Annotated in this window: 55 protein-coding genes and 1 riboswitch; of the genes, 17 read left to right on the top strand and 38 right to left on the bottom strand. The window is 44.8% G+C overall.

All coding sequences use genetic code 11. From position 1 onward, the window contains the following. The first annotated feature begins 384 nt into the window (after positions 1-384). A complete protein-coding gene (locus AB4503_RS05940; protein WP_017061054.1) occupies positions 385-837 on the top strand; it encodes an RNA-binding protein in 453 nt (150 codons plus the stop codon). Here AB4503_RS05940 and murI read toward each other — a convergent pair. From murI to btuB, 3 genes are read right to left on the bottom strand one after another with little or no spacing between them, the layout of a single operon-like run. Further along, positions 800-1606, bottom strand: coding sequence for a glutamate racemase (gene murI, locus AB4503_RS05945; RefSeq protein ID WP_372113983.1), 807 nt, complete (start codon positions 1604-1606; stop codon positions 800-802). The genes AB4503_RS05940 and murI overlap by 38 nt on opposite strands. Before the next feature lie 60 nt (positions 1607-1666). Further along, on the bottom strand, positions 1667-2332 hold the full coding sequence (locus AB4503_RS05950) for an ATPase (protein WP_017067885.1): 666 nt from the start codon (positions 2330-2332) through the stop codon (positions 1667-1669). Positions 2333-2380: 48 nt separating this feature from the next. After that, on the bottom strand, positions 2381-4198 hold the full coding sequence (gene btuB, locus AB4503_RS05955; RefSeq protein ID WP_017070283.1) for a TonB-dependent vitamin B12 receptor: 1818 nt from the start codon (positions 4196-4198) through the stop codon (positions 2381-2383). 39 nt (positions 4199-4237) lie between these two features. Continuing rightward, positions 4238-4442, bottom strand: a riboswitch (cobalamin riboswitch). Between the two features lie 154 nt (positions 4443-4596). On the opposite strand from btuB, the gene trmA reads away from it, so the two are divergent. Further along, the gene (gene trmA, locus AB4503_RS05960; RefSeq protein WP_372113966.1) at positions 4597-5706 is read left to right on the top strand and encodes a tRNA (uridine(54)-C5)-methyltransferase TrmA; all 1110 of its coding nucleotides are present in this window, start codon (positions 4597-4599) and stop codon (positions 5704-5706) included. 80 nt (positions 5707-5786) lie between these two features. Here the strand turns inward: trmA and AB4503_RS05965 are convergent, their stop codons facing one another. After that, positions 5787-6158, bottom strand: coding sequence for a YijD family membrane protein (locus tag AB4503_RS05965; protein ID WP_017061049.1), 372 nt, complete (start codon positions 6156-6158; stop codon positions 5787-5789). Continuing rightward, entirely contained in the window at positions 6158-6799 is a 642-nt protein-coding gene (gene fabR / locus AB4503_RS05970) for an HTH-type transcriptional repressor FabR (protein WP_010438693.1), read from the bottom strand. Before fabR ends, AB4503_RS05965 begins: the two co-directional genes overlap by 1 nt. Positions 6800-7126: 327 nt before the next feature. On the opposite strand from fabR, the gene sthA reads away from it, so the two are divergent. Next, positions 7127-8527 carry a Si-specific NAD(P)(+) transhydrogenase gene (gene sthA / locus AB4503_RS05975; protein WP_017061048.1) on the top strand — a complete coding sequence of 467 codons (1401 nt, stop codon included), beginning with the start codon at positions 7127-7129 and terminating at the stop codon, positions 8525-8527. A gap of 183 nt (positions 8528-8710) precedes the next feature. Here sthA and dinF read toward each other — a convergent pair whose 3' ends face one another. The 4 genes from dinF to AB4503_RS05995 all read right to left on the bottom strand — a co-directional run bounded on the left by dinF (position 8711) and on the right by AB4503_RS05995 (position 12236). Beyond that, on the bottom strand, positions 8711-10066 hold the full coding sequence (gene dinF, locus AB4503_RS05980) for an MATE family efflux transporter DinF (RefSeq protein ID WP_017067882.1): 1356 nt from the start codon (positions 10064-10066) through the stop codon (positions 8711-8713). A 117-nt stretch (positions 10067-10183) separates the two neighbouring features. Next, positions 10184-11062 carry a class I SAM-dependent methyltransferase gene (locus tag AB4503_RS05985; RefSeq protein ID WP_017063775.1) on the bottom strand — a complete coding sequence of 293 codons (879 nt, stop codon included), beginning with the start codon at positions 11060-11062 and terminating at the stop codon, positions 10184-10186. A gap of 96 nt (positions 11063-11158) precedes the next feature. Further along, on the bottom strand, positions 11159-11779 hold the full coding sequence (gene lexA / locus AB4503_RS05990; RefSeq protein WP_022570862.1) for a transcriptional repressor LexA: 621 nt from the start codon (positions 11777-11779) through the stop codon (positions 11159-11161). A 94-nt stretch (positions 11780-11873) separates the two neighbouring features. After that, the gene (locus AB4503_RS05995) at positions 11874-12236 is read right to left on the bottom strand and encodes a diacylglycerol kinase (protein ID WP_010438699.1); all 363 of its coding nucleotides are present in this window, start codon (positions 12234-12236) and stop codon (positions 11874-11876) included. Positions 12237-12457: 221 nt separating this feature from the next. Here AB4503_RS05995 and plsB point away from each other — a divergent pair, with 221 nt between their 5' ends. Continuing rightward, positions 12458-14881, top strand: coding sequence for a glycerol-3-phosphate 1-O-acyltransferase PlsB (gene plsB, locus AB4503_RS06000; RefSeq protein ID WP_372113968.1), 2424 nt, complete (start codon positions 12458-12460; stop codon positions 14879-14881). Between the two features lie 103 nt (positions 14882-14984). Here the strand turns inward: plsB and ubiA are convergent, their stop codons facing one another. Then, positions 14985-15839: a 4-hydroxybenzoate octaprenyltransferase gene (gene ubiA / locus AB4503_RS06005; RefSeq protein WP_017068604.1), complete on the bottom strand. Its 855-nt coding sequence runs from the start codon at positions 15837-15839 to the stop codon at positions 14985-14987. Continuing rightward, a complete protein-coding gene (locus tag AB4503_RS06010) occupies positions 15840-16382 on the bottom strand; it encodes a chorismate lyase (RefSeq protein WP_164091128.1) in 543 nt (180 codons plus the stop codon). A 162-nt stretch (positions 16383-16544) separates the two neighbouring features. On the opposite strand from AB4503_RS06010, the gene AB4503_RS06015 reads away from it, so the two are divergent. Further along, complete coding sequence (locus tag AB4503_RS06015; protein WP_017063771.1) at positions 16545-16952, top strand: flagellar basal body-associated protein FliL; 408 nt, start codon at positions 16545-16547, stop codon at positions 16950-16952. An 87-nt stretch (positions 16953-17039) separates the two neighbouring features. Here AB4503_RS06015 and glpG read toward each other — a convergent pair whose 3' ends face one another. From glpG to ftsY, 6 genes are all read right to left on the bottom strand, one after another. Further along, complete coding sequence (gene glpG / locus AB4503_RS06020; protein ID WP_017063770.1) at positions 17040-17882, bottom strand: rhomboid family intramembrane serine protease GlpG; 843 nt, start codon at positions 17880-17882, stop codon at positions 17040-17042. A gap of 57 nt (positions 17883-17939) precedes the next feature. Further along, positions 17940-18260 (bottom strand): thiosulfate sulfurtransferase GlpE, encoded by a 321-nt coding sequence (glpE, locus tag AB4503_RS06025; RefSeq protein ID WP_017061039.1) that lies wholly within the window; start codon positions 18258-18260, stop codon positions 17940-17942. A gap of 440 nt (positions 18261-18700) precedes the next feature. Beyond that, positions 18701-19558 (bottom strand): RNA polymerase sigma factor RpoH, encoded by an 858-nt coding sequence (rpoH, locus tag AB4503_RS06030; protein WP_017055518.1) that lies wholly within the window; start codon positions 19556-19558, stop codon positions 18701-18703. A gap of 177 nt (positions 19559-19735) precedes the next feature. After that, the gene (gene ftsX / locus AB4503_RS06035; protein WP_017061038.1) at positions 19736-20704 is read right to left on the bottom strand and encodes a permease-like cell division protein FtsX; all 969 of its coding nucleotides are present in this window, start codon (positions 20702-20704) and stop codon (positions 19736-19738) included. Continuing rightward, positions 20691-21368 (bottom strand): cell division ATP-binding protein FtsE, encoded by a 678-nt coding sequence (gene ftsE / locus AB4503_RS06040; protein WP_004736585.1) that lies wholly within the window; start codon positions 21366-21368, stop codon positions 20691-20693. The genes ftsX and ftsE overlap by 14 nt, the downstream gene beginning before the upstream one ends. A 78-nt stretch (positions 21369-21446) precedes the next feature. After that, positions 21447-22697: a signal recognition particle-docking protein FtsY gene (gene ftsY, locus AB4503_RS06045; protein WP_102393083.1), complete on the bottom strand. Its 1251-nt coding sequence runs from the start codon at positions 22695-22697 to the stop codon at positions 21447-21449. Positions 22698-22927: 230 nt separating this feature from the next. Here ftsY and rsmD point away from each other — a divergent pair, with 230 nt between their 5' ends. Beyond that, positions 22928-23530, top strand: a complete 603-nt coding sequence (rsmD, locus tag AB4503_RS06050; RefSeq protein ID WP_004736589.1) for a 16S rRNA (guanine(966)-N(2))-methyltransferase RsmD — start codon at positions 22928-22930, stop codon at positions 23528-23530. Between the two features lie 10 nt (positions 23531-23540). Beyond that, complete coding sequence (locus tag AB4503_RS06055) at positions 23541-23807, top strand: DUF1145 domain-containing protein (RefSeq protein ID WP_004736590.1); 267 nt, start codon at positions 23541-23543, stop codon at positions 23805-23807. A gap of 117 nt (positions 23808-23924) precedes the next feature. Here the strand turns inward: AB4503_RS06055 and AB4503_RS06060 are convergent, their stop codons facing one another. The 4 genes from AB4503_RS06060 to AB4503_RS06075 all read right to left on the bottom strand — a co-directional run bounded on the left by AB4503_RS06060 (position 23925) and on the right by AB4503_RS06075 (position 26965). Beyond that, the gene (locus AB4503_RS06060; RefSeq protein ID WP_372113971.1) at positions 23925-24509 is read right to left on the bottom strand and encodes a YhgN family NAAT transporter; all 585 of its coding nucleotides are present in this window, start codon (positions 24507-24509) and stop codon (positions 23925-23927) included. 206 nt (positions 24510-24715) lie between these two features. Beyond that, a complete protein-coding gene (locus AB4503_RS06065) occupies positions 24716-24952 on the bottom strand; it encodes a YecH family metal-binding protein (protein WP_372113973.1) in 237 nt (78 codons plus the stop codon). A 90-nt stretch (positions 24953-25042) separates the two neighbouring features. Further along, the gene (locus tag AB4503_RS06070; RefSeq protein WP_017061033.1) at positions 25043-25663 is read right to left on the bottom strand and encodes a lysoplasmalogenase; all 621 of its coding nucleotides are present in this window, start codon (positions 25661-25663) and stop codon (positions 25043-25045) included. Positions 25664-26590: 927 nt separating this feature from the next. Next, entirely contained in the window at positions 26591-26965 is a 375-nt protein-coding gene (locus AB4503_RS06075; RefSeq protein WP_004736595.1) for a hypothetical protein, read from the bottom strand. Between the two features lie 244 nt (positions 26966-27209). Here AB4503_RS06075 and AB4503_RS06080 point away from each other — a divergent pair, with 244 nt between their 5' ends. After that, positions 27210-27539: a DUF2500 domain-containing protein gene (locus AB4503_RS06080; RefSeq protein WP_017061032.1), complete on the top strand. Its 330-nt coding sequence runs from the start codon at positions 27210-27212 to the stop codon at positions 27537-27539. A 60-nt stretch (positions 27540-27599) separates the two neighbouring features. Here the strand turns inward: AB4503_RS06080 and AB4503_RS06085 are convergent, their stop codons facing one another. From AB4503_RS06085 to rhtB, 7 genes are all read right to left on the bottom strand, one after another. Further along, positions 27600-28613, bottom strand: a complete 1014-nt coding sequence (locus AB4503_RS06085) for an acyltransferase (protein ID WP_017061031.1) — start codon at positions 28611-28613, stop codon at positions 27600-27602. A gap of 139 nt (positions 28614-28752) precedes the next feature. Then, positions 28753-29973, bottom strand: a complete 1221-nt coding sequence (arsJ, locus tag AB4503_RS06090) for an organoarsenical effux MFS transporter ArsJ (protein ID WP_372113975.1) — start codon at positions 29971-29973, stop codon at positions 28753-28755. Positions 29974-30069: 96 nt separating this feature from the next. After that, on the bottom strand, positions 30070-30561 hold the full coding sequence (locus AB4503_RS06095; protein ID WP_017061028.1) for a cyclin-dependent kinase inhibitor 3 family protein: 492 nt from the start codon (positions 30559-30561) through the stop codon (positions 30070-30072). A gap of 21 nt (positions 30562-30582) precedes the next feature. Beyond that, positions 30583-31584: an ArsJ-associated glyceraldehyde-3-phosphate dehydrogenase gene (locus AB4503_RS06100; protein ID WP_017061027.1), complete on the bottom strand. Its 1002-nt coding sequence runs from the start codon at positions 31582-31584 to the stop codon at positions 30583-30585. A gap of 173 nt (positions 31585-31757) precedes the next feature. Then, positions 31758-32099 carry a metalloregulator ArsR/SmtB family transcription factor gene (locus AB4503_RS06105; RefSeq protein WP_017063763.1) on the bottom strand — a complete coding sequence of 114 codons (342 nt, stop codon included), beginning with the start codon at positions 32097-32099 and terminating at the stop codon, positions 31758-31760. A gap of 99 nt (positions 32100-32198) precedes the next feature. Further along, the gene (locus AB4503_RS06110) at positions 32199-33419 is read right to left on the bottom strand and encodes an EAL and HDOD domain-containing protein (RefSeq protein WP_017061025.1); all 1221 of its coding nucleotides are present in this window, start codon (positions 33417-33419) and stop codon (positions 32199-32201) included. A 45-nt stretch (positions 33420-33464) separates the two neighbouring features. Beyond that, a complete protein-coding gene (gene rhtB / locus AB4503_RS06115) occupies positions 33465-34082 on the bottom strand; it encodes a homoserine/homoserine lactone efflux protein (protein ID WP_017061024.1) in 618 nt (205 codons plus the stop codon). 81 nt (positions 34083-34163) lie between these two features. Here rhtB and AB4503_RS06120 point away from each other — a divergent pair, with 81 nt between their 5' ends. Both AB4503_RS06120 and AB4503_RS06125 read left to right on the top strand, forming a co-directional pair. Further along, positions 34164-35144, top strand: coding sequence for an alpha/beta fold hydrolase (locus tag AB4503_RS06120; protein ID WP_017061023.1), 981 nt, complete (start codon positions 34164-34166; stop codon positions 35142-35144). Positions 35145-35326: 182 nt separating this feature from the next. Then, positions 35327-36154, top strand: a complete 828-nt coding sequence (locus tag AB4503_RS06125) for a Cof-type HAD-IIB family hydrolase (protein ID WP_017061022.1) — start codon at positions 35327-35329, stop codon at positions 36152-36154. Positions 36155-36241: 87 nt separating this feature from the next. On the opposite strand, the gene AB4503_RS06130 is transcribed toward AB4503_RS06125, so the two are convergent. Then, a complete protein-coding gene (locus AB4503_RS06130) occupies positions 36242-36709 on the bottom strand; it encodes an EVE domain-containing protein (RefSeq protein WP_017061021.1) in 468 nt (155 codons plus the stop codon). 39 nt (positions 36710-36748) lie between these two features. Here AB4503_RS06130 and AB4503_RS06135 point away from each other — a divergent pair, with 39 nt between their 5' ends. Both AB4503_RS06135 and AB4503_RS06140 read left to right on the top strand, forming a co-directional pair. After that, positions 36749-38293, top strand: a complete 1545-nt coding sequence (locus tag AB4503_RS06135; protein WP_371725448.1) for a COG3650 family protein — start codon at positions 36749-36751, stop codon at positions 38291-38293. Positions 38294-38295: 2 nt separating this feature from the next. Continuing rightward, the gene (locus tag AB4503_RS06140; RefSeq protein ID WP_017061019.1) at positions 38296-38892 is read left to right on the top strand and encodes a tRNA-uridine aminocarboxypropyltransferase; all 597 of its coding nucleotides are present in this window, start codon (positions 38296-38298) and stop codon (positions 38890-38892) included. A 145-nt stretch (positions 38893-39037) separates the two neighbouring features. On the opposite strand, the gene AB4503_RS06145 is transcribed toward AB4503_RS06140, so the two are convergent. The 8 genes from AB4503_RS06145 to lptM all read right to left on the bottom strand — a co-directional run bounded on the left by AB4503_RS06145 (position 39038) and on the right by lptM (position 49010). Continuing rightward, on the bottom strand, positions 39038-41518 hold the full coding sequence (locus AB4503_RS06145; protein ID WP_372113985.1) for an EAL domain-containing protein: 2481 nt from the start codon (positions 41516-41518) through the stop codon (positions 39038-39040). A gap of 192 nt (positions 41519-41710) precedes the next feature. Next, positions 41711-44209, bottom strand: a complete 2499-nt coding sequence (locus tag AB4503_RS06150; RefSeq protein WP_372113977.1) for an EAL domain-containing protein — start codon at positions 44207-44209, stop codon at positions 41711-41713. 170 nt (positions 44210-44379) lie between these two features. Further along, positions 44380-45096 (bottom strand): 5-amino-6-(5-phospho-D-ribitylamino)uracil phosphatase YigB, encoded by a 717-nt coding sequence (yigB, locus tag AB4503_RS06155; protein WP_017090345.1) that lies wholly within the window; start codon positions 45094-45096, stop codon positions 44380-44382. Between the two features lie 15 nt (positions 45097-45111). After that, positions 45112-46044 carry a tyrosine recombinase XerC gene (xerC, locus tag AB4503_RS06160; protein WP_136974431.1) on the bottom strand — a complete coding sequence of 311 codons (933 nt, stop codon included), beginning with the start codon at positions 46042-46044 and terminating at the stop codon, positions 45112-45114. Continuing rightward, on the bottom strand, positions 46013-46711 hold the full coding sequence (locus AB4503_RS06165; RefSeq protein WP_136981735.1) for a DUF484 family protein: 699 nt from the start codon (positions 46709-46711) through the stop codon (positions 46013-46015). The genes xerC and AB4503_RS06165 overlap by 32 nt, the downstream gene beginning before the upstream one ends. A 44-nt stretch (positions 46712-46755) precedes the next feature. Next, entirely contained in the window at positions 46756-47586 is an 831-nt protein-coding gene (gene dapF / locus AB4503_RS06170; protein ID WP_017061013.1) for a diaminopimelate epimerase, read from the bottom strand. 11 nt (positions 47587-47597) lie between these two features. Next, positions 47598-48851, bottom strand: coding sequence for a diaminopimelate decarboxylase (lysA, locus tag AB4503_RS06175; protein ID WP_017066756.1), 1254 nt, complete (start codon positions 48849-48851; stop codon positions 47598-47600). A 42-nt stretch (positions 48852-48893) separates the two neighbouring features. Continuing rightward, the gene (gene lptM, locus AB4503_RS25725; protein ID WP_017068592.1) at positions 48894-49010 is read right to left on the bottom strand and encodes an LPS translocon maturation chaperone LptM; all 117 of its coding nucleotides are present in this window, start codon (positions 49008-49010) and stop codon (positions 48894-48896) included. Between the two features lie 75 nt (positions 49011-49085). Here lptM and cyaY point away from each other — a divergent pair, with 75 nt between their 5' ends. Then, a complete protein-coding gene (gene cyaY, locus AB4503_RS06185) occupies positions 49086-49400 on the top strand; it encodes an iron donor protein CyaY (RefSeq protein ID WP_008221918.1) in 315 nt (104 codons plus the stop codon). Between the two features lie 71 nt (positions 49401-49471). Here the strand turns inward: cyaY and AB4503_RS06190 are convergent, their stop codons facing one another. Continuing rightward, the gene (locus AB4503_RS06190; protein WP_372113981.1) at positions 49472-52000 is read right to left on the bottom strand and encodes a class I adenylate cyclase; all 2529 of its coding nucleotides are present in this window, start codon (positions 51998-52000) and stop codon (positions 49472-49474) included. A gap of 344 nt (positions 52001-52344) precedes the next feature. On the opposite strand from AB4503_RS06190, the gene hemC reads away from it, so the two are divergent. The 4 genes from hemC to AB4503_RS06210 are packed head-to-tail and all read left to right on the top strand — an operon-like array spanning position 52345 to position 56441. Beyond that, positions 52345-53283, top strand: coding sequence for a hydroxymethylbilane synthase (hemC, locus tag AB4503_RS06195; protein ID WP_017061008.1), 939 nt, complete (start codon positions 52345-52347; stop codon positions 53281-53283). Positions 53284-53285: 2 nt separating this feature from the next. Continuing rightward, complete coding sequence (locus AB4503_RS06200) at positions 53286-54014, top strand: uroporphyrinogen-III synthase (protein ID WP_017061007.1); 729 nt, start codon at positions 53286-53288, stop codon at positions 54012-54014. A 19-nt stretch (positions 54015-54033) separates the two neighbouring features. Beyond that, the gene (locus AB4503_RS06205; protein WP_065584265.1) at positions 54034-55260 is read left to right on the top strand and encodes a uroporphyrinogen-III C-methyltransferase; all 1227 of its coding nucleotides are present in this window, start codon (positions 54034-54036) and stop codon (positions 55258-55260) included. Beyond that, entirely contained in the window at positions 55260-56441 is a 1182-nt protein-coding gene (locus tag AB4503_RS06210; RefSeq protein ID WP_017061005.1) for a heme biosynthesis protein HemY, read from the top strand. The genes AB4503_RS06205 and AB4503_RS06210 overlap by 1 nt, the downstream gene beginning before the upstream one ends. The last annotated feature ends 885 nt before the right edge of the window (positions 56442-57326 follow it).

Here is a 57326-nt window from a genome sequence, read left to right on the forward strand (position 1 = left end):
GGTTTAAATTGTTAAAGAGCGCTAGCGTTTTGTGATTCACATCTCAGTCGCTAGGGGTGCGTACTATACCTGCACCACTTTGAGAGTCAAGGGTTATTTTCAAACTCTTTTTCTCTACCGATTTCGCTGTGTGACTTTCGTCTCACTCCGTGTCGGTGAGGCGGCATTATAGAGAGATTGAGATGGAGCACAAGGGCTTTTTGAAATAAAAGTTTTGTTCGCCTAAAAAGCCACCAGATCCGCATTTTTCGAATAAAAACTAAACATTTGAGACGTATCACAGCAATACATTGGAAAAATGGAAGCCATGAACGTAAGATTCATGTGTCTATTTTGTTAATGGTAGATGCGTCTATTTCGTTTATTAATATGTAGTATTCCGATATGAACTCAAAAAAATCGATGTTGTTAATTGTCGCACTGGCTGTATTAGGCGGCATTGTTTTCTCTCAGGTAGATATATCGCCTGCAATTACCTTTATCCTTGGTGTCTTGGCTTCCGCTTTTGTTGTTAACTTTTCAAGCACCGACTCAAAATCAGATTCAGAACCTAAGGCTTCAACCAAAACACTTTATGTGGGTAACCTTCCATACAAAGCGAACGAATCACATGTACGTGAATTATTCTCAGAGCATGGTGAAGTATTTGCAGTACGTTTAATGAAAGACAAACGTACTGGTAAAAGAAGAGGCTTTGGATTTGTTGTTATGGCAAGTAATGATGTGAATCATGCAATCTCTGCACTTAACGATAAAGATTACATGCAACGCACTTTAAAAGTACGTGTTGCAAATGATCCTAAACATCCTGAAGCGGACGAATCTGAACTGAGCTAAACCCTAACTGCTTTAACATACTATTTAGTGCACTTTCTTTTTTAGGAAGTGCACTACAAAAAACTTCACGTACTCCCCCTTCTTTATTAACGCTTTCCAAACCCAACAAATCTTGAACCCGCTTAGCTATCGCTTTACCAGAATCTATCAGCACTACACTTTCACCTAGTACTTGTTGAATCTCTGATTTGATCAATGGGAAATGAGTACATCCTAATACAGCCACATCAATTGTGTTGATCATCGGCTGAAGGATTTGCTGTAACTCTTCAAGGCTAATCTCCTCGCCTCTGAGTTTATCTTCGGCCATATCCACCAGTCGAGTAGAACCCAACAGCTCTACTCTTTTATTACTCGAGAAGTTTTTGATGAGCTCGTGTGTGTATTCACGAGTAATCGTCGCAGGGGTTGCAATAAGTCCAACCGCTTTATTAGCCAGTAACGAGGCAGGTTTGATTGCCGGGACAACACCGACAATAGGGATAAGGTTATTAGCGCGAAGTGCAGGCAGGACTATCGTACTGGCCGTATTACAAGCTATCACCACAATATCAATAGCGTGACTCGCAACAAAACTGGCGACGATACTTTGGACTCGCTGAATGAGGACTTGCTGATCGAGCTCACCATATGGGTAAGCCTCGTTATCGAATACATAGATATAGTTGTGATTTGGTAGTAACTGGCTTATCTCTTTATATACAGAGAGGCCGCCAACTCCAGAATCAAAGACCAATATGTTTTTTTGTATGCTTTCCGACACAACCATTACCTGTAATAAGTTCCGCAGCAATGATACCCCTTCACCTAGTTTTCGCCAATCATCACTCTACATAATGCAAGCTCGGTAGCGTTGATGCCCAAAGCGCTCACCCTGCTCTACATTTTCTAGCTCTATCTTAAGCTTACCTTTAAAGCATGGCGCTGACGTGACTAAGGTATGGAACTCACCATCTTCTCCACATGGGTCGACGTGACTTGGCAAACTGTCTATTAGTTCAGGCGTGTATTCTTTTCCGCAATAGCTCATGTCTAATGCATCGCTATCAACTGTGACGAGAAAGGTTTCGATTCCTCTATTTATGATTTCTTGAGCCAGAGTTTGGCTACTCTCTCCCATTAGTGGAAACACACACTCCCAGCCAGCCGGTTCTATATAGCTTTTTCTATAGTCGGCAATGCCATTGCAAAACATATCGCCAAATGCGACCGCATCAATTGATAAGCAAGACCCTTCCAATGCTGAGACAATCGTACTTTGGTAAATCTCATTGCTCGGGAACACTTCAGGAAGCTCTATGGTGATGAGTGGCAAACCGATTAATTGTGCCTGCATGGCAACGACATCAATAGGAGTTACCTGGAAAGGAACCTCATCACCAACATACGTAGTATAGAGAGCAACAACTTCATACTCGGTGCTTTCAAGTAGACGTTCTAGGGTTAATGTAGAGTCTTTTCCTGACGACCAACTTATGACGACTTTCTTTTTCATTGATATACCCAATAAGAAAAAACCGCCCGAAGGCGGTTTAGGTGATAATTAGAATTGGTAAGTAGCATTCACGTAATATGTACGCTCTGGTGATGGGTATCCACCAGCAGTCTCGTACTCTTCGTCAGTTAAGTTATCCACTCGACCATTTAAAGTAAGGTTTTCATTCGCATAGTAGTTCACTGAAACATCAAACAAGCTATACGCTGCGAGATCTTCAGAGAAGTCCGGTCTCTCACCTACATATTGGAAACCTAATGAAACATCAACATCATCGAAACTAGCCACTGCATTATACTTGTAAATCTTCTTAGCTCGGCGTATCAGTTGCTCACCAGATTGATCTTCTGGGTCTTGGAAATTAGCGCTCACTTGGTGGTTAATAAAGCTAGTATCAAATCCAACGACCATTTCCACACCACGTAATTGGCTTTCGCCATCGGTATTGTAGTACTTACTTGTCGCGTAGTTGTAATCAATTAAGTCTTCGACGTTCGTGTCATAGCCAGTAATCGACCAATCAACATCCTTGATTAAGCCACCAAAAGTCAGTTCAAATGAATCTGCCTTTTCAGCTTCTAACTGTGCATTACCGTAGTAGCTATATAGTTGATACAAGTTAGGTGCTTTGAAGGATGTGCCATAAGCTGCTTTTACAACAAGCCACTCAGCATAACGATAGCCTAACCCTGTGTTGTAAGTAGTTTCTGTACCAAACTGCTCATTGTCATCAACACGAAGACTCAGTTCTCCGAACACTTTATCCGCATCTGCGTTTAATGCAGCGAAGTACGCAACATTCGTTCTGTCGTATTCAGTATTCGAAGGCTTAACAATATAAGCCTCATCACGCCAATCTACACCACCACTAAGAGTCAGTGACGACGTTAGTTTGTATGAATTCACCCATTGAACATTTAGCTGTTCAAGCTCATCAGATGTTGCTGACGCTGAGTTCTTGCCTAAAGACTGTTCGTAGTTCCAGTTATCTTGATTCTGATAGTTAACTAAGAAATCAGACTTAAGTTCACTGCCACTATATTTAACACCAGTAGCAAAGGTCGAATTTTGAACTTCAGCTTCTTTGTAAGAATGGTCTGTACCAAATGAACCATCGTACTGAGAAATGGTTTCAAACATACGGAAATTCGCGAAGCCACTCCATTGCTGATCAAAATTATGAACATAACCAATTAGAGCATTGCGTGATTCAAAACCATGGCGATCACCATCATTAACACCTGGTAATGGATGAACGTTGTATCCCTCATCGGAATCGTAACCAACAGATACGTTCAAGTGACCATTTTCACCGACCTTAGTACCACTAACAAAGCTCAGCTCTTGGTAATCTAAGCTTCCTAAACCTGCACTAACTGCCGTTTTTTCATTGTCAGAGTTTGCAACAGTAATAATGTTGATAACACCGCCGATAGCTTCTGAGCCATACATAGCGGCACGAGCTCCTCGAACGTATTCCACTCGGTCAACGAATGTAATTGGTAACTGGCTAAAATCGACACCACCCTTTGCAGCTCGCGCAAAACGAATACCATCAATGAGAACAAGCACTTGATCAGAGTTAGCACCACGAACAAAGATCGAAGCTTGCTGTCCTCGGCCTCCATTTTGTGAAACCTGAATACCCGTCAATCGTCTAAACACATCTGTTAGAGACTTAGCTTGAATTCGATCGATATCTTGGCGTGTTACTACTTCAACTTGAGCGACAACACTTTCCGTGCTTTGCTCAAAACGGTTAGCCGTAACCACCATGGTTTCGTCGGCAGATGCTTGTTGGGCGTGTAAATTGGAGATAGGTGAAAGCAGCGATGCTACAGCAACCGCTAAAAGGGATTTGTTCATGTTGTGATCCTAAATCGCGTAAATTCCTACCAAACCACATGTCATGGTTTAGCCGCTGGCAGGTATTCGGACTCAAGAGCACAACCTTTTGGTTACCTTATATTCGACTTCCCACAAAAAGCTATTTGCAGTGTCTTGTGAATACTTGTTCTCTTTTACCGCTGCGCGTCAGTTCTGGATTCACACCAGATTCCCTCTTCAGCCATCTATACATCTAAATGGCACCAGCTTGCCGAAGATAGTATTGACCTCTGAATCATTTGTCTAGTCTAAGATAGTTATAAGCTATAGTTTTCATGGCCTATTTACACTGATTGGCTCTCAACACTGGACAAGCGCCTGTGATTGAATAAAATCTGCGCTCTTGATTTAAAAGCACGACAGCAAAAGGCATAACAATGGCGAATTTAGATGTAAACCCGCAACGCTACCAAGAACAACTGGCAGAAAAGACTGAGCGTCTTACTGAAATGTTCTCAGAATATAATGTGCCTGAGCTGGAAGTGTATGAATCTCCAGAACAACACTACCGCATGCGTGCTGAGTTCCGCGTGTGGCATGAAGGTGACGATATGTATTACGTCATGTTCAATCAAGAGACTAAAGAAAAATACCGCGTAGACCTGTTCCCTGCAGCTAGCCGTCTTATCAATGACCTAATGCCTCTATTAACAGATGCAATGAAGGACAACCACTCTCTGCGCCACAAGCTATTCCAAGTAGACTTCCTTTCTACGTTAAGCGGCGAAATTTTGGTGTCATTGCTTTACCACCGTCAATTAGGTGAACAGTGGATTCAAGATGCTAAAGCACTTAAGCAGCAATTAAACGATGAAGGTTTTAACCTAAACCTGATTGGCCGTGCGCGTAAGATGAAAATCGTACTGGACCGCGACTACGTAATTGAAAAGCTAGATGTGAATGGTGATAGCTACATCTACCAACAAGTAGAGAACAGCTTTACTCAACCCAACGGCAAAGTGGCAGAGAAAATGTTGGAATGGGCTGTCGATTGTACTCAAGACAGCAAAGGCGACTTACTTGAGCTTTACTGTGGTAACGGTAACTTCTCATTAGCGCTAGCACAAAACTTCGAGCGTGTACTGGCAACTGAACTGGCGAAACCGTCAGTAGAATCTGCGCAATACAACATCGCTGCGAACAACATTGAAAATGTTCAGATCATCCGTATGTCTGCAGAAGATTTTACTGTAGCAATGGAAGGCAAGCGTGAGTTCCGTCGTCTACAGCAAGCGAACATCGATCTTAAGAGCTACAACTGCAACACTATCTTTGTTGATCCACCGCGTTCAGGTATGGATGTTGATACTTGTAAGATGGTTCAAGGCTACGAGCGTATCATGTACATCTCTTGTAACCCTGAAACATTGAAAGAGAACCTAGACATCCTAAGCGAAACGCACGACATCACTCGTTTTGCTCTGTTTGACCAGTTCCCTTACACGCACCACATGGAAGCTGGCGTATTCCTAGAGCGTAAAGCGTAAGTATCGCTTTCAGGTCTAAGCCAAACAGCAGATACAAAAAAACGAGCCCATTGGCTCGTTTTTTTAATTTCTAAATCAGCTTAAGCAGTTTTGCCGATAAAGCCGAGTTTCTTACCTACCCATGCAAGAAGCAACATCGCGACAATAATCGCAAAGAAGTTTGAGCCAGCATCAGGGTGTTGTGCCTTCACAAAAGCCGAGTGGCCAAATGCACCTACAAAGAAACAAGCCAAACCTACTAGTGGAATATCTTCAGATACTGGGTTAGTTAGGTACTCTTGGTAAAGTGCTTGTACAGCCAAGACTAAAGCAATCAGTGGGAAAATAGAGAAGCCCACTTCGCTCATTGTTACCCAAGATAACAGAGCATCACCACACACACCGGCAATAACAGCAAGTACGAGTGTCTTTCTTTCTGAACCACGGTTTACAGTATTATTTTCATTCGACATTATTCAATCCCGCCTTTTAATCGGTTACGTTCACGTTCTTTACGATACCAAAAAGCCCCTTTGGCCATCATTCGCAATTGCATGATCAAGCGTTCAGCCAGTTCATCTCGCTGACGTCGATCTAAATCTAATGCTTCTGCCCCTGAGTTGAAGACCAAGATAACGGAGGCTTCAGCTTGAGTAAAAGCTTCGTCTCGTGTCATGCCAGTCGTTATCAAGTATTCGGTTAACTCAGCAGAGAAGTGCTGTATCTCACGAGCTACCGCTGCACGAAACTCAAATGAAGTTCCTGAGCGCTCTCGCAATAACAGTCTGAATACGTTAGGGCTGCTTTCAATGAATTCCATAAAGGTTTCAACCGATGTACGAATCACACTGCCTTCTTTTACTATGCGTTGCCTAGCTTGACGCATTAACTGGCGCAGCAGTAAGCCACCTTCATCAACCATGGTTAAGCCAAGCTCATCCATGTCTTTGAAGTGACGATAAAAGGAAGTCGGTGCTATTCCAGCCTCACGAGCGACTTCTCTCAAGCTTAGATTGGAAAAACTACGATCGGCGCTGAGTTGGCTAAATGCTGCATCGATTAAGCTGCGACGAGTTTTTTCTTTTTGCTGTGCGCGAATGCCCATTGGTTTCATACTTTATCAATTTCTTCTTTTACAGCCTAAACAGGCATGTCTAATACTCTATTCAATATAACGCGAATCACTTATTTATATAAGGCACTCTGGTTATATAAGACACTAAACATACCTCTTTGTTCACGTACCGAAGTAAATACGTTCGAAGAAAAAATTTCAATATCCACACTGTCATTTGGAGACATACGACATACCAAATATTATTTTTTCGATAACACTGCGTGATCCCACCGACTCTCTGATGCCCTTTTCATGTACCCAAGAACAGAATCAGTTAAAATCTCGCTAAAGCAATGTTACTCAAATATAACAAGGAAGATATCTATGCCGCACTCCAACCACTTTGATGTAATCGTAATTGGTAGTGGCCCCGGAGGAGAAGGGGCAGCGATGGGATTAACCAAAGCCGGGTTGAACGTTGCAATCATTGAGAAAGAGAGCAGCGTTGGTGGTGGTTGTACTCACTGGGGAACCATTCCTTCAAAGGCACTGCGTCATGCCGTAAGTCGTATTATCGAATTCAACAGTAATCCGCTGTTTTGTCAGAACAACAAAAGCATACACTCAACGTTTTCTAACATTTTGGGGCATGCCAAATCGGTTATCGACAAGCAGACTCGATTACGCCAAGGCTTCTACGACCGCAACCAGTGCACGTTGGTCTTTGGTACTGCACGTTTTATCGATACCAACACTGTCTCGGTAATGCAAAGCGATGGCACTGAAGAACATTACAGTGCAGACAAATTTGTTATCGCGACAGGCTCTCGCCCTTACCAACCAGATAACGTCGACTTCCTGCATGAACGTATCTACGACAGTGACTCGATTCTTTCTCTTAAACACGACCCGCAACACATCATCATCTATGGTGCTGGCGTTATTGGTTGTGAATACGCGTCGATTTTCCGCGGTTTGGGTGTAAAAACCGATCTTATCAATACTCGTGACCGTCTGTTGTCATTCCTAGACAATGAAACCTCAGATGCACTTTCTTATCACTTCTGGAACAGCGGTGTCGTGATTCGCAACGATGAAACCTTTGAGAAAATTGAAGGCACTGATGATGGCGTGATCATTCACCTAGAGTCAGGTAAAAAGATGCGCGCTGATTGCCTACTGTATGCCAATGGCCGAACGGGTAATACCGATAAACTGAACCTTGGTGCTGTTGGCTTAGAAGCGGACTCGCGTGGGCAAGTCTCAGTAAATACCAATTACCAAACCAATGTTGACCATGTTTACGCTGTCGGTGATGTGATTGGCTACCCTAGCCTAGCAAGCGCGGCTTATGACCAAGGTCGATTTGTGGCTCAAGCAATTGTGAAAGGTGAAGCTGAACGCCACCTTATCGAAGACATTCCAACCGGCATCTACACCATCCCGGAGATCAGTTCTGTTGGTAAAACCGAGCAAGAACTTACCGCAGCTAAAGTACCGTATGAAGTAGGACGTTCTTCATTCAAACACCTAGCTCGTGCTCAAATTGCGGGTAAAGACATTGGTAGCTTGAAGATTCTGTTCCATCGCGAAACCAAAGAGATTTTAGGTATCCACGTGTTTGGTGAGCGTGCCGCTGAAATCATCCATATCGGACAAGCGATCATGGAACAGAAAGGTGAAGCAAATACCATCGAGTACTTTGTGAATACAACCTTTAACTATCCAACGATGGCGGAAGCTTATCGTGTTGCAGCACTCAACGGGCTTAACCGTTTATTCTAGATAAAGAACCAATAGGAGTATTTGACCACCCATAGGCCAAATACATAAACAGCAAGCCACGCGCTTGCTGTTTTTATTTAAAACACTGAATATTAAGGTATTGATAGTAATTAGATCATGATGTTCTAAATACCCCTTTACCTGTACAGCCTCATTTACTCTCCACAAACAGAGCCCTCAGAGCTAAGCGAGAAACTCCCCTTTCTTCCACTGAGAAACAAACAACACACCAAGACCAATTCCGCGCATTGCCATAAAGCTCAGCATCGCTAACCACAGTGCATGGTTCTCTAAACCTGATGCTAAATAGAAAATCGCGAAGAAACTACAGGTCGCAACAAACATACTATTGCGCATATCCTTGCCCTTGGTTGCTCCAACAAAAATACCATCCAACAAGAAGCACCACATAGACACCAATGGCATTGCGACTAACCACGGTAAATACACCTCGGCTTGGTTCTTCACGTCAGGAATGGTAGTGATCATATTAATCAAACTCGAGCCAGCGAGTGCGAACGCTATGGTCAGTACCAAACAAATATTAAAGCTCCAGAAGAAAGTACCAATCAATGACTGGTTCAGTTCATCTTTGTCTTTCGCGCCTATCGCCTTACCGACCATCGCTTCCATTGCGTAGGCAAAGCCATCCATCCCATAAGAGATGATCATCAAGAAACTCATCAACACTGCATTGGCCGCAACAACATCATCGCCAAAGCTTGCACCTTGGAAAGTCATGAAAGTGAAAGTCGCTTGTAGATACAATGAACGAAGAAAGATATCGCGATTCAATTTCACGAAACGACTCAAACCTTGGCTGGTTTTCTTAAGCAGATCCCATGGCGATGGTAACTGCTTCTTCGCCCAGATTCGGTAAACACAAATCAAGCCAAATGTTAGACCGGCATAATCAGCCATTACAGATGCCAATGCTGCACCTTCCACTTGCCATCCTAAGCCGATAACAAAAACAATATCCAAAACGATATTGGTGATATTGGTGATGATCACCATCCACATTGGCGCTTTGGCGTTTTGAGTCCCGAGCAGCCAACCTAGAATCACAAAGTTAGTCAGCGCGGCAGGTGCACTCCAAGCGCGGATTGAGAAATATTGCTGACCATAGTGCTTAACTTGATCACTGGCGCTACTCAATGAGAAAACTAAATCGGCGACTAAACTGTGTAAAAGTAAAAAGACACCAGCAAACCCTAAGGCCATGGTCACGCCTTGCACAAAAACTAAGCCTAGTTGCTTGCCATCATTCGCACCATAAGATTGTGCAGCTAGCCCTGTTGTCGACATACGCAGGAAACCAAGCAACCAAAAGGTCACGCTGATCATTGTGCCGCCCAGCGCCACACCACCTAAATACCAAGAGTGCTCTAGGTGACCGATAACCGCCGCATCGACTAAGCCCAACAGTGGAACAGTAATATTAGAGAGAACCATCGGGATCGCGAGCAACAGCACTTTTTTATGCATCGCCTGATTGGATAGCGTTTGAAAAATAGTTTGGGGATTAAATAACTTCACGATCACCTCTTAGATTAGAGGCGATAGTTTAACCTAGTGGGTGGGCTTTCACTATGTTGTGGAATTTTACTTATACCGGCTATGTACTCAGTTACTCGAAATACAAAACACCTAGGATTACCACTTAACGAGCACTAACTGCGGCGTTAAACGCTTTTTGACCTGAGAGATCTTACAAAGAAGTCGCTGCCACAATTTCCAACGGTTGCATTTTTGGTCTAGTGGAGAAAACGCTTTTACCCATTGTGCCCATGGCAACCAATTGAGAACACTGTCTATTGGAGAAGATAGGCCATGCGCATACTTTCCTGAACCAAGTTTTTGCCCCAACGTACTTGAGCTTTTATCTCCAGCTAAGACTAAACACGCATGCGCATGAGTAAAGTAACGGCTCAGCGATTGAATAAAGTGCGCGGTTTGCTGTTCATTGCAATCCAGCAGAGCATGTTCACACACCACCATCACCGAGGCTTGTTCTGGAATATTGAGTTCATCCAACCAAGTCAGGTCATCGACAGAACCACACTCCAAACGATAGCGTTCATTTTTGTGGAACAGACGTTGGCGCCACACAAGGTTTTCCGTGACATCCAGCTCAACCCAATGGCAGCGTCCATTATCTAAACGGTAGAAGCGGGTATCGAGCCCTGCTCCAACATTGATGATCCAAGCATCTGGGTTGTGAGATAGAAATTGCTGAACTTGAGAGTCACAAAGTTGAGTCAGTGTTGCGTAGAGAAGTTGTTGTTGGTCTAGCTCGCCAGTAAGACATTCAGGTGCGAGCTGGCAACGCTTGCAGGCTTGAGCTGCGATGGGGTCATAAACGAGACCATCATCGGCTAGGCTTTCACGACTACGAAACCAAAGATGCTGAACGAGGTTCGTCGGAACTTGGAATTCTTGATGTGCAGACCCTTGTTCAGAAGAAGCCTTTTGAACAGAGGAGCGCGGCTTACGAGTAAGCGGCTTCATTTGAGGTTTGGTTGGGTTTGGCATCATCATCTTCCTTGTATCTCGACAAAGAAGATGATAATGAATATCAATTACAATGACAAGTTATTGAGAATAAATATCAATAGCTGTTTGTACTGACTACATCCAGTCGGTGTTGCGAATAATACCAACCGCAAGCCCTTCAATAGACAAGTGTTGAGATTCTAGATCGACATGGATTGGAGAAAACTCTTCATTTTCAGCATGTAACAGAACCGTTGAACCTTTACGTTCTAGGCGTTTTACCGTTACATCATCATCGACACGAGCCACTACAACCTGACCGTCGCGTACGTCTTGTGTTTTATGAACAGCCAGTAGATCACCATCCATAATACCGATGTTTTTCATACTTTCGCCATTTACACGAAGTAAGAAGTCAGCCTGAGGTTTAAACATACCTGGGTCTACTTGGTAATGCATTTCTACATGTTCTTGAGCCAGAATAGGCTCACCAGCGGCAACCTGACCGATTAATGGTAAACCTTGTTCCTCATTTGCTGCATCTTCAAGCAAAATACGAATACCACGAGACGCACCCGGGATAATCTCTATCGCTTCTTTACGAGCAAGAGCTTTTAAATGTTCTTCTGCAGCATTAGCAGAGCGGAAGCCTAGTTCTCGTGCAATTTCTGCACGTGTCGGTGGCATACCGAAATCGTCAATCTTACTTTTGATAAGATCAAAAACTTGTTGTTGGCGCGGCGTTAACGGCTTCATGATTCACCTGTCTTTTTATACAGTTGACTGTGAGTATATCCAGTAACTGAACAAAAGCAAAGCAATTGGTTGTTTTTAGTTCATTTTTCAAGAATCACAAAAATAGGATCTCTAGCCACACGTAACCCGCTAGTATTAGACAGATGAGAACAGCCGCCGAGCCGACATCTTTCGCCATCCCAGAAAGCTCATGATGCTCACTACCGATTCGATCAACAACTGCTTCAATCGCGGTATTGATTAACTCGACAACCATCACTAACACAACAGCTGAGATCATCAAGATTCGCTCAACTTGGCTTACGTCCAAATAGAATGCCAACGGAATCAGTATTGCTGCCATGAACACTTCTTGCCGAAATGCAGCCTCGCTTTTAAACGAACTTGTGAGGCCTTGCCATGAAAAGCCTGCTGCTTTTATGATGCGTTTGAATCCGGTGTTTGATTTTTTGGTCATTTTTAACTCTATACTCAATCAGTCGATGAATGATTTTCCACAAACTTAACGGCAATATGACTATTTCCATTAAAAGGTTAGACCAGTTTCTGGTATTCTTGCATCGATTAAATTTACGCCTAGGCTTATCCCTATTTCACTCATAGGATTTATCCTTTTTCATCATAGAAATAGAGATACGCTTGAGCACATTGAAATAACTATTGAGGCAGTGAACCTATATGTCTTCTGGACAATCTTTTTCACGTTCATTAATGAAGCTACCTTTATCCGTATTGGTAAAGGGCACATCAATTCCTTCAAACCCTGTTGAGGATTTGAACATTGATTTGAGCAAACCGATTGTATACGCCTTACCGTTTCGCTCAAGTGTCGACATTCTTACATTGCAAAAACATGCACTTGAATTAGGCCTACCTGATCCGTTGAGCAAGCTTGAAATCAACGGCAAATCACTGCAACGCTACGTTTTCATCTCTTCTCGCAAAACTCTGCTGCAAGACGATGATTATGTACCAAGCTCTTCAATTGAAGTGTTCTCTGAATTGCTTTCACTGCACGCCGACGACTCTGAACTCGATGTTCAAGTTATCCCTGCTACCGTTTTGTGGGGGCGCAAACCTGGTAAAGAGAATAACCAGAAGCCTTACCTACAGGCAATGAACGGCTTAGAGAAATCAAAAGCGGTATTGCTAGCCGGTCGTGACTGCTTGGTTCGCTTTAGTCCTGTGGTTTCTCTGCGTTACATGGCCAACTCACACGGCACCGACAGCACCATCGCGCACAAACTGGCGCGCGTGGCACGTATTCACTTCTCTCGCCAAAAGCTTGCAGCATCAGGCCCTAACCTGCCAAGCCGCCAAGCTCTGTTTGATCGCCTGTTAAAATCAGAAGCGATCAAAAAAGCGATTGAAGACGAAGCACAAGCAAAGAACATCTCGATCGAGAAAGCGAGCAAAGAAGCTCAAGACATTATGGACGAGATTGCTGCGAACTTCTCTTACTCGCTGATCAAGCGTGGTGAGAAGATTCTTGGTTGGCTGTGGAATAAGTTGTACCAAGGCCTGCATATCAGCAACGCTTCAACAGTTCGTAAGCTGGCTCAAGATGGTCACGAGATTGTTTATGTGCCTTGTCATCGTAGTCACATGGATTACTTACTGCTTTCTTACGTGCTTTACCACGAAGGCATGGTGCCGCCGCATATCGCTGCGGGTATCAATCTGAACTTCTTCCCTGCCGGTCCTATTTTTCGTCATGGTGGTGCGTTCTTTATTCGTCGGAGCTTCAAAGGCAACAAGCTGTACTCGACTATTTTCCGTGAATATCTGGCAGAATTGTTCGCTAAAGGTTACTCAGTTGAGTACTTCAGTGAAGGTGGTCGCTCTCGTACGGGTCGTCTACTGCAAGCTAAAACCGGCATGTTGGCGATGACTATTCAGGCTATGCTGCGCGGCATGAACCGTCCAGTAACGTTAGTACCTGTGTACATCGGCTATGAGCACGTAATGGAAGTGGCGACCTACGCAAAAGAACTTCGTGGTAAGCGCAAAGAAAAAGAAAATGCGAGCCTAGTGATTCGTACACTCCGTAAACTGCGCAATTTTGGTAAAGGCTACGTCAACTTTGGTGAGCCGATTCAGCTTAACCAATATCTGAACGAGCACGCTCCAGAGTGGACTAAAGATATCGATCCAATGGGAACCAGCAAGCCACAATGGATGAATCCAGTGGTCAATGACCTGGCAACCAAAATGATGACACACATTAACGATGCGGCAGCGACCAACGCACTAACACTTTGTGCAACGGCGTTACTGGCTTCAAGACAGCGTGCATTGTCTCGTGACTCTTTGGTTTCTCAGATCAACTGTTACCTGTCTCTGCTTAAGAACGTGCCTTACTCTGATACATTTACGGTACCAAAAGACAGTGCTGAAGATCTGGTAAAACACGCTGAATCGCTGAACAAGTTCCTAATTGAATCAGACTCAATGGGCGACATCATTTCGCTAGACCGTCACCAGTCAATTCTGATGACCTACTACCGTAATAACATCATTCATTTGTTTGCTCTACCATCATTAATTGCTCAGATGACCATTCGTCAGCACGGCCTAACCATTGACACGATTCAAGAGAACGTTGCTGCTATCTACCCGTTCTTGAAGAAAGAGTTGTTCTTAAGCTATGACGAAGATCAGCTTGAAAGCGTGGTAGCGAACATCATTGAAGAGCTTGTTGGCCAAGGTATGCTTGTGGTGTCGGACAACCAAGTCACCATCAACCAGTCAAACAGCCAAGCACTGATGCTGTTAGGCCGTACGATTTCAGAAACGCTACAGCGCTACTCTATTGCTTTGAACCTATTGGCAGAAAACCCTGATCTGGATAAATCTGATCTTGAGCAGAAGAGCCAAGACATCGCACAACGACTGGGACGTCTACAAGGCATTAATGCACCAGAGTTCTTCGATAAAGGCGTGTTTGCGTCGATGTTCGCCACTTTGAAACAGCAGCAATATCTGGATAACGATGGTAACTGCGATTTAGAAAAGACTCAGCAATTCGCTAAGCTTCTCTACTCAATGCTTTACCCTGAAGTTCGTTTGACGATTCAAGAGAGTATCCACCAAGCGGAGTAATCATCAGCTTAGAATCTCTTGAATAGCGAGACCGAACACGATCAAAAAAGGCACCCAATGGGTGCCTTTTTCTTTAGCGTTCGTTAACTCGAAAAGCAGATGTTTACCAGAAGGTAATGAACAAGCCCACGGTCACTGCCATTCCAACATAGTTATTATTGAGAAAGGCTTGGAAGCATAGGTCTCGATCACGGTGGCGCATCAGGTGTTGTTGATACACAAACAAGCTGCCCGCTACCAACAATGCCCAATAGAAGGTATCTCCTAGTTGGTAATGCATGCCTAACGCAATCAGCATCGCTAGGGTGACGAGTTGCAAAGAGCCAACAATCAGTTTATCGAAGCGACCAAATAAAATAGCCGTCGATTTAATACCAATCTTCAAGTCATCATCTCGGTCAACCATCGCATATTGCGTGTCGTAAGCAATCGTCCACAACGCGTTAATCACGAAGACAAACCACACAATGCTTGGCAGTTCATTGGTTTGTGCCGCCCAAGCCATTGGTATCGCCCAACTAAACGCTAAGCCAAGAAACAACTGTGGAAGATGCGTAAAACGCTTCATGAAAGGGTAAATGAACGCCAGACCCACACCAATAAATGAGAGCTTAATGGTCAGTGGATTCATGGTGAGTACCAGCAAGAATGAAACTACGGCTAGCACTAAAAAGAGCAGAATCGCTTCCTTACTGGAAACCAAACCAGACGGCAGTGGACGCTGCTTGGTACGTTTAACATGACCATCTACTTTACGGTCCGCAAAGTCATTGATCACACAGCCAGCTGAACGCATCAACACCACGCCGAGTACAAAAACAACCAAGACATCAAAATCAGGCATACCTTGTGCGGCGATAATCAGTGACCACAAGGTCGGCCAAAGGAGTAATAGGGTACCAATCGGGCGATTCATTCGCGTTAATTGCCAATACGCCTTCGCTTTGGTGGCAAGCATTTACACACTCTCCTTAGAGTAAATGGGTGATGTTGGTAAAAACAGTTCTGCCACAAGCATCGGTTTATGGTTCATCCATAATCGAGAACGACGCGCGAGTAATCGCTCATCGCCTGCGATAACCCAACCAACTTGCAGCGCATCTCGCTCCACGTTCTCAGCACTAAAAACGGTCAATCCAAGCGGGACATTACCTTGTTGAGAAAGGTCTGAGTGCTGATGATCTTCTAATGTGACTCGGGGAATCAAGGTTCGACCTAACACCCACGGTTCGTCATCACCCTTTAAAATCACTTTACGCAGTAAGCAATCAAACGATGATAAAAGATGTTCCTCGTCTTGTTGCAGCATTGAGCGTTCTACAACTTGATTATGAAGCAACTCAACAGACAGGTGCTGACAGCACTTCCCCAACTTGCGGGAAAGAGAACCTTGCTCCATCAGCCACTCTTTGGTGGTTTCATTAGGAAAATCAAATGTTTCTGTACTTTGCCAATCTACATTCATTAACGAATTAAGATACAGCGATATTGGCTGATTCATACTAGTATTCAATAGGTGACTTTACACGTACAATAAAGCTTCAACTTTCGAACAAAATTAAAGCGTTCTTCGAATTGTAAACGTATTTAGATTTAGACCGCTCATTGTAACAAGACTAATGCGTTTCGAATATCGCGAATAAACTAAAGAAAAGTCACAAATATGCACAAACGTTATGTAGCCCAAATATTTCTTGCGATTACCCTACTCTTTTCAGCATCAAGTTTCGCGGAAGAGGAGTCGGCAGCTAAACTCGCCTACTTCACGCTAGAGCCAGACCTGACCACCAATTTTTACACTAAAGGTAAAAAACTGGGCTACATTCAGGTTCGCCTCGACATCATGGTGGCAAATAGTAGCGACTTGGCCGCTATTGAGCATCACCAACCACTGATTCGCGATGCGGTGATTGAATTGCTTGGCAAACAAAACGAAGAAACCATTAAATCTCTATCTGGCCGTGAAGACTTAAGAAAATCCTTAGTTGAACACCTCAACAAGATTTTGCTTCCAGAGACAGGTAAAACCCTGATTGCTGACTTACTGTTTACCAAATACCTTTATCAGTAATGATGTAAAACGAATCCCAATAAAAAAGCGGCTCATCTGGCCGCTTTTTTTGTCTCTATCGTTTGGCTACTCATTAGAAGATATGAATTAGCTTCTTGCCGAGCTTGGTGCTTTCATCGCATCGATAAAGCCAATAATCACACCAGCGGCTAGACCAGCTAAATGCGCCGTATTGGCGATAGCCATAAATGGCTGCATGTACCCAAGCACCAACCACACCAACATAAAGCCGACAATCTGTCTTGGGATACCTAAACCAAGTTGTGGCGCCTTCGCACCAACCACCCATAAGTAACCAACCAAGGCATACACAACACCAGACAAACCACCGAAGTTCGCCCCTTCAACCCAATACTGCCCAGCACCTGAAAGCGCAGAAGAGACAGCAAAGATCTGAAGTAGCTTGAGGCTGCCAAGTTTCTTCTCAATGTCTCCACCTAGCTGCCACCACCACAAAATATTAAATGCGATGTGCATAACAGAGAAATGTAGAACGGCATGACTCAACCAACGCCACAGCTGCCATTGCTGTCCATCCACCGCTGGGAAATGTAGGGCATTGAAAATAGCTTGGCCAAAACCGATCTGTTGCAGCGCAAAAATCACCACACACACCAACATCAGGCTTAGTGTCACTGGGCCTGCTTTGGCTTTGATCATGCCCATGAAGCTTGGCGTGTGGTAATGGAAGTTGCTCTTTCTGGTCTCTGCCATGTCCCAAGATGCAGCTTGATAGCGCTTATGATTGGGCTCAGCCAGAAAACGATTCAGCTCAGCTTCGGTTTCAACCTGAAATTGGCCATCAAGAAGCCAAAGAGCAAAACGCCCTTCTCCCTCTGGAGACATCTGAATAGGGATCTGACGAGAGGCCATATAATCAATAAATGCTTGAGCAAGACGTGGATTGTCTAACACCATCAATCTAATCATTGTTACTTCCTATTCATCTATGAGGGATGCTTGAGGCGGTTCAGGTGATGAAAGTCATTAACCTGCGATCACTGGAAGTTCAGCACGATGCCAAGCTTCGAAACCACCATCAACACTATATACCTCTTCAAAGCCTTGGTTCACTAAATATTGTGCCGCACCTTGGCTACTGATGCCGTGGTAGCACATCACCAAGATAGGTTGTTCGAACTCAACCTCATCCATGAATGACACCATCGTATCGTTAGTCAGGTGGTAGGCTGTTTTTGGGTGGGCAACCGCAAAAGACTGCGGGTCACGTATATCGACAAGTCGAGCTTCGCCTTGTTCGATGAGGGCTTGAGCGCCTTTAACATCGATATGTTTAAACTGGTCCATGACTTTCTCTTTTTATACTGATTTACTTTGCTGCCATTGTAACCTATCCCAAGGCTAACATTCACATCCACTTAATAAGGTTATCCACCAGCGATCACTTTTACACCATTTGTGGATAAATCTGTGAATTGCGTGAATAAAGTGTCTTTTCAAAAATAGATCCACAACATGTAGTAATGATCCTGATCTAACTGTGGGTTAACTGAAACATATCCCCACTCGAAAAACCCCGTCAAAGCCTTACTACACACTGCTTTTAGATAGCTGACGAATAAACTTCTCACAGAGTTATCCACAAAATCATTTTGCAAATTTCGATCGCAAAAGTTGAGAAATCGATCCAAAACAAAAAGGCCGAGATCTCTCGATCTCGGCCTTTTCAAAATTCAGCTATTTGTTAGCTCTACTAGAAAGTAGAAGCTAATAGAAACTAGATGCTATTAGAAATCACCAACGGCTTGTTTCAATTTCTTCATCGCATTCTTTTCTAACTGGCGAACACGCTCAGCTGATATACTGTAGGTATCCGCTAAGTCTTGCAGGGTTGCCTTGTTGTCGTCTAACCAACGTGAGCGAACAATGTGTTGGCTACGCTCGTCTAAGCTTGCTAGTGCTAGCCCTAGGCGATTATTGGTGTGTGACTCCCAGTTAGCCGCTTCAACCGTCTCAGCAACGTCTGACGCCTTGTCTTCTAGGTAGTAAACTGGAGCAGTGTAAGCAGAACCGCCATCGTCATCGTCCATAGGCGCTTCAAACGTCGCATCTTGTGCTGCTAAGCGAGATTCCATCTCACGAACTTCTGAAGGCTCAACACCCAGTTCACGAGCAACCGTCTCAACTTCACCGTTATTGAACCAACCCAAACGCTTTTTAGACTTACGAAGGTTAAAGAACAGTTTACGCTGTGCCTTAGTGGTCGCAATTTTAACGATACGCCAGTTACGTAGAACGTATTCATGGATTTCAGCTTTGATCCAGTGAACAGCAAACGAGACGAGACGAACACCAACTTCTGGATTGAAGCGCTTAACAGCCTTCATCAAGCCGATGTTACCTTCTTGGACGAGATCAGCCATTGGTAGCCCGTAGCCAGAGTAGCCTCTTGCAACGTGCACCACGAATCTTAGGTGGGAAAGGATCAAGCCTTTCGCAGCGTCGATCTCACCTTTGTAATGTAATCGCTCTGCAAGTCCACGTTCCTCTTCAGGAGTCAGCATAGGGTAGCTGTTCGCTGAGCGGATATAGCTATCTAAACTATCTTGTGTGACTAAAGCCATTTGATACGCTTGGTTTGCCATTCGGTTCCTCATCAATCTCTGATCTGGAGTAATACATCTATTAAAACCCTACAATTTTGAACCTAAAATGAACAGGTTTCAAGGAGGGGGAAGTAATTATGCATAATCAATTCGTCTATACAAGGCAAAAACTGGTTAAGAAGTGCCTATTTTTCGTCTAAATATGACTCTATTCACCTAAACTGGTTCAATTTCTTTTAGGTGACGCTGTGCAGAAAGCTTTGCAGCCACACTACCAAGCAGAGTTCCGACGATCAAAAGCAGTAAAGATTCATCCCAACTCAGGCCAATTAAACGGAAGTGGCTGTCGTATAGCTGAGCCAAGTCATCCACCGCGCTGTTCAGCAATACGGTAATCAATGCCGTCATTACCCAAGCGCTAATCGAACCTAAAACGCCAAACCACATCCCAGCATAAAGGTATGGTCGAAGAATGTAGCTGTCGGTCGCACCAATCAGCTTCATGGTTTGAATCTCTTCTTTATGCGCCAACACATTAAATCGTAGTGTATTGCCGATAATCAGAAATACCGCGCCCAGCATCAATACCGTTAAGGTAATCACGATGACAGCCGCTAATGCTTTGATCGCATCTAATCGCGCTAACCAATCTTCGTCTAGGCGAACATCGGTCACTAATTCTTGTTGTTTAACTGTGCCTGCCAGCTCTTTAATTAAGGTATCGCTGTGCACGCTTGGCGTAATCACCAGCACACCTGGCAGTGAATAATCGTCGAGAATGGTTAGGGCGTCTTCAAAACCAGAATACTGGCTGAGGTCTGCAAGCCCTTGCTGCGGAGAAATGTACTCCACGAGCTCAACTTGATCCCAACTTTCGATTTCATCCTTAAGCACCATTACTCGTGGCTCAGGAATACCATCCTCTACATAAGCACTTATTTGTGACGGGCTAGTGACATCTTGCGCCACTTCCCCTACATTTTTACCTAATAGGTACAAACAAGCTGGCATCGCCAACGCCATAGAGATCACCGCAAGGGTCAGTAAGTTGCCTAACGGGCGCTGCCACATTTGCGAGAACGATGACTTGGCTTGTTTCCAGTGAACAACAAAGAAGCCGTCGCTTGAAGCGCGGTTTGCTGCTCGATTAGATTGAGGTTTTTTGATGCGCTTATTCGCGGCCATAGTCTTCAACCTCACTCAAAAATCCTTGGTTTAATTCAAGATGGCGGTACTGAGGGCGAGTGTTCACTAACCCGATATCATGCGTCGCTAGGATGATCGTCACACCTGCGCGGTTGAATTCTTCAAATAATCGCAACACACGGTTAGATAATTCAGGGTCTAGATTACCGGTAGGCTCATCGGCTAAAAGCAGAGTTGGACGGTTAACCACGGCGCGAGCAATACCCACGCGTTGTTGTTCACCACCAGAAAGTTGGCTTGGCAAACAACGGGCTTTATCTAATAAACCGGTTTTATCCAACGCAGCACTGACTCGGCGTTTTATTTCGTTTTCAGAAATAGATTCAATACGCATAGGCAGAGCGACGTTATCGAAAATCGAACGGTCCATCAGCAGGCGATGGTCTTGAAAAACAATCCCAATATTACGGCGTAAGAAAGGAATGTCTTTGGCTGGGATACGAGTGATATCGTGATCGTTGAACCAGACACGTCCATCAGTTGGACGCTCTATCGCGCAGATCAACTTCAGCAAGGTACTTTTACCAGCCCCAGAGTGCCCACCCAAAAAAGCCATCTCTCCACGTTTCAGGTGAAAGTCCACTTTTTGGAGCGCTTGTCTTCCACCTCGGTAGGCTTTACTCACTTGCTGAAATTTGATCACCGAAAATTCCTCTTACGATCACTAATATCAAATTTAAAAACGGTAGCAGATTAAGGATAAACCACTTTGCTACTCGCGTTACTCTTCGCGGCTAAATAGTGCTTCAATGAAGTCTTTAGATTCAAATGGACGCAGGTCATCAATACCTTCACCCACACCAATGTAGCGGATTGGAATCTGGAACTGGTCAGCAATTGAGAAAATTACACCACCTTTCGCCGTACCATCTAGCTTAGTCAGTGTAATACCCGTAACTGGAGCCACTTCACTGAACAACTTCGCTTGGCTGATAGCGTTCTGACCTGTACCTGCATCGAGCGTTAGCATGATTTCGTGTGGCGCAGAGTCATCAATCTTCTTCATTACACGAACGATCTTGCGTAGCTCTTCCATCAGGTTGCTCTTGTTCTGCAAACGACCGGCTGTATCAGCAATCACAACATCAACACCACGAGCCTTCGCTGCTTCAATCGCATCGTAGATAACAGACGCACTGTCCGCACCAGTGTGTTGAGCGATAACTGGCACATCGTTACGCTGACCCCAAACCTGAAGCTGTTCAACGGCTGCAGCACGGAAGGTATCACCCGCTGCTAGCATCACTTTCTTGCCTTCATTTTGGAATTGTTTCGCCAGCTTACCGATCGTAGTTGTCTTACCTACACCGTTCACACCCACCATTAAGATAACGTAAGGTGTTTTAGTGGTATCAACAACCAGTGGCTGTTCCACTTGGCTTAAGATGTCTGCCATCTCTTCTTTGAGCAGACCATAAAGCGCTTCACCGTCTTTTAGGTCATTGCGAGATGCTTTTTCTGTCAGGTTTTCAATGATCTTAACCGTGGTATTCATACCCACGTCAGCAATCAGAAGTTGCTCTTCTAGCTCTTCAAACAGGTCTTCATCGATTTGCTTGCCTTTGAACAGACCAAAGAAACCAGCACCGATGTTTGCTTTAGTGCGGCTTAGGCTGCGCTTAAGACGAGCAAAGAAGCTTTCTGTCGGCTTCTCTTGTACTTCTTCAACCTTAGCTTGAGGAACTGCCACTTCTTCCTGTTCTGCTTCTGCTTCTGCTTCTGCTTCTGCTTCTGCTTCTGCTTCTGCTGCGACAGGTTGCTGCTCTTGTTGAGCTTCTTCAAGCGCTTGCTCAGATTCAGTTGGCTTAACTTGTTCAGCTTCAGGCGCGACCTGTTCAGCCTCAACTTGTGATTCAACTTCAGTTTGATCTTCAACGCTTTCTACGTTCGCTTCATTCTGAGTTTTTGGGCTTTGTTCTTCTTCACCAAAACCAAGCCACGATAATAATCCGCGCTTCTTTTTTTCCGTCATCAGAGGAGTTTCCTAGATCTACTAATTAGCTGTATTGACTTAATACACGTCGACTCTTTGCTATTGTTATACAATACAAGCTTGTACAAACGAATAGTAAAGAAAAATGACAAAGCAGTGATAAGTTTGCTTTTAGCTTGATACACTTTGTCATTGCAAATTTATTTAATACACGAACCCACTTAAATTGGGCTCGGTATAGTATCACTTTATTAGCGGTCAAAAAATCTATGGTAAGACGTCGCCAGCAAAACACATCACAAAAAAAGCCATCCGGAGGCTTTGTTCGAATTATTAGTGGCTCATGGAGAGGTAGAAAGCTGCCTGTTCATGATTTAGAAGGATTACGCCCAACCATTGACCGAGTAAAAGAAACACTCTTTAACTGGGTGGCTCAAGATATCCCACATTCAACTTGCTTGGATGTATTTGCCGGTTCTGGCGGTCTAGGTTTTGAAGCAGCTTCTCGCCAAGCCAAAATGGTGACACTGCTCGAAATGAATCAAAAGGCGGCTAAACAGCTTTCTGATAACGCGAAAGAGCTCAAGGCAGACAACATTAATGTCGTGAATACTGATGCTATCTCTTTCCTTAAGAAACCAGGCACTCCTTACGATATGGTTTTCCTTGATCCACCATTTCGTAAAGGCTTACTTGCAGAAACTGTACAACTGCTTGAGAGCAATGGCTGGTTGGCAGACAACGCCATCATTTACGTCGAGACAGAAAAAGAGCTGCAGCTTGAGGCTATGCCAGAGAACTGGGAATTGCATCGCGATAAGACCACTGGCCAGTCTAGCTACCGACTGTTTAATCGAACCACTGAAGAATAGGAGTTATTAAATGAAGTTCTTACTTCCACTAGCAAAAGTAGCCATCGCCTTTGTTTGGTTTATCTTAATCGTAAATATTTTCTACCCATTCCCGGGTAATGCTGCGATTGCGCTTTATATCATGACAGCGTTCTTGTTCTTCATGCACGGCCTGCAGATGCTGATTTTTATCGGTGCATTCGGCGATAAGATCGAAATGTCACGTTGGGAGAAGTGGTCAATATTGATTTTCGGTGTCTTCGCCTTACTCGATATCCGACGCAAACACATGATGTAATCGAGCTTAAGCCCAGATATAAAACGCTTAGCTACAGAAAACATCATGACAGAAACAGTAGAGACAAAAACGCCGCTCATTTAAGCGGCGTTTTTTTATTCAGCAATGATATTGATGTTAGCCCATGTAGCCTTTCACACCATCGAGGAACATTTGCGTCGACAGCATAACCAACAACAAGCCCATCAAGCGTTCGATGGCTTTAAGACCTCTCTCTCCCAGCACTCGCAGGAAGAAGCCATTAAACATCAGAATGAAGAAGGTAGCGCCCCAAGCCAGCATCACAGCCGCTGAAAGCTCTAACATATTGTCAGGGTGCTGTGTCGACAACAGAATCAATGCCGCAATCACTGAAGGGCCAGCAATCATTGGGATCGCCATCGGCACAATAAACGGTTCTTCACCCGCCGCGAGGCCAGTAATACTACCCGCACTTGGGAAAATCATCTTAATCGCGATAATAAACAGAATAATACCGCCAGAGATACTCAAGGTTTCAGGCTGCACGTGCAGGAAGTTCATGATGCTTTGACCCGCAAATAAGAACAGCAGCAAGATAACCAGTGCGAACATCAGCTCACGAATCAGAACCATACGGCGACGCTTCGGGTCAATATGCTTAAGGATAGAGAGCACGATTGGCAAGTTGCCAAGCGGGTCCATGATAAGAAACAGCATGGTTGCTGCAGATAAGATTTCCATAAGTTTGTCTCGAAAAGCGTAAGTGCGCGAAGTATAGCAGCCTCAACATTGATTTTCGAACGCAGTGATAAGCGGGTTAACTGATGCTTTTAAAAGGGGATGTTATAAGAAGGCAAATTAGCGAAAGCAGATTGAAAGGTAATGAAAAGAGTGGAGCCGAAACATGCACCCACTCTTTATTCACGAATAAAACAAGCCACTAAGAATTAGTGATTACACACACGTTCGCGATTAGTGCAAAGCTTGTCATCAATAACCACGACCTTTTCCATCTTCAGGAAAAACTTCAATAGGCTATCTAAATCCAGACCATTGAGCTTACAAGTATGGAAGCGAGCTTCTTCGCCATAGGTTTGAGCAAGTGCTAATGTTAGCTCTTCGCGAGTCAGTGGCTTTTCACTAAGCAGGTTTAAAACGTTGTGTGCGTGAATTTCAGTCGTCATAACTCAATCTCATGTTTAATGAATTACACGTAGAGTACCGAGTTTTAGCAACGCCGTTTTGATGTAGCTCAGAGTTAAGCGAGCTCTACCCTAAATAGTAATCGATGCGACGATGAATGCGTGTGCGAGAAAGTAACTGCCCGTTACCCAAAAGTAAGCGCCCTTGATTGGGCTGCGGTAACTGTTTAGCGCATAAGCTAAGGCCGAAAGGAGCAGCACGCTACAGCCAGCAAAACCGACCGCGTGTGATAACTGAGGATCCAGCAGCCAAACCTCACCAGAAGCCCATGCTAACTGAATAAGCACAATGCCCATGATGACCACGGGAAAAACGAGTTTGTCTAAGCGTGGCAGCAGTAAAAAGAAAGCAACAACGCAAGCTGCCAATAACAGCGCGAACAACCACCAAACCATTTCACCTGATAGCTGTAACCAAAAAGCTTTGCTGTAACAGAGTTGAGCCAATAAGAAGCAGACAAAATGCAGAGGGCGTTTTTGAGTGAGAGTATGAAGCACATCTGCGATCGCAGAGATAGCCAACCCCGCAACTATCCAATAGGTAAAGTCAGCCACAACCGACTGAGTTAAAGCAATTGTCGCTAATAATACAAAGGTAAATACCTTATACGATAAGGCCTGACCGATATGTCCATGTTTCGTTCCTGCTATTGCTCCGATACCAGATAAGGAAACCGCTAACCAACTCCACATACCACTTGCCCTATTGCTTTAAATCGTCGCCAGTCTAGGCACACGAGTGTTGATGTAAAGCCTCAGCCCCTCAAAATTGGATCTTGATTACGCTTCCACTAAAAAGAGTCTCTTTAGATTGAAGTCGTAACAATTACCACCATGACAATGGCCATTCGTTTAAAACTAGAACGAATCATCATAAAACCCATTCAAACTGGCATTAGAGTCGCCATACTTGAATTTTGGCCAATTCTAACCTATCGACCCCACCAAAACCGGCCTAATTCCGTAAAATACCACACTTAAAAAATTAAAATAACCACATTTAAAGTAAATAATAACAATAACTTAAATAAACAAACTCAAGATTAATAGGAAGATAAAAACGCCAACCAAGCCTAGACTTGTAAAGTAGCCAGTTTTCTTTTTTAACGCCCAGTTTTGTCAGGTTATTTCAAGCCTCCGGTAAAAATCGCCACAAAAACCAAGCCGAAAACTTAAAAAACCAACCAAAACCAACCTAGCCACCACCAACCTCTATTAATACAGTTTAACAACCTTTAACAATATAAATTACACAAAACAACCATTACAAAACAACAAGTTAAATCAAATTAGAACAAACATAAATCACAACGAACAAATTAAGAACACACCATAAAACACAGTTAAACACTACCAAACAAGCCAAAAACTCATAGTTTTCTACTACTTTTAAAGCTTTCGAAAGTAATTCTTGATCTAAGGCCATAAGTAGTGCTATTCTTTAAAACATAGCGAGAGACAACCAAATTTAGGAGTAGTGTTATGATTTCATCTTCGCAAAGACAAGGACTTGTAATGATCGCGGTAGTTGTAGGTCTAATGACACTACCGATGATGTACTAAGCAAGTTACAGATAAAAAAAGGGACGCCATGAGCGTCCCTTTTTTTGTTCAATTTTTTCACTTCGAAAACAGATGCAGTGTTAGCACATCCCAGTTCGCATAATAGAAACCTGCGGCAGCTAAAGTCATTGCCATCATCAGTAAGATCGCAACTCGCCAGATAAAACGACCACTACGTGGAGTCAGCTCCTTCTCACAGTCGTTACACATCATGATGAACTTATGTTGGTCTTCCAACTTAGCCTCATGTTCATTGACTACCTTATTACGACACGTTGCGATATAGCGCAGCTTGCTCACCATATCGTGCGGTAGCCTTTCTTCACAGCTTGTTACAAGCTCATGCAATCCTTCGCCTTCGGCATGATATTGAAGCCTCAATAATTTCTCTATATTGCGAGTTCTTGTCACCACTTTTTCAATATCGGTCATCTTAGCCCTCCCACTCCACACTATAATTCTAGTCGAGCATTTCCCTATTCTTATACAAAATCACTGTTATTTACGAGAGAAAGAGACAATAAATAACAATGCTTTATCCCAAACTGACCATTAAATGTGATGTCTGCCGAAAAATAATCAGCTTGGCTTACAACAGTTCACGAATAACGGCTTTAAACACATATCCCTATTGCCTGAAAGACTAGAATAACCATCACGACTACATGGAGGTTATATGCCTAATTCACTCTTTTTTGCCATCTTTGCTCTCGCTGCTCTAGCGGCTTGGGTATTTATTGGTTTCTATCGAAAACACTCGCAAGGTGAAAATGCGCCAGAGAAGAAAGTGAATGTCACGGTGTTAGACAAACAATCGATCGACCTTCCTGACGCAGAACCGGGCCAAGAAGATCAAGAGTACTGGATTTACGTTCAACGTGGTGTGGTTGGTCCGAAGCGAGAATTCCAAGTCGGCATCCACTATTTCCACGCCCTTAACCCTGGCGACAAAGGAACCTTAACCTACCAAGGCGATAAGTTCTTACACTTTGCGTTGAAGCGCTAAACGTCAGCCGCTTCAACTGTCGTCCCTAAGCAATCCATCAGAAAGCCTTAGCAATCACCGCTAAGGCAATAACCAACGCGTTTTCTCTGACTTAGACACCAACCAGCTCATCCATAATGCGCCAGCTCCGCTGATCACAATCCATAATGGAATAACCCATGCCGGATGTCCTTGGTACCAACCAAACTCTTTCATCGGCCACAAGAAAATCGGGTGCAGCAGGTAAATACCTAAGCTGTGCTTACTGATAAAGCCAACCACTTGGTTACTCTTCTCAGACAGGCCTTCACCATAGTAACGGCATACCATGAACACCATGCTCGCGGCTAATACGGTATTCAACGTTTTGTAAGATAGCCAGCGCCCTACCGTGTACTCTTCTGCTACCAAGCTTGCATCAACCACCATGTAAACCGTGGTTAGTAACGCTAGCCCACCCAGTAACACACTCACGCCAACGGTCATCTTGTTAAGTGGCACAATCTTATACAGCAAGTAACCCAATGGTAAGTAACCGGTGTACAACCACAATTCGTGACTCCAAGGGCCATCGATTTTCAGTAAGAACAGCAATGTTGTGAACAACCATACCGCCGTAAAGGCATAGACCGATCTATCACCGTACTTTCTAACCATGATCTGCAAGAACGGAATCACAAAATAGAGTGGGATGAAGTAATAGAAGAAACCAAGGTGGTAATAGGTGTAATGATGGTAGCTATTAAGCAACACGTCCCAACTGACGTCGGCATCAAAGCCCATTGCCGACCAGCCCGACAGATAGGTATAGAAAAGCGACCAGACAATGAAAGGTATCAGTACCTTGCCCAAACGACGCTTGAGGTAGTATTTGGCGTCAAACGGGCGCTGATCACTGAGCATCAGTGCACCCGTAATCAAAATGAACACAGGTACTGCCCAGCGGCTGAAACCGTTTACCGTAATGGCAGTAAGCCATTCACCGAAAGGAATAGTGCCCAATTCATTGCGATAAGGCGCCAAAACATGAATCGCGATAACCGCTACGGCCGCGACACATCGTGCTAAATCAAAAAAGAGAATTCGCTGCTTCATGTAAATGCCTGATTAATATTCAATCATTCTACTATAGCAATAAAAAAGCTGACCGGAATAAATACCAAGTCAGCTTAGTGTTAAAGGAGATGCTTATCGCGAATTTAGCTCATACGAATTTAGCTCGTGCGGCTGAAGCTTATGCCGCTGAAATTTGCGGCACTTTCGGTAAACGCAGAGAGATCACCGTCGTTATCGCCAAGAATGCGAAGGAAACCCACAGACACGCAGACAAACCTGCCATTTGGAATACCAAGCCCGACAATATCGTGCCAATCAAACGACCCATCGCGTTTGCCATGTAGTAGAAACCGACATCAAGAGAAACGCCATCGCCTTTCGCATAACTCACAATCAAATATGAGTGAAGTGATGAGTTCACCGCAAAGATGACACCAAACACCATCAAGCCACCGATAATAACTAACTCGGGTTGCCAGCCAATCTGTACCGCATAAGCGATAGCAGCGGTCACTATAGCCAGCGCACCAGCCCATAACAGCGCGGCATGGCCATCTGGCACCTTACCTTGAGCTTTACCAGTAATCTTCGGCGCTATGCCCTGTACAAAGCCATAAGCGATAGTCCAAGCAGCTAAGAAACCGCCAACCCATGAGTGATCCCAACCAAACACACTGCCTAGGTAAATCGGCAAAGCAATCACAAACCACACATCACGAGCGCCAAACAGGAACATACGTGCTGCGGATAGGATGTTGATGGATTCAGACTTAGAGAAGATCTGTTTGCACTTAGGCTTGGTTTTCGCTTTGCCCATGTCCGCTTCTAAGCTCAACACACTGCCAACGAAGACCAATGCCAACACGGCTGCCATCGCGAGCACGGCGTATTGGAAGCCAATCGTTGAAAGCAGTAAACCACCAATAAAGAAGCCTGCCCCTTTAAGCGCATTCTTAGATCCGGTCAGAATCGCAATCCACTTATAAAGTGCGCCCTGTTGTTCATCAGGAACCAGAGTCTTAATCGAGCTCTTGGCACTCATCTTATTGAGGTCTTTAGCAATACCAGACAAAGCCTGCGCCGCCATTACCCAAGGAATGGTCAACATGGCTGATGGCACCGCAAGCATACCCAAGGCGACGACTTGCATCCCTAAGCCGATGTTCATGGTCTTATTGAGTCCAAGACGCGCCCCTAACCAGCCACCGATTAGGTTGGTCACCACACCAAAGAATTCATAGAAAAGAAACAGTGAGGCGATTTCTAGTGAACTGTAGCCAAGGTCGTAAAAATACAGAACCACCAACATGCGAAGTGCACCATCAGTAATGGTGAAGTTCCAGTAGTTAAAAGTCACCAACATGTATTGGCGAACGCTCTTACTTAGATTTGAAAACATAACGCTATCTCTGCAATCTAAACAAAAAGAGCTTTTGGATCATGATAAGTTCAACACTCCAGATACCAAAAGCTCCCTGTCTAACACTGATGACTATTAGCTATTCGCTACGCCATTAATGTATTCAACCTGGATAGGTTTAGTGAAGGCACCTGGACGCAGTGCCTGCACCTCTTGAACTACCTTGCTCAAATCCCAGCCTTTTTCTAACAGTAGGTGAGCTGCGAACAAACCAGTGCGACCAGAGCCGCCCATACAATGCATTGCAACCTTGCCGCCGTTATCGACGATGTTATGTAGCTCAGGGCTAGCTGCTTGCCACTTCGCAGCAAAACCAGCACCCGGTGCACAGTCGTCTTCAATTTCGATCTGGAACCATTGCATACCTAACGCACGTGTTTTTTCACCAAGTGCCGCCACGTCTTTGCTTGCAAGCTCATGGTCATCAAGTGCTGTCACGATAGCTTCAACGCCTTGCTCTTTTAGCTGAGCCAGTGATGCATCAAGCGTTGCTTCTTTTGTGCCTGGGCACGGAGTAAGCACTAGCGCACCTTGCTCTAGGTCTAGTTGCCATGTTGGATGTATCATTATATCTTCTCCAGATTCTTATTAAGCAAGGCCAACGGTACGAACAAGCTCAGCGGTACGTGTTGCGTAACCCATCTCATTGTCGTACCAAGCGTAGATCTTAACCATGCGCTTACCGACCAACATCGTTGATAGTGCATCCACGATTGTTGAGCGTTGGTCGCCTTTGTAATCGATAGAAACCAGTGGACGCTCTTCAAAGCCAAGAATACCTTTTAGTTCATTCTGAGACGCTTCTTTCAGCATCGCGTTAACTTCTTCTGCCGTGGTGTCTTGCTTCACTTCGAAGATGATGTCTGTCAGAGAAGCGTTCGCTAGCGGTACACGAACTGCGTGGCCGTTGATGCGGTTTTCTAGCTCAGGGAAGATCTCAACAATCGCTTTGGCGCTGCCCGTCGTTGTTGGGATAAGACTCATGCCACATGCACGTGCGCGGCGTAAGTCTTTGTGCGGCGCATCAAGAATAGTTTGCGTGTTAGTTAAATCGTGAATAGTGGTGAAGGCTGCGTTCTCGATACCAAGCTTCTCGTTGATCACCTTAACCACTGGCGCGATACAGTTCGTTGTACAAGACGCTGCCGTTACGATTTTGTGTACCGCAGGGTCGAAGATATTGTCATTCACACCAACAACGATGTTTGCGATGCCTTCTTCTTTCACTGGCGCCGATACCACAACACGTTTCACGCCCTGCTCTAGGTATTTGTTTAGGAAAGAGGTCTTACGGTGAACACCTGTCGCTTCGATAACCACATCACAACCAGACCAATCGATCGCATCGATGTCGCGCTCTTGTGTGGTCTTGATGCGCTGGCCATTAATGATCATCTCATCGCCTTCTGCAGTTACTTCGTGGTGAAAGCGACCTTGAACTGAATCAAATTCTAGAAGGTGGGCCAGTGTTGTTGTGTCGCCAGCAACATCGTTAATTTGAACAAATTCTAGCTCATCCCAATCGAATGCTGCGCGAAGTGCTAGACGGCCGATACGACCAAAACCATTAATACCTACTTTGACTGTCATTTTCTGTTCTCTCAGTTAATTGCCTTCATATTTGAAGCCGCAGCGTTGTTGACTACGTTCACTTACCGGAGCGCCGGCCGCCCTAATTACATAGAGCCACTATGCTCATAGGGATAAGTTCACTTGTCGCCTAGCTGCAACTACAACTATTTCGGCATTAAGTTTTAATGTATTTAAACGCAACATACTGGGCGTGAGTTCATCGACTCTAAGCGCTCAATATCTTGCTGGTATTCAGTTTTCAAACAGTTCGATGCAATAAGGTCGTCAATTAACTTTAGCATCCAACCTGGTAAATCTTGTGACAGGCGGTAAAACACCCACTGCCCCTGGCGAACATCAATCAAAACACCGTTTGAACGCAGCTGCGCAAGATGGCGTGAAACCTTTGGCTGACTTTCTTGCAATGCCTGAGTCAACTCACCAACCGATAAGCACTCATTGCGAACTATCAACATTAAGCAACGCACTCGCGTTTCATCGGACAGTAATTTAAAAAATTGGTGAGGAAGCATAAAAACATACTCATATATGGATATGCACATATCTTAGATATAAAAAAACGCACGTCAAGGCGTGCGTTTCAATTGTCATAAAAGTTTAACGAAGAAATATCAGAGCTTGTTGGTCACGGTATGGCTCCAACGGCGCGCTTCAGTAAGCTCCGTTTTAACCTGATCCACGCTTAATCCTAAATCGGCGCAGTGCTCATCAATCTGTTGCCAATCGGCATGCTCAAAGCTCTCTTCAAGTGCGAGCAAGGTACCATATGGCCCTTCTCTACGTAATAGAGCAACCTTGATACTTTTACACAGCGGCAACTGCTCGACTAAGTTATCTAACGACAAGTCCAACAGAGCATCCAACAAGGAGAATAAGCCAATCATAAAGGCCTGTTCTCTATACCCTTCAAATGCCTGATAGCGAGACATACGCTGACAAAACTGAGCACGCTGTAGAGACAATCCATACAGCTCTTTAGGCTTTTTATCGGACACATAAGAGGCGACGGCTAACGAGACAAACATTTTCAGTTTCTCTTGACCTAGATATACCAAAGCCTGACGAAAAGAAGAGATGGTAACTTCAAGGCGCGGCGACATAGTATTCACAAAACGCAGCAGCTTATATGAGAGCGCCACATCTTTCGCGACAATGCTCTCCACCCGTTGAAAGTCCACATCGGGCTTACACACTTCTTGAAACAGCTCCATAGCAATCACTTGCTCAGGGCTAATGTATTTACTCTTGATGATTTCCGGTTTATTGAAAAAGTAACCTTGGAAAAACTTAAAGCCAGCCTCTTTGGCTTGCTGGAATTCTTGTTCGGTCTCAACGCGCTCCGCCAAAAAGCTAAACTTTTTCCCTTGATGCGCCCTAACCAAATCACACGCTTCATCCAAACCCATCTGCATAATATCGAGCTTTACGATATGCGTGTATTTAAGGAAACGTTCCCATTCTGGGGTCGAAGTAAAATCATCTAGGGCAATCATGTAACCCGCTTGGTAAAGGTCTTTAACCGCTTCCAACAATTCATCTGTTGGTTTACAGGTTTCCAGAATCTCTACCACCACCTTATCTTTCGGCAAACTTAAGGGCAGTCGACGAATCAAACTTTGATAAGGGAAGTTGATAAAGCAGCGTGAAGATGGAATAGAAGGGTTAAGACCAACAGACAAGAAGTTCTCAACAATCAGACGATACGTTGCTCGATTAGACTCAATATGCGCTGGGTACGCATTCTTTTCTCCATCGCGAAATAACAACTCATAGCCGAGTGTATTCCTCTTGCGATTTAAGATAGGTTGTCGAGCAACGTATGTAGCGGTCATTTCTTGATAACTCTGATTGGTTTAACTATAACTCAGTCGCTTAATCTAAGCTTTCGCGGCAGCTAGCAAAGCACCGCAGCCCATGAACATACCACCAAATATTTTATTTATCTTACCCATTATGCGATCAGAGCGAATAAAACGTCCCATTTGTGACGCTAATGAGGTGTAACCCAACATAACAACGCTATCAATGAATACTGTCGTCACACCTAGCACTAATAACTGAGGTGCTTGAGGTTGTGTAGGGTCAATAAACTGAGGAAACAAAGCCACCAAAAACACGATTGATTTCGGGTTAGTTAGGTTGATAAGCACAGCGTTTCTCAGCAGTTTGCCACTCGACAGAGTAGAGCTTTCTTCAGATGCTACTAGGCTCGAGCTATCACGCCACTTTTGAATACCTAACCAAAGTAAGTACACCACGCCGACCCACTTAATGATGGTGAACGCCAACGCAGACTTAGCAACGAGTGCACCGATACCCGCGCCCACCAGCATAATGTGAAACGCAAGACCAAGCTGTAAGCCAACAATTGATGCGAGTGACTTTTTAGTGCCATAGCTAAGCCCATTACTGATTGAGTTAACGGTACCCGAGCCCGGAGCCAAGCTAAACAAAATCGCTGTGACAACATAAGCAAGCCAAACATGAGTATCCATTTGCATTTCCTTACTAGTTCTTTAATCTAACAACATTAGTAGCAATAAAGCTCTCACACGCATCAGTTCAGGTAATTTCCCATGGAAAACCACAGCGAAGCCACCTTCCCTTACACTCAAGAACCTCAGTTCGATCATGCGATTAAACACCCGATCAACGCTCTTTGGCAACAAAGAAAAGAGGGGTTTTTAACATCGTCTGGTAAAAAGAAACTGTACTGGTGCAGCCTCACCTCAGAAAAGCACAGCAAAGCTATTGTGATTTCAAATGGCCGTATCGAATGCTGCCAAAAATACCAAGAAATCTTTTATGATTTTTATCAACAAGGCTATGACGTTTATTCATTTGACCACCAAGGTCAAGGCCAGTCTGAACGTATGGTAACAGACTCTGATATTGGTCACATTCATGAGTTTGATGATTATGAATCTGACATGTCTGACGTCATTGCCAGTTTTGATCTCAGTAAGTATTCCAATCGCTACCTGCTCGCACACTCAATGGGCAGCACCATAGCCACTCGCTACCTACAAACCCATCCAGACCACCCGTTTGATAAGGTGACTCTGTGCGCTCCGATGTTTGGTATCAATACCGAGTGGTACCTGAAACCTATCGCGATGATCGTTGGACAAGTGCTTACCGCTTTTTATGCCAAGCCAACTTACGCGCCGGGCCAGCAAGCATATTATTCGAAGCCTTTTGAAAACAACTTACTGAGCCACAGTAAGGTTCGCTATCAGTGGTTCCGCCGCTTATATGACGAGTCTCCATCTTTGCAGGTGGGTGGACCAAGCACGCGTTGGGTGTGGCAAGGGTTAATGGCCGCCAAGCAAGCAATTCAACAAACTCGTCAAATCAAGATCCCTCTGCTATTGATTCAAGCTGGGGATGAAAAGATTGTCAGTAACAGTGCTCAAGTAAAGTTCATCTCTAAGCTGAAGAAAACCAACTCTGATTGTCAGTTTAAGTTGATTGAGGGTTCTAGGCATGAGGTGTTGTTTGAGCAGGATGAATATCGCAATCAAACACTGGATGCGATCAATCAGTTTTTCGCCTAGAGCTAATAGGCTAAGCAACCTACCAAGAAAATAAGCGCTAAAGAGGAAGAGAAGTAAGTGAGCTTTGCCCTCTTTTCTTGCATGAATTTGGCATACAATTTCTACCTAGAGATATTGTAGTTAAAACGATTCTAGCGCTGGCTAGCGTCAATATTGGTTAAGCATTTTGCAATGAGGGTTAAATGAGTATTCCTGCACTAAAAGATTCCGTGAAAATTGTTGCTTCTGATTTAGATGGTACGCTTTTGGCTCCCAACCATCAGCTAAGCGACTTTACCAAGCTAACGCTTAAGAAATTACACGACCAAGGTTATACCTTCATCTTCGCTACGGGTCGTCACCACGTCGATGTGGCGGGTATTCGTCAGATAGCAGGTATTCCGGCGTACATGATCACTTCAAACGGTGCACGCGTGCATGACCAAAACGATCAACTGATGTATAGCCAGAACGTACCTCAGGAACTCGTTCAGCCAGTTATTGATATTGTGCGCCAAGATCCAAACCTCTTTATTCACATGTACCAGAATGAAGATTGGTTACTAGACCGTGAAGATGAAATGTTGGCTAAATTCCACAGTGAGTCTGGCTTTAGCTACAAGCGCTTTGAAGCTGAAAACGCACCAAGCGAAGGCATCGCGAAAGTCTTCTTCACACATCCAGAACAAGACCACGAATATCTCGTCACGTTTGAACAAAAGCTAAGAGATGCTTTTGGCGACAAACTGAACATCGCCTTCTCTACACCTTGGTGTCTGGAAGTGATGGCAGCTGAAGTCTCTAAAGGCCACGCTCTAGACGCTGTTGCAAAATCACTAAACCTGACTCTGGATAACTGTGTTGCCTTTGGTGATGGCATGAACGACGCTGAAATGCTGGCTATGGCGGGTAAAGGTCTAATCATGGGTACATCACATGAGAAAGTGATGAAAGCACTACCTGACAATGAAGTGATTGGCAGTAACGCAGACGATGCCGTTGCTCACTACCTAGAAAAGCATCTGCTCTAATCTCGCTCGTTGAACAGATCTGAATAAATAAAAAGGCAGCCAACTGGCTGCCTTTTTTGAACCTTACGTAAAAAGCTCTCTCTAACGCTATCGAGAACCTAACACTTCTTTGCTTAAGATTGCCTGCCACTCTTGTTCGGTAACCGGCATGATCGATAAGCGATTACCGCGTTTCACCAAGGGCATTTCGGAGAGTTCAGGCATGGCTTTAAGCGTAACCAAAGGAATCAAGCGCTCAGTCACTCGCACAAACTCGACATCCACCATGATCCAGCGTGGGTTATCGGGTGAAGACTTAGGATCGTAGTAATCACTCTCAGGGTCGAACTGAAAGTGGTCTGGGTAGGCTTCTCTGGTTACTTTAGCGATCCCCGCTACGCCAACTTTTTTACATGATGAGTGGTATATCATCACCAGATCGCCAAGCTTGACGTCATCACGCATCATGTTTCGAGCCTGATAGTTGCGTACACCCTCCCAACAAGAGGTTTTTTGTACTCTAAGAGTCTGAATAGAGAAGGTGTCGGGTTCTGTTTTAAATAACCAATATGCCATAATAAATCCAATTAACGGTTGCTCCGAGGAAGATATAACATGAAGGTAATGAAAAACCCAGTGACATGGCTAGTCGCGTTCGCTCTACAAGGCTGTGTTACGGCACCTGATACGCCGCAACAACCTGAACAGCCCCCAGCAAACTTGGATGAGCCACTGAGCATTCAACCGCAAACCTTCATCATGCGTGGTCAGGTGGTGGTTGGCCATGAAAGCCGAACCTTCACTCCTTGCGGTAGCCAACAACAATACTGGTTAGACTTATCTCCAGAGTTAGCGTTAGAAGCACAAGGGCTCTCAACGAGACCTTACCAAGCCTTATATGGCGAGCTGATTGGTCACCTAACCGTGCCGAGCCAAACGGGTTATAACGCAGATTTCACAGCGCGTTTCGTGGTTGACCAAGTGAACATCCTAACCGCAGAGAACCCTGAGCGCTGCGACCAACCACTGCGTTCAACACGAGTATTCGGTAATGAACCCTTCTGGTCAGCAACCTTCGATAAAGACCAGCTGAAATATACTAAGATGGGCGAACAGCCACAAACCCTCGATATTGAATCAAGCCGCACCACACCAAGCAGTCGTGATTACCAATTAGAAGGTAAAGCAGCGCAAGGCAAACTCAACCTTACAAAAGAGAGCTGTAGCGACGGCATGAGCGATTCTATCTATGGGTGGCATGCCAAGCTTAACCTCAATGACAGTAACTACAATGGCTGTGCGACGGTCTCTAACCAAGATCCAACGCTGGACTGGAGCGGACTCTACTTCGCTAGCTCAACGCAAAACTCAGGGTTCTCTATCAACCTTGAACTCAACAATGACCACAGTGCTATCACGACTTATTCATACAGCAATGGAGACCCTTCTATTGTTGAACAAGGCTTCTGGCAGCAACTGAACCAAAATCAGGTACAAGTGGTTATGACTCGCCACCAGCAACAATATTTGATCTCCGAGCGCATCTTCACACTCGATAATGGCAAGCTAATCGCTGAAAAAGAGAAAGTGGGCAACGTGGTGTATCCGATTGCCAATGGCGGTCTGGTGCTATTCGAAGCTAAGAGTGCGCAAGCACAAGTAAACACCACCACTAACGTTGATCTAACCGCAAAGCAGGTGAACTCCAGCGATCAACTTGATCCAAAAGTCGACCAAGCGATCCGCGAATACTTTAAGATCAACAACAGCTCACCTGACGACACTAAATACCGCTGGTTAACCTACGACCTCAACGGCGACGGTAAAGAAGAGCTGTTCGCCCAACTCGATTGGTGTGGTTCTGGTGGCTGTACACTGCTAATTTTCGAAAACCATCAAGATAACTGGCGCTTCAATAGCCGAGTGACACTGGTTAAGGGCGACATACGCTTAGGTAAATCGCAAAACCACGGCTGGCAGGATCTGATCTTCAATGTCAGTGGCGGCGGTGCAACACCGGCGAAACACACACTTTCATACTCTGGTGTCAGCTACCCGCTAAACCCAAGTGTCGCTCCAGTTGCAGATGATGCTGATATCAGCGACGTGGTTTTGTTTGCTGATGGTATCTCACCCGCACAAAGTGGAGTGAAGTTGTAAACATGAGTAACCAACAAGCTTGCCATGGTTGTAGCTTCACTCACCAATGTATTTGTCACCTGATACCTAGTGTCGCAAGCCAAATCGATCTTGTACTGCTCACTCATGAGAATGAACTGTCACGCGATACCAATACAGGGAAGCTGCTTCAGCAATCCCTTGATCAGTGTCAGTCCATTGTATGGCAAAGGAAAACACCACCAGCGGAGCTCATCGCACTGCTTGACGATGAAACACGACAACCGTTTCTTTTATTCCCAAGTGATCAAAGTGTCGAGTGCCAGCAAGCTGTAATGACCCAAGCCCAGAGCCGTAAGCCGCTATTCATCATCTTGGATGGCACATGGCAAGAAGCGAAGAAGATGCTTAACAAGAGCTCGTGGTTACAAGCCGTTCCGCAAGTTCACCTCGATATTACCAGCGAATCTTCATACACCTTGCGCCGCAACCAAGACAGTGGCCACTTGTGTACTTGTGAAGTGGGTATTGAGTTACTCAAATCTTTAGGTGAAAGTGAATCTGCCAAGCTCATTGATGACTACTACCAGCATTATCTAAAAGTGTTCCACGCCGACAAGTGTGGCCACGCCCTCAAATAGACCAAGCAGGCGCGCGGGAAGGTAAAAACACATTTCGGGACGAGACAGACACTAAAAACAAAAAGGGTGAGCCATAAGCTCACCCTTTTTACATCGTATTTTCGTTATTGAGCCAACCAGTGTTTCACGTGAAACGCTCGCTCCATCAAAACAAACGCTGAGGTTGACCAAAGTAATACCCTTGCAAGTAATCGACCCCCATGTCTTCAGCAATACGGCACACCTGCTCATTATGAACGAACTCCGCCACCGTCTTAGCATTCAGAATCTGGCATAAGCTCACCAACTGCTGAGCGATCTTGCGCTGCTTTTTATCTTTATCAATATTGCGAATCAAACTGCCATCAAGCTTGATCACCTGTGGTTCTAGCTTCAATATCTCATCAATGTTCGAATAGCCCGAACCAAAGTCATCAACAATAATATTCACACCAAGATCGCGGAAGTGATTACACACCTCAATCAAGCGACCGTAATCCTGAATTTGTTCCGTTTCTAACACCTCCAAGCCAATACGCTGTGGGTGACTGATTTTCTTGATCGCTTGTTCAAGGTGAAGAATGGTTTTCTCATTGCTGAAATCTTGTGGCGCTAAATTAATTGAGAACGAATCGGTTCGCTGACTCATAAAATCGAAGGTGCGCGTTATCATCTGACGACTGAGGCGTGTATAGAGATGGGTTCCTTCAATGATTGGCAAGAACTTACCCGGTGCAATTAACTGACCGTCCTCTTCAATTCGAACCAAACACTCGTAGCTCTCTACCTGATGACTGTGTGCTGAAACTATGGGCTGAGAGCACGCCACAATATTCTGATTAAGCACCGCGCGACTCACGCACGACAGCCAACCAAGTTGCTCTTGGCGATGCTTCTCCAATTGAATGAGTGCCTTGGCGCTCACTAGGTGCTTGTTCTGGCTGACAGCGCTGCGCCTCGCATCAATCGCCTTCAACAATAAGTCATCAATAGAGGTAGTCGGGAAATCTCGACGGCTGGCGATACCCGCACAGATAGACACCGACAAGTAATCAATATCGGGTAAACCGGTAGGCTCAAAATTCACATGCTCGGTTTGATCGGCAAATTCCGAGAATCGCTGATGAATATGTTCTTGGCTCGCCCAACTATCAAACACCACCGCCCACTCACCAATACCGATACTGTAGAGCTGACAGCCCTCATCAAAGAACTGCCACAGCGCCTTTTGAAAGTACTCACTCAAATCATGCAGAAGCTTGTCACCTACTCGATAACCATACTTCTCATTGATCTGACCAAAGGTCGTGACCTTCAAAGCTAGTAAGTGGCTATCACTGCTCATCTTCGACAGTTTCTCACGCAGCACACTTCGATTGGGTAAACCTGTACGGTGATCAATTCGATAGCTTGCCGTCAATGCAGTGGCTTGCTGCTGAATCTTACTCGCCATGCTGTTGTTCATGTCATCGACATCAAGCAGTGCATTTCGGATCAATGAAAACAGAGGGGATATGTTGGTCGCGGGTTGCGTCTCTAATGGCAATACCGCCTTACCCTCGCCTTCTCTAAGCGCAAGATAAGTGAGGCTATGGTGCAAGATTCGCTGTTGGCCATTCTCTTGATAAAGTTCTCCCATGCAGTAAACGCCATAGCTGTCGGCCAATTTTTGGAAAACCTCAACCTCTTGGTTGCCATCAATAAAGTCGATACGAGATGTACAGTTATAAATGAAGAACTGTTCTGGCCTATGAGAGGCGATCTGCTGCACGCCCAGTCGTATCTGCTCTAAGGTCAGTGATGGATGGTCATAACAAAACCGGACCTCATCGCCCACTTGGAACAGGCCGCTGAATTCTATCTCTCCACTTTCCGTTACCTTGAGCGGTAAGTGAATGTTTTGCTCTTTCGGGTCACCGACCATCAAGGGAAAGTTATGCAGTTGCTCAAAAGGCACTTCGAGGCCATCAGCGAGGTAACGATTGTAGAGTTCGCGAACAGGCATCCCATCCAGTTCCAACAACCGGTTCTCTTGAGCACCTGTCACTCGAAAAGTTCGACCAATCGGATTCCATTCAGTGTAGTAACCCTTAGCGATGGAGAGCTCAACACTGTGCAGCGCCAACATCACATAGGCATTCTCATAGCAAGTGCCATCTAGCATTACCCATCGCCCATTATCTGTGATGGTCGATGCACCGCCACAAATAGGCAATGAATATCTCGATTGTTCAAACGCTGAAAATAAGTCGCGGTTGTTTATCTGCAAGCGATCCGCGAAACAGATGATACTTTGAGTATTGGCATTGCACTCAAGCTGCTGCCACATCGATTGACTATCTAATAGTGGTTGCTTGCTGTATTCGACAACGCCACAAGTGTAAGAGGTCGCATCGAAGCGAGTGACAATAAGATAGAGACCTTGATGCAGGATGACGCCTTGGCTGATGTAGTGGTTTGCACTACAGCCAATCAGCCTAGCATTAGGGAAAGTCGCTTGAATCACTTGGCAGGCAGCCAAAACCGAACCTTTCTCGAAAGAAGAAAACACCTGAATCAGTAGGTCTTCATGTTGATGAAAATCTATCTTTTGCAATTCACGCTGGGTTTGTTCTATGTCTTGTATCAGGAGAGAGGTCGATTGCATATTCACATTAATCGTTACGTTAATGATTGGTTATTGTGCTTATTATAGATAAGGCTTGCACGGAATACTTACGATCGTCTTATAAATATTGTGACGTTAGTTAGACATCATTGATTCCACCCAAAACAGTCACCAATAGCGGCAGAACAATTTTTAAAGCAAGTCACAATAGGATACGGAAAGCTTTAACAACTAAAACAGTCGCTTAGGCTCACCAAAGTAATAACCTTGCAGATAATCGACACCCATTTGCTCTGCTATCTCACAAACCTGTTGGTTATGGACAAATTCAGCGACGGTTTGCGCATTAAACACCTGACATAAGCGAACCAACTGAGAGGCGATATTTCTTTGCTTTTGGTCTTTGTCGATGTTGCGAATCAGACTACCGTCGAGTTTGATAATCTGCGGCTCAAGCTTAATGATCTCATCAATATTGGAATAGCCAGACCCAAAGTCATCAACAATGATTCTCGCCCCGAGAGCACGGAAGTGATCACACACCTCAATCATGCGACCGTAATCTTTAATCTGCTCAGACTCGAGAACCTCTAGGCCAAGTCGAGTGGGATCGTTCATAGCACTGATGGCGGTCTCGAGCACCTCAAGCGTCTTGTCGCTCAACAAATCTTGCGGGGATAGGTTGATAGAAAATGGGCTTTGCTTATCCGCCATATAACCTATGGTGTTCTTAATCATGTGTCGGCTGAGGCGAGTGTAAAGGTGCGTGTCGGCAATGATAGGTAAGAACTTACCTGGTGGCACAATGGTACCGTCTGACTCCATGATTCTGACCAAGCACTCTTGGCCAATCATTTCGTGAGTACCGGACGCCACAATTGGCTGGGAATAAGTGATGATGTTCTGATCTAAAATCGCACGACTTACACAGCTCAGCCAGCCTAGTTGCTCTTTACGATCTTCTTCACTCACCTGAATGTCTTTAGCATTGGTGATGTGAGTGTTATTCCTGACCCCATAACGTCGAGCTTCGATCGCTTTTAATAAGATCTCATCACCACTATCGGTTAGGAAATCGCAACGACTAGCGAAGCCGCCACACAGAGAAACTGACAGATAATCAATATCAGCCAAGCCATACGGCTCAAAATTGATGTGCTCAATATCGTCAGCAAACTCAACGAAACGTTGTTCTATCTTATCGCAACCAACATTGGCGTTAAAAATGATCGCCCATTCGCCGACACCAATGCTAAACAGCTCTACTTTCACCTGAGATTCTTTAGCCACACTAAGGTGTAATCGCTCGACAAAATGATTAGACAGATCAAGTAACAACTGGTCACCCACTTGGTAACCATACTTTTCGTTAACTTGATGGAAATTAGTCAGCTTTAACGTCAGTAAGTGCTCACTGAAGAGAATCGTATTGAGGCGCTCTTTTAATACGATACGGTTGGGCAGCCCAGTGCGAGAATCAATGCGGTAGCTTTCGGTTAAACGGCGCGCCTGTTGATGAAGTTTTTTCTCCATCTGCGTGTTCATGCTGTCAAGATCAGCCACCGCATTTCTGACGAGATTAAGCAGTGGCGACACGGTTGAGTCACGCTGGAAATCTTCACAACGAAACTCATTAATCTCGTCCGACTCTCTCATCGCAATATAGGTGAGGCTGTGATGCAGTATTTCTTGGCGATCGTCGTTGCGGTATAGCTCACCCATGCAGTATGCGCCGCACGCATTTACTATCCCCTCAAATGGCTTGAGTTCAAGTTTACTGTCGATGAATTCAAGTCGAGAGACGCAGTTATAGATGATCACCGATTCCGGCTGATGCATGGCAAGCATCTCAGCGCCGTGACGCACTTTTTCTGCGGTCAAAGAAGGATGGTTATAACAAAACTGTGCCTCTTCGCCGACATGCCAAGGACTATCAAACTCGATACTGCCATCATCATTAATACGCAGCGGTGTCGATATGCCCTTCTTTCTGCCAAGCTCTCGATAAAGCGGAAAGCTCATCAACTGACTGAAAGGGAGATCTTTACCATCAGCAAGATAATGTTTGAATACGTCAATAGCCGGCTTGTCGTTCAACGCGTATAAGCGATTTCCGACTGCATGTGTGACTCGTAGCTTCATCCCAATCGGGTTCCACTCAGAGTACGCGTCCGACCAAACCTTCAACCTTGGGTTAGTCAGAGCCACCGCCACGCAAGCGTGTTGGTAGGTCTGTTCGTTATGCATAACCCAACGCCCGTATTCATTCTCATGACACAAGCCACCAGCAACAGGCAATGTATAGGGTAGGTTTTCAAAAGCGCTATAGATAGGGTAATCACGACCTTCAACCTGATCGCATAGGCTAATGACCGTTTTAGCATCTTTCGAGAGGTCTAGTTGAGAAGCGAGCTCTTGGCTGTCTTGGTTTGGGTTGCCTGTAAAAGGCTGAACCGCGGAGGTTAAACAGGTTTCATTAAACTCACTGATAATGATTAAGGTACAACTACTCTCAAGACAATTGTCACAGATAACATGACGAGCACTCTGGCCAATTAGGGTGGCATTACTTAGGCGATTGAGAGCAACACTCGCGATTCGACGAGCCACATCAGAAGATTGGGCAGAAAAAAGTTGAATAAGATATTGTTTGCTGTCACACCACTCTCGCTGATCAAATTGAGATTTAAATAGCTCCTCAGTATTTGCGAGAAATGTAAATGTTTGCATGCCAACCCTTGATCGAAATAGAGTGAAGTGAAGAACCCGCAACCACTGCTATGACTGAAATGAATCGATAAAAAGTAGTCGCCAATTATCCTAGCCTAAACAGGCATTTAATTGCGACTAATGTAACAATTCAATATCATAAATGCGACACAATAAGCTTACAGAAGTCTTTAAATTAGTCGCATAAGATCGCTAAGTTGCTCTATTTCAACATCAGGCAGCACACTCGCCTTCGAAGAGAGGTATAAATTGGAACCAATGTCATTAAACCAGCATGCTTGGAAGCCATTTTGCTTAGCTCCGTAAACATCCGTTCTAAGATGATCGCCGACATGAAGAATGTTGATGGCATCAACATCTAAGTATTGCTGCGCTTTATCAAACATATCTGGGTAGGGTTTTGCTCTACCGTTTGGGCCAGCTTTAAGAATTCGTTGAAAATACTGCCCTAAACCAATTTTATGTGGATCGACATTGCCATTGGTAATCGCAACCAAAGGAATGCGTTGGCTAAGTTCTGCCATCACTCGATGCGTTTCTTGAGGAACATCGACTTGATTGCGCAACCACAAAGCATGTTCTATCCCCTCACGAGCCGCCTGTTCAGCTTGCTGCTGAGAATAGCCCAACTGCAGTAAGCCACTCTTAATCTGTGTTTCACGCCAAACGGTAACATCATGCTTTAAAGCTGGGTTTTCAGAGGCGACTTGCTGCTTAATTCCCTGCCACTCTTCAAGCGATAAAGAAGCCGACACTGGGTGCTTTTGGTAAAGCCACTGCGCCATCTCTTTTTCTACCTTCATGATCACAGGCCAGTTGTCATACAGGGTGTCATCCAAGTCAAAGGTCATGGCTTTGATGGGCTTCAACCCTCGATAAATTCGCATAGTAAAACCTTTAATCTAATCTTTATTCTTCTTACGTGCTCGAGGGTGAGCCTCATCGTACGCTTGAGCTAAGTGTTGGAAGTCCAAGTGAGTATAAATTTGGGTTGTCGAGATGTTTTCATGCCCCAACAACTCTTGGACAGCACGAAGATTCTGGCTCGATTCAAGCACGTGAGTTGCAAAGGAGTGACGCAGTTTATGCGGGCTAATATGACTCGCGACGGATTGTTTCTTACCCCACTCTTCCATGCGCTTTTGCACGCTGCGGTGAGAGATACGAGTCCCGAGCTTAGAGACAAACAGCGCGGTTTCACCCGGTGAAGCCAATTCACCACGAACTTTGAGCCATTTATCGACCCACTCTTTAGCTAAACCAGAAAAAGGCGCTTTGCGTTCTTTGTCGCCTTTACCAATCACTCGGATTTCGCCTTGTCGACCCAACACATCTTTCAGATTGATGCCGACCAGTTCTGCCAGTCGTAATCCAGCACCATACATCACCTCCATCATCGCTCGATCACGAATCGACAATGGATCGTCCTCATTCACATCAAGCAGTTGACCCACTTCATCAACATCGAGGTTTTTAGGCAAAGGGCGTTGTTTGCGAGGTGCAGAGACACCTTTGGCTGGATTGGCGGTCATTTCGCCACGCAACACAAGGAAATCAAAGAAGCTGCGCAGTGACGATAAGCGCGTTGCAATGCTGCTCGCTTTCATTCCCTCACGCATGCCTTTACTGGCCAGTTGTCTGACCCACGCCGCATCGACTTGACCCCAATCCTTTAGCCCTAGAGTGACTAAATGACCGGCCATGGTTTCAAGTTGTTGTTTGTAATTACGTTGGGTGTGTAGGCTGAGTCCCTTCTCGCTTCGGAGATATTCATAGAAGCGAGAAAGTGGCTTTTGAAGGCTGTTAGGAAGAGGTATTTTGGGCTCTAGGCTCATTATTTATCTGCCAAGGTAAGGTATCCGCCAAATGAGCGATAACAAGTGCTAAATGGCGTAAAAAGAGCGTATCCATATGGGGTTGGAAATGTCCGCCATCTTCACTAGAAAAGGCGAGCAAACCCAATGGAGACTGCTTAGCAAGCGGTAGTACTACATAAGAGCCTAGCTCTGGAACTGGATAATCACCAAACAAATCGTGTCTGTCGGCTTTTCTCAAGCGTCCAAGATAAGCATCTTTGCCATTGAAATGGTTAAGCGAAAACTTAGAGTAACCCTCAGCACTCAACTGATAAAAGCCAGATTGCGAAAGAATACGAACATGAGCCTTAAGCCCAAGATCTAACGCTTTTTGTTCAACGGCTTTTATCACCTGCATGAAATCACTGCATTTCAGCACTTGCGCTTGCAGATCCATAAACTCATAGAAGGTTTTATCGTTATTTGCTGCCAACGACATCAAGCCAGTGATCTCTTCTTCAAGCTCTTCGATTCGATGACGTTGGCGTTTAAGCTGAACCTCAACCAGAGAAACAGCGCCCTGCTCAACGTTATTGATAGCAAGGCGATCAACCAAATCTTTTCGGTCTTGGAAAAAATCTGGGTTATCACGTAAATATTCCGCGACCACTTCTGCGGTGAGTGCGTCGGCTTCAACGTAAGACAAAACCTATCCTTTATTTTTATGAATATATTTGTTTTGGGTCGTTATTAGCAAGAAAGTTGACCATCAAACACATGCGTTGCAGGGCCGGTCATAAACAGAGGTTTACCCGGGCCTTGCCAGCTAATGTGTAAGTCACCGCCTGGTAGACGAACCTTCACATTCTCAGCCAGTAAGCCTTGAGTGATACCCACTGCAACTGCGCCACACGCTCCGCTGCCACATGCCTGAGTTTCACCCGCGCCGCGTTCGTAAACACGTAGACGAACTTCTTCACGGTTAACGACCTGCATAAAGCCAGCATTAACACGCTCAGGGAAACGTTCATGTGATTCAAGTAGTGGGCCTAAGGTGTCCACATCAGCCGTGTCGACGTCATCAACCACGGTAACCACATGTGGGTTACCCATGCTTACCGCACCACAGAATAAGGTGTGTACATCCGTTCTTAGGATATACGTCTTCTCTGGCTGCTTGGCCTTGAATGGAATCTTGCCGGGTTCGAACTCAGGAATGCCCATGTTCACCGTGATCAGGTCATTCTCTTCAATCTTGAGAACCATTTTACCTTTCTTGGTACTCACGTTGATGCTGTACTTATTCGTTAAGCCTTTCATGCGAACGAATCGTGCAAAACAACGTGCACCATTGCCACACTGCTCCACTTCACTGCCATCCGCATTGAATATGCGGTAATGGAAATCAGTTTCTGGATCATAGGGAGCCTCAACCACAAGTAGCTGATCAAAGCCCACGCCAGTGTGACGATCCGCCAAGCGACGGATCAAATCTGGAGAAAAGAAAATATTTTGAGTAATGCAGTCCACGACCATGAAATCATTGCCCAAACCATGCATTTTAGAAAAGTGGAAGTGCATAACGCTTAAAATTACTCCGGAAGAATGTTTTCAAGTTCCCACAGACTCGTAAGCTCTTCACGCTGACGAACCAAGTGAGTTTTATCGCCATCCACCATCACTTCAGCCGCACGCGAACGAGTGTTGTAGTTAGATGACATCGCGAAGCCATAAGCACCCGCTGAACGAACTGCTAGCAGATCACCTTCTTCAAGAACAAGGTCACGATCTTTACCTAGGAAATCGCCTGTCTCACAGATTGGGCCAACCAAATCGTAAGTCACAGTTTCACCCTGACGAGGGCTCACAGGAACAATATCCTGCCAAGCTTGGTAAAGTGCTGGGCGCATTAGATCGTTCATTGCTGCATCGATGATGGCAAAGTTCTTGTGCTCTGTTGGCTTGAGGAACTCGACTTTCGTTAATAATACACCAGCGTTAGCAGCAATCGCTCTTCCAGGCTCGAAAATCAGCTCTAGATCAGAATGATTGTCTAAGCGAGCCAATAAAGCTTTCGCGTAGTCAGAAGGCTGTGGTGGTAATTCATCACGATAAACCACACCCAAGCCGCCACCGACATCAAGGTGTTTGATGTTGATACCGTTAGCACGTAGCTGGTCGATCAGCGCAAGTAGGCGATCGGTTGCATCGATGAAAGGTTCGATATCCGTTAACTGAGAACCAATGTGGCAATCAATACCATGGATAGACAAGTTATCGAGTGTTTTTGCAAACTCATAGACAGCAGGAGCACGGTCGAAAGCGATACCAAACTTGTTATCACGCAGACCAGTAGAGATATAAGGGTGAGTGTTCGCATCAACGTCTGGGTTGATACGCAGTGAAATCGGCGCTTTAACACCAAGCTCACCAGCTACTTTATTCAGTCGCTCTAGTTCTGGTTCAGACTCTACGTTGAAACACTTAATGTTCAACTCAAGCGCACGCTTCATTTCAGCGGCTGTTTTACCGACACCAGAGAATACAACTTTTGCTGGATCGCCACCGGCAGCAACCACACGCTCTAGCTCACCGCCAGAAACGATATCGAAGCCAGAGCCCAAACGAGCCAAAGTATTCAACACGCCAAGGTTTGAGTTAGCTTTAACGGCATAACACACCAAGTGCGGATGCTCACCAACCGATGAATCAAACGCATTCCAGTGGCGTTCTAATGTTGCACGAGAATATACATACAGCGGTGTACCATATTGCTCTGCTAGTTGTGAAAGTGCGACGTCCTCAGCCCAAAGCTGGCCATCTTCCTGATAGTTGAAGTAATCCAAAGTTCTTATCCCTTATAAATAACGATTTCTGCGTGTTTTCACTTATTGTGATTGTTCGGTTTGCTGAACTTCATCAGGATCGTACAAAGGACCCGTTTGACCACAACCAGAAAGTCCAATAACGGACATCATAAATAGAGCAGTAATTAATTTTTTCATTTTGCATATCGTGATTATTAACTCAATGCCCCCTATAATCGCACCACACTCAGGAAAAGCAATAGGATAGAAAGGATGAACGAGACTGAATTTCATCAGCTGGTCGATATACAGATGCAAAACATCGAAGAAGCTATCGATGAATCAGAGGCAGATATTGATTACGAAGTGACTGGTAACGTGATGACGCTGGAGTTTGAGAACCGCAGCCAAATCATCATTAACCGCCAAGAACCAATGAAAGAAATCTGGTTAGCGTCTAAATCTGGTGGCTTTCACTTCAAGCTAGTTGACGACAAGTGGACATGTTCAAAGACGGGCATGGAGCTGTTTGAGATGGTTAAAGAAGAATGCGTGAAGCACGCAGGTGAAGATATCGACTGGGTCTAACCACTGATAAGCAAAACAAAAAAAAGGAGTGATTCAATCACTCCTTTTTAATATCTATCTGTCGAAATCAACTAGATGTTAACTATCTTTGAGCTCCGAGAAGCTAAAGTGGCATCATTACGATAAGGCACAACATAAGAGTTGCCCTCTTCTGGATGAACGATTTGGTAGTACTGAGGTAAGTTAAAGTTAATCAACTTTGACGACATCTTCGACTCATCTTTTACCGACGTGTAGAAAGAGTTTACGCTCGCGATCATCTCATCTTTTTCACCGCTGTACTGGTGATACACCTCAACCTGATTCGATTCGTCCAATACATAGATATTGAAACCTTTATCAGTATCTTCGAAGAAAAATTGAATTAACCCTTCACTCGCAAAGCCATCAACTACATCTGGCAACTGATACTCTTGCTCTTTATCAAGCATCAGTAGAGGTGAGCCCTTAAGCTTGTTGGTTGAAATACTACGGTAGAAATCGACCGAGTTTTCCAACATCTGTACCGAAACACCACGGCGTTCGAAGAACAGGCCAAACATCTTGTTGGCTAAACGAATAGCTTTAAAGCGACGGCGTTTCTCTGGTTCAATCGGTTTTAATCGTAAATCGATACACTCAGCAAGCAGTTGATACACCATATTACGCATCACACCACGCAGGTTTTTGCTGTAACAGAACACATCAACCGACTCTGGCGGCAACGCATCTTGGTGCATTTTACCAAGTACCGTCTTAAGGGCATCCAGCATTGCCGTATCACCTTGGAAATGCAGCGTACGTACTTCATGCCAAGAGTTACGATAAACCAAATCGACACTGCCGACTAAGCTCTTACCTTCTTCACCAAAGCTGAAGATATCGGCATTCTTCAAATCGACCTTCAAGGCACGACCGCTTAATTCAGAAGTCGGATCGTTTTCAAAGTTGATGAACATCGCCAGCTGGCTGATCTCACACGGACTCGCCAGTGCTTGCATACTCGGACGGCGTTTACGTAAAGAGAAGGTATTACGTAGGTCGCTCACCATTTGATAGAACTTATCGATATCAATATGGGCGTCACGAACCACAGAATGCAAACGTGTCGATTCAGTAATCAAACCATTAAAGAATGACCATGCAACTAGCTTACTCAAGTACTCATGGTGCTCGAGCGAAGGCTGACCAAGAATGCGGTGCGCAATAAGCGGCTGTTTGTACAAGTACCAACCCGCTTTATTCGATTGCCCTTGGCGAACCTCTATAAAGCTCAAGTCAGGTTCATGCAGATCCGGAGAGATTTGCGGATTCAGTAGCGTCACTTTGCCCGGTAACACCTCAAACGCAGCATAAAGCTTACGTGCCAAGATACTGATATCTTGTGGGCTGATTGCCGATGTGATGTCGTTACGACGTGCAAATTGAATCAGGTTACGATAGCTCAACATCAAGGCATCAAGCAGTGCGTGGTGCACCACTTTCACCTGCTCAACCTTCCAGTTACGTCGGTTATCGAGCTCAGCAATGGTTTCCTGTCCCCAATTCCAAGACTTAGTCATCTCGGTTAGGGCTTCACGGCGCCATGCTACAGAACCGATACCTGCTTCACGCGACAACTTCTCGTGGGTCTTAAGGTAGAAACAGCGTCTCACCAAATCCAAACGAGTGTGGTCGTTAATACGCTCTAGGTAGCGAGTTACCTTTTCTAGCATCAGATAGTAGCTATCCATGCCATACAGATCCGGTTCATCCGCAAAAAAGCGACGCTTGGTATCGATACTCAAGAGTTGGGTGTTTGGGTATTCCCATGAATAGGCTTCTAGCAAGATCGCCTTTAACACCGATTTATACGGTGAGTCGATACTCTTATAGAGCTGCCACAAGTTAGAACCAAAGTACTCTTCTGCAGGAATGCGATTCAGCTTACCGAAATCAATCCACTGCGAACAATCAAGATAGCCATCCTGACACAAGCCTTGAACATATTCGTCATAGCACTCTTCCATTTCTGGCGGAATGATTTGCCACAACAAACGTTGACCAGCCAAGCGAACCGCTGAGCGATAGAACTCATCAAGCAGTAATAAGTGCTGTGAAGAACCACAGTTATCACCGGTCATCTCTTCTGAATGGTTCGAACGGAAACGCTCTTCATCCATTAAGAAGAAGTTAGCTTCAACGCCTAAGGTTTCAGCCCAGTCGGTAATCAACAGACATTTATTGGTTAGGCTATCGCGAGATGCGCCATCCATATCCGGAGATACACACACCCAGATATCGAGGTCGCTTGACGTGCTTTGACCAATAGAAGAGGTACTACCCATGGTGTAAAGGCCAAGAATTGCGGGCTCCGCAGACTCGGTTAGCTTGCCACCTAAAGTAAGTTCAGTATCAGAGACAAATTGCTTTTGGAATTCATTAAGCGTGAAGCTACGAATTCCAAAAGGAACTTGTTGATCATAATAACCAGGCATCATTGGATGATTGAAGTGAAGCAATGCGGGAATAAGATTGAAAACTCGTTGACCTTGCACATTCATCAACGCCAACGCACGATCAATGCGCTGTTGATTTAGATTGTCTAATCGTTGAATCAATGTTTGAGTGTAAGCCTGCAAGGTAAGTCCTTGGTTTGAGGTTAAGTGCAGTTCTGTTTAGTTACTGAACGAAAGGAGCAACAAAACGTGATCAATTTAACACTTTTACCCTTAATGGTAAAGCAAAGGAACCCGTCATACTGGTCAATTCCTTGATGACAGAAAGTTAAACTCACGGCGTCGTAGTGTCCTCTTTATTGACTACTTCTAATAATAGCCCATGTTTCAAATGAGATACCAATCACACTATTTTGGTGAACTCATGAAAATCTCTCAGCTATCAAAGTATGGAATGATCAAACAGTAAGAATTCTCGCCTCATAATGGTAGGATTAGGCTATTACAGAACCTATATCGGAAACACCATGACAAATTCAGCACCAATCCGTATCGCGACCAGAAAAAGCCCTCTTGCCCTTTGGCAGGCATACTTTGTAAGGGATGCACTGCAAGCTGCTCACCCTGGTTTAGAGGTTGAGTTGGTAACTATGGTGACCAAAGGTGACATCATCCTAGACACTCCGCTTGCTAAAGTGGGTGGTAAAGGACTGTTCGTTAAAGAACTTGAAGTAGCAATGCTAGAAGGTCGTGCTGACCTAGCCGTTCACTCAATGAAAGATGTACCTGTCGACTTCCCTGAAGGTCTAGGTCTGGTAACAATTTGTGAGCGCGAAGATCCGCGTGACGCTTTCGTATCAAACACTTACAACAACATCGACGAACTCCCACAAGGTGCTGTCGTGGGTACGTGCAGTCTGCGTCGCCAATGCCAACTGTTAGAATACCGCCCAGATCTGATCATCAAAGAGCTGCGCGGCAACGTTGGTACTCGTCTAGGTAAACTCGATGATGGTCAATACGATGCGATCGTACTGGCTGCTGCAGGTCTTAAACGTCTAGAGCTAGAAGAGCGTATTCGTAGCTTCATCGAACCAGAGCAGTCTCTCCCTGCTGTTGGCCAAGGCGCTGTTGGTATTGAGTGTCGCCTTGATGACGAGCGTCTGATTAAACTCCTTGAACCACTGAATCATAAAGACACGGCTGATCGTGTACTGTGCGAACGTGCAATGAACCTTACCCTAGAAGGTGGCTGTCAGGTTCCTATCGGCAGCTACTCATTATTAGATGGCGAAAACATCTGGCTACGTGCATTAGTTGGTGAACCGGACGGTTCTAAGATGGTTCGTGGTGAGATCTCTGGCCCTCGCAAAGATGCAGAAGCACTTGGCGTGACTCTGGCAAATCAATTGCTGGATGATGGCGCGAGAGAAATCTTAACCAAGCTCTACGTTGACCAAGAATAATCATGACAGTGTTGGTGACTCGTCCCGGTTCAGAGGGACAATCGCTTTGCCAACAACTAGCGGATGAAGGGGTTCAAGCAATCCATCATCCGCTGATTCGTATCGTGGATAATCCCAACTCTGCGGATTTAAGCACCCAGCTTAATAACAGCGATATCATTATTGCAGTCAGTCACCACGCCGTGGCAGCTGCCCAAAGCATCCTTTCAAAAACCTCATCCATTTGGCCTACTTCGCCGCTTTATCTTGGCGTTGGTCAAAAAACTGCGCACGTTTTAAGCAAAGTCTGTAAACAAAAAGTAAACTATCCTCAAGTTAGTGATAGTGAACATCTTCTTAAACTTACTGAACTTAATGGCGTAGAAAATAAGTCCATTTTGATACTACGTGGCAATGGTGGGCGTGAGCTCATTAGGGATTCTCTACTCAATCGAGGTGCACAAGTCTCTTATTGTGAGACCTACCGTAGAGAATATATTCCTATTAGCGACCACAATACCTATCAAACATGGATAAACAAAAAAACGTCCAAAGTTGTCATCACTAGTCAGGAACAATTGGAGTATCTCTGCTCAATTACCCCTGATGAGTATTTGGCTTGGCTTTCAACAAGACATCTATTTGTCCCAAGCCAGCGCATTGTAGAACGAGCACAACAACTCGGCTTCTCGAATGTGACCAATACTCACAGTGCTACGAACCAAATATTACTGGCTGCTCTCCGGCCCTAGCTAGAAACAGGAAATAAGCATGACAAGCAAAAAAAATAATGAGCATATTGAACCTGAAAAGAAACAAGATACTCAGCCAGTAGTTGTTGAAAACGAAAAAGCTGACTCTACAGAGACAAAACAACCTGAACAGAAGCTTGATGCCTCTGCTTCAAATACCGCTAAAAATGAGCAGCCTCAAGCTGAGCATAAAGAGCAAATAGAGAAAGCAGAAAAGCAAGGTAAGCGCGGTGTCAAACTAGGCGCTATTGCGATCGCTATTTCAATTATCTTCAGTGGCGGTATCGCATTTCAAATGCAGCAAAAGAGCGCTGAATACTCGGCTCAAATAGCCGCTCTTCAAGCACAACTTCAAAATACCCAATCTGCGGTAAATAAAGACCTACAAACCATCAAGCAAGAGACTATCCAAGAAGCCTCACACGCGGTGGAGAAAACTCAGGTCGTGCAATCTCAACAGCAGAAGAGCATTCAAAGCCTGCAGTTAGCAGTGGCTGACGTGAAAGGTCGCCGCCCGAATGACTGGTTGCTTGCTGAAGCTGATTACCTTGTGAAACTAGCAGGACGTAAACTGTTCCTCGAGCATGATGCCGTTAGTGCAACCAAACTAATGGAAAGCGCCGATCAACGTATCGCCGCACTGAATGACCCAAGCTTGGTCTCTCTTCGTCAATCAATGACCAATGACATTACTAAGCTTCGCACTATTCCTCTTATCGACCGTGATGGCTTAGTTCTACGCATCACAAGCCTACAACAACAAGTCGATACGCTGCCGCTTGCCAATGCAATCCTGCCTGAGGCTGCCGCTGTTGAGAAAAAAGCCGTATCTCAAGATATTAATGACTGGCAGAACAACCTGATGACGTCGATGAAAGACTTTTCAGAAAACTTCATCACATTCCGTAGTCGTGATGGCGAAGTTATCCCTCTACTATCACCAGAACAGCACTTCTACCTTCGTGAAAACATCAAAGGTAAATTAGAAACCGCGATTCGCGCTGTCTACAAAGAACAAGGTGAACTCTATAGCGCAGCTCTTAATACCGCTAGCGAGTGGTCGAAAGCTTATCTAAACCAAGATAACAACTCAGTGATTGAATTTGAGAAAGCGATTAAACAGCTAAGTGAACAGAACATCTCTGTGAAATACCCTGTAAAGCTTGAATCTCAAAATGAGTTGTCAGATGTGATACGTGAGCGCCTACGTCGTGAAGTCACCGTTATGACCACGGAGGAAAAATAATGATTCGTTGGATTTTTCTTTTTCTCGTTCTAGGTGCTGGGTTAATTGTTGGTACTCAGTTCTCTGGTCAACAAGGCTACGTTCTGATCTCAATTGCGAATAAGACCATTGAGATGAGCGTGACAACACTGGTTATCTTCGTCATCGCTCTTCTAGCGGCTCTATTCGGCTTAGAGTACCTATTTAAAAAGCTTATGTACGCAAGCTCGACAACTTGGAACTGGTTCAGTGTTCGTAAGCTGAAACGTTCTCGTCGTTATACCAATGAAGGCATTATCAAGCTACTTGAAGGTGACTGGAAAGGCGCTGAGAAGAAAGTAACTCGTTGGGCTAACCATCACGACATGCCTCTACTTTGTTATTTAGTCGCTTCTCAAGCGGCACACGAACAAGGTAATACAAGTGAGCGAGATAAGTACATCGAGCTTGCTAGCCAACAGGACGACTCTCTACTAGCGGTTGAGCTAACTAAAGCTAAACAGCAAATCAGCGAGTCAAACTACGAAGCTGCATTCGATACACTTTCGACCCTAAAAGGCACATACCCTAATAACACTGCTGTACTTGGCCTGTTAAAAGCCACTTACTTGCAACTGAAGTTATGGCAGCCATTGCTAGAGTTAACTCCTAAATTAGTTAAGAACAAACTTCTAACAGCTGATGAGCAACGTGAATTAGAACAGAAAGCACAATGTGGGCTACTTCATGATGTGGCACAACAGCAAGGTAGCGAAGGTTTAATCAGCCATTGGAACAAGCTTTCAAGAAAACAGAAACAAAGTTCGCACCTTGTATCCTGCTTTGTGAAGCAACTTATCGCTCGCAAAGCTGACTCAGAAGCCTTCACTGTGATCAAAGAGAACATTGCAAAGAGTGGGTCAAATGAACTCTACATGTTGCTTCCAGAGCTGAACTTATCCGATCACCACCCAGTAGTGGTCATGCTAGAACGTGCAATTAGTAAAGACAGTGGTAATGCCGAAGCACACAGCGCGCTGGCTCAGTTCTACTTAAGAGAGCAGAAGTGGGCGGAAGCACAAAGCCACTTCGAAAAAGCCCTAGCACTTCGTTCAAATGTTTCAGATTACGGATACCTATCTGACGCACTAGAGAAGCAAAACTTAACGAAAGCAGCTCACGAGGTTTCTCGTAAAGCGCTCGCTCTAGTTCAACCAGCTTAATTTAAAGTGTCTCAAACTAAGCCGATGCCTAGCATCGGCTTTTTTGTATCTGTTACTTATCCATAGATAACTTCTACAATAGCTATAAACCAAACTCATCGAACCCTTACCTTCCCAATGCTAACAAACCAACTAACCATGAAATTGCTCAACTGGGCTTCTCAAACACACGGAGAACGACTTTAGTTGTGTCTGTACGTAGTTTTACCATTCTTATAAACAAGTCCTTATAAGAGGTTCGAGAGAAGTCATAGAGAAAAGTGACACCTAGAAGCTCAAGAGTAAATGGAGATCACCTTGAGAGAAGGCGTTTAAAGATATTTACCCGCAGACAGATGCCCACTTAAAGTCACGCTGAATTAACAATTAAATAGCCATCAACGTTCCAACTATAAACCGTTATAACCGGGGAGTTCACGTAACTGCCTGTAGATTAATCTATTAAGTAGAGGGAGATAGCAAGAGTTACCGACCAACAAAACCTTGTTATTAGAAACGAGGCATCTTTATCAGCCAGTTCAAATTAGTAGGAGATAGAGCTCTCAAGACGCTCAGGAAAAGTTAATCAACGAACCAATAGCCACAAGTATAAACTTACGTAATCAAGCGCTGCTAGAGAGAGCAGAGCTTAATAATAAGTGTCGGAATATCAGAGCTCGTGATCAACGTAAAGCGCCTCTACAAACTCTGAGACGAATAATAAGACTCATACCAACCCGGAAAATTAACTGATCAGGTCAATCCAATCTCTTGTACACATTTTTGTGACGCGATCTTTGCACTCAAGAAATCCATTCCAAGCGCTACAGACCTTCGAAACAATATCGTTATAATCAATGAAGTTTTGGTTTGCTAGATAGTGTTGCCTTAACCAACTCCACACTT

The sequence above is a fragment of the Vibrio sp. 10N.222.55.B11 genome, from assembly GCF_041473705.1.
In the GTDB taxonomy this organism is placed as follows: Bacteria; Pseudomonadota; Gammaproteobacteria; order Enterobacterales; family Vibrionaceae; genus Vibrio; species Vibrio crassostreae_C.

What these genes read in the sequence shown, in the direction of transcription:
- fabR (WP_010438693.1), bottom strand. Translation starts at nt 6,799, where the DNA reads ATGAAACCAATGGGCATTCGCGCACAGCAAAAAGAAAAAACTCGTCGC.
- AB4503_RS06205 (WP_065584265.1), top strand. Translation starts at nt 54,034, where the DNA reads ATGACAAGCAAAAAAAATAATGAGCATATTGAACCTGAAAAGAAACAA.
- AB4503_RS06095 (WP_017061028.1), bottom strand. Translation starts at nt 30,561, where the DNA reads ATGATACATCCAACATGGCAACTAGACCTAGAGCAAGGTGCGCTAGTG.
- AB4503_RS06200 (WP_017061007.1), top strand. Translation starts at nt 53,286, where the DNA reads ATGACAGTGTTGGTGACTCGTCCCGGTTCAGAGGGACAATCGCTTTGC.
- AB4503_RS06150 (WP_372113977.1), bottom strand. Translation starts at nt 44,209, where the DNA reads ATGCAAACATTTACATTTCTCGCAAATACTGAGGAGCTATTTAAATCT.
- AB4503_RS06140 (WP_017061019.1), top strand. Translation starts at nt 38,296, where the DNA reads ATGAGTAACCAACAAGCTTGCCATGGTTGTAGCTTCACTCACCAATGT.
- AB4503_RS05985 (WP_017063775.1), bottom strand. Translation starts at nt 11,062, where the DNA reads ATGCCAAACCCAACCAAACCTCAAATGAAGCCGCTTACTCGTAAGCCG.
- AB4503_RS06075 (WP_004736595.1), bottom strand. Translation starts at nt 26,965, where the DNA reads ATGACCGATATTGAAAAAGTGGTGACAAGAACTCGCAATATAGAGAAA.
- ftsY (WP_102393083.1), bottom strand. Translation starts at nt 22,697, where the DNA reads ATGACGGAAAAAAAGAAGCGCGGATTATTATCGTGGCTTGGTTTTGGT.
- sthA (WP_017061048.1), top strand. Translation starts at nt 7,127, where the DNA reads ATGCCGCACTCCAACCACTTTGATGTAATCGTAATTGGTAGTGGCCCC.
- AB4503_RS05995 (WP_010438699.1), bottom strand. Translation starts at nt 12,236, where the DNA reads ATGACCAAAAAATCAAACACCGGATTCAAACGCATCATAAAAGCAGCA.
- dapF (WP_017061013.1), bottom strand. Translation starts at nt 47,586, where the DNA reads ATGCACTTCCACTTTTCTAAAATGCATGGTTTGGGCAATGATTTCATG.
- AB4503_RS06010 (WP_164091128.1), bottom strand. Translation starts at nt 16,382, where the DNA reads ATGAATCAGCCAATATCGCTGTATCTTAATTCGTTAATGAATGTAGAT.
- AB4503_RS06100 (WP_017061027.1), bottom strand. Translation starts at nt 31,584, where the DNA reads ATGACAGTCAAAGTAGGTATTAATGGTTTTGGTCGTATCGGCCGTCTA.
- AB4503_RS06080 (WP_017061032.1), top strand. Translation starts at nt 27,210, where the DNA reads ATGCCTAATTCACTCTTTTTTGCCATCTTTGCTCTCGCTGCTCTAGCG.
- ubiA (WP_017068604.1), bottom strand. Translation starts at nt 15,839, where the DNA reads ATGCTTGCCACCAAAGCGAAGGCGTATTGGCAATTAACGCGAATGAAT.
- AB4503_RS05965 (WP_017061049.1), bottom strand. Translation starts at nt 6,158, where the DNA reads ATGTCGAATGAAAATAATACTGTAAACCGTGGTTCAGAAAGAAAGACA.
- glpE (WP_017061039.1), bottom strand. Translation starts at nt 18,260, where the DNA reads ATGGACCAGTTTAAACATATCGATGTTAAAGGCGCTCAAGCCCTCATC.
- AB4503_RS06055 (WP_004736590.1), top strand. Translation starts at nt 23,541, where the DNA reads ATGAAGTTCTTACTTCCACTAGCAAAAGTAGCCATCGCCTTTGTTTGG.
- glpG (WP_017063770.1), bottom strand. Translation starts at nt 17,882, where the DNA reads ATGATTAGATTGATGGTGTTAGACAATCCACGTCTTGCTCAAGCATTT.
- rhtB (WP_017061024.1), bottom strand. Translation starts at nt 34,082, where the DNA reads ATGGATACTCATGTTTGGCTTGCTTATGTTGTCACAGCGATTTTGTTT.
- AB4503_RS06120 (WP_017061023.1), top strand. Translation starts at nt 34,164, where the DNA reads ATGGAAAACCACAGCGAAGCCACCTTCCCTTACACTCAAGAACCTCAG.
- AB4503_RS06110 (WP_017061025.1), bottom strand. Translation starts at nt 33,419, where the DNA reads ATGACCGCTACATACGTTGCTCGACAACCTATCTTAAATCGCAAGAGG.
- AB4503_RS06105 (WP_017063763.1), bottom strand. Translation starts at nt 32,099, where the DNA reads ATGCTTCCTCACCAATTTTTTAAATTACTGTCCGATGAAACGCGAGTG.
- plsB (WP_372113968.1), top strand. Translation starts at nt 12,458, where the DNA reads ATGTCTTCTGGACAATCTTTTTCACGTTCATTAATGAAGCTACCTTTA.
- AB4503_RS06060 (WP_372113971.1), bottom strand. Translation starts at nt 24,509, where the DNA reads ATGGAAATCTTATCTGCAGCAACCATGCTGTTTCTTATCATGGACCCG.
- AB4503_RS05950 (WP_017067885.1), bottom strand. Translation starts at nt 2,332, where the DNA reads ATGAAAAAGAAAGTCGTCATAAGTTGGTCGTCAGGAAAAGACTCTACA.
- lptM (WP_017068592.1), bottom strand. Translation starts at nt 49,010, where the DNA reads ATGAAAAAATTAATTACTGCTCTATTTATGATGTCCGTTATTGGACTT.
- AB4503_RS06070 (WP_017061033.1), bottom strand. Translation starts at nt 25,663, where the DNA reads ATGTGGAGTTGGTTAGCGGTTTCCTTATCTGGTATCGGAGCAATAGCA.
- hemC (WP_017061008.1), top strand. Translation starts at nt 52,345, where the DNA reads ATGACAAATTCAGCACCAATCCGTATCGCGACCAGAAAAAGCCCTCTT.
- lexA (WP_022570862.1), bottom strand. Translation starts at nt 11,779, where the DNA reads ATGAAGCCGTTAACGCCGCGCCAACAACAAGTTTTTGATCTTATCAAA.
- AB4503_RS06145 (WP_372113985.1), bottom strand. Translation starts at nt 41,518, where the DNA reads ATGCAATCGACCTCTCTCCTGATACAAGACATAGAACAAACCCAGCGT.
- AB4503_RS06015 (WP_017063771.1), top strand. Translation starts at nt 16,545, where the DNA reads ATGCACAAACGTTATGTAGCCCAAATATTTCTTGCGATTACCCTACTC.
- AB4503_RS06065 (WP_372113973.1), bottom strand. Translation starts at nt 24,952, where the DNA reads ATGACGACTGAAATTCACGCACACAACGTTTTAAACCTGCTTAGTGAA.
- arsJ (WP_372113975.1), bottom strand. Translation starts at nt 29,973, where the DNA reads ATGTTTTCAAATCTAAGTAAGAGCGTTCGCCAATACATGTTGGTGACT.
- btuB (WP_017070283.1), bottom strand. Translation starts at nt 4,198, where the DNA reads ATGAACAAATCCCTTTTAGCGGTTGCTGTAGCATCGCTGCTTTCACCT.
- cyaY (WP_008221918.1), top strand. Translation starts at nt 49,086, where the DNA reads ATGAACGAGACTGAATTTCATCAGCTGGTCGATATACAGATGCAAAAC.
- trmA (WP_372113966.1), top strand. Translation starts at nt 4,597, where the DNA reads ATGGCGAATTTAGATGTAAACCCGCAACGCTACCAAGAACAACTGGCA.
- ftsX (WP_017061038.1), bottom strand. Translation starts at nt 20,704, where the DNA reads ATGGCCGCGAATAAGCGCATCAAAAAACCTCAATCTAATCGAGCAGCA.
- AB4503_RS05940 (WP_017061054.1), top strand. Translation starts at nt 385, where the DNA reads ATGAACTCAAAAAAATCGATGTTGTTAATTGTCGCACTGGCTGTATTA.
- xerC (WP_136974431.1), bottom strand. Translation starts at nt 46,044, where the DNA reads ATGAGCCTAGAGCCCAAAATACCTCTTCCTAACAGCCTTCAAAAGCCA.
- rsmD (WP_004736589.1), top strand. Translation starts at nt 22,928, where the DNA reads ATGGTAAGACGTCGCCAGCAAAACACATCACAAAAAAAGCCATCCGGA.
- AB4503_RS06125 (WP_017061022.1), top strand. Translation starts at nt 35,327, where the DNA reads ATGAGTATTCCTGCACTAAAAGATTCCGTGAAAATTGTTGCTTCTGAT.
- AB4503_RS06130 (WP_017061021.1), bottom strand. Translation starts at nt 36,709, where the DNA reads ATGGCATATTGGTTATTTAAAACAGAACCCGACACCTTCTCTATTCAG.
- yigB (WP_017090345.1), bottom strand. Translation starts at nt 45,096, where the DNA reads ATGCGAATTTATCGAGGGTTGAAGCCCATCAAAGCCATGACCTTTGAC.
- murI (WP_372113983.1), bottom strand. Translation starts at nt 1,606, where the DNA reads ATGGTTGTGTCGGAAAGCATACAAAAAAACATATTGGTCTTTGATTCT.
- AB4503_RS06085 (WP_017061031.1), bottom strand. Translation starts at nt 28,613, where the DNA reads ATGAAGCAGCGAATTCTCTTTTTTGATTTAGCACGATGTGTCGCGGCC.
- rpoH (WP_017055518.1), bottom strand. Translation starts at nt 19,558, where the DNA reads ATGGCAAACCAAGCGTATCAAATGGCTTTAGTCACACAAGATAGTTTA.
- AB4503_RS06135 (WP_371725448.1), top strand. Translation starts at nt 36,749, where the DNA reads ATGAAGGTAATGAAAAACCCAGTGACATGGCTAGTCGCGTTCGCTCTA.
- AB4503_RS06210 (WP_017061005.1), top strand. Translation starts at nt 55,260, where the DNA reads ATGATTCGTTGGATTTTTCTTTTTCTCGTTCTAGGTGCTGGGTTAATT.